Source organism: Streptomyces sp. NPDC104761 (genome assembly GCF_055583445.1).
The window spans coordinates 93,815-148,418 of the sequence record NZ_JBVJNZ010000009.1 but is presented as its reverse complement, the minus strand read 5'-3'; the positions used below and the strand labels follow the sequence as shown (position 1 = coordinate 148,418).

Annotated in this window: 53 protein-coding genes and 1 pseudogene; 30 read left to right on the top strand and 24 right to left on the bottom strand. The window is 72.7% G+C overall.

Translation table 11 applies throughout. From position 1 onward, the window contains the following. Nucleotides 1-315: 315 nt before the first annotated feature. Nucleotides 316-504 (bottom strand): annotated as a pseudogene (locus ACZ63F_RS24685) (transposase); the annotation flags it as partial. Nucleotides 505-916: 412 nt separating this feature from the next. Continuing rightward, nucleotides 917-1,861 carry a cupin domain-containing protein gene (locus ACZ63F_RS24680; RefSeq protein WP_469713763.1) on the bottom strand — a complete coding sequence of 315 codons (945 nt, stop codon included), beginning with the start codon at nucleotides 1,859-1,861 and terminating at the stop codon, nucleotides 917-919. 446 nt (nucleotides 1,862-2,307) lie between these two features. On the opposite strand from ACZ63F_RS24680, the gene ACZ63F_RS24675 reads away from it, so the two are divergent. Together ACZ63F_RS24675 and ACZ63F_RS24670 are read left to right on the top strand one after the other, a co-directional pair. Further along, on the top strand, nucleotides 2,308-2,844 hold the full coding sequence (locus tag ACZ63F_RS24675; RefSeq protein WP_469713761.1) for a carboxymuconolactone decarboxylase family protein: 537 nt from the start codon (nucleotides 2,308-2,310) through the stop codon (nucleotides 2,842-2,844). A gap of 243 nt (nucleotides 2,845-3,087) precedes the next feature. Next, nucleotides 3,088-3,972, top strand: a complete 885-nt coding sequence (locus ACZ63F_RS24670; protein WP_469713759.1) for an MBL fold metallo-hydrolase — start codon at nucleotides 3,088-3,090, stop codon at nucleotides 3,970-3,972. A 150-nt stretch (nucleotides 3,973-4,122) separates the two neighbouring features. On the opposite strand, the gene ACZ63F_RS24665 is transcribed toward ACZ63F_RS24670, so the two are convergent. Continuing rightward, nucleotides 4,123-7,836 carry a S8 family serine peptidase gene (locus tag ACZ63F_RS24665; protein ID WP_469713758.1) on the bottom strand — a complete coding sequence of 1,238 codons (3,714 nt, stop codon included), beginning with the start codon at nucleotides 7,834-7,836 and terminating at the stop codon, nucleotides 4,123-4,125. Nucleotides 7,837-8,443: 607 nt separating this feature from the next. Here ACZ63F_RS24665 and ACZ63F_RS24660 point away from each other — a divergent pair. Then, nucleotides 8,444-9,592 carry a serine hydrolase domain-containing protein gene (locus ACZ63F_RS24660; RefSeq protein WP_469713757.1) on the top strand — a complete coding sequence of 383 codons (1,149 nt, stop codon included), beginning with the start codon at nucleotides 8,444-8,446 and terminating at the stop codon, nucleotides 9,590-9,592. A 238-nt stretch (nucleotides 9,593-9,830) separates the two neighbouring features. On the opposite strand, the gene ACZ63F_RS24655 is transcribed toward ACZ63F_RS24660, so the two are convergent. Next, nucleotides 9,831-10,556: a zinc-binding dehydrogenase gene (locus ACZ63F_RS24655; RefSeq protein WP_469713756.1), complete on the bottom strand. Its 726-nt coding sequence runs from the start codon at nucleotides 10,554-10,556 to the stop codon at nucleotides 9,831-9,833. An 85-nt stretch (nucleotides 10,557-10,641) separates the two neighbouring features. Between ACZ63F_RS24655 and ACZ63F_RS24650 the strand changes: the two genes are divergently transcribed. Beyond that, nucleotides 10,642-11,397, top strand: a complete 756-nt coding sequence (locus tag ACZ63F_RS24650) for an IclR family transcriptional regulator (protein WP_469713755.1) — start codon at nucleotides 10,642-10,644, stop codon at nucleotides 11,395-11,397. Between the two features lie 98 nt (nucleotides 11,398-11,495). Then, the gene (locus tag ACZ63F_RS24645) at nucleotides 11,496-12,812 is read left to right on the top strand and encodes a PP2C family protein-serine/threonine phosphatase (protein WP_469713753.1); all 1,317 of its coding nucleotides are present in this window, start codon (nucleotides 11,496-11,498) and stop codon (nucleotides 12,810-12,812) included. A 123-nt stretch (nucleotides 12,813-12,935) separates the two neighbouring features. On the opposite strand, the gene ACZ63F_RS24640 is transcribed toward ACZ63F_RS24645, so the two are convergent. Next, a complete protein-coding gene (locus tag ACZ63F_RS24640) occupies nucleotides 12,936-13,361 on the bottom strand; it encodes an ATP-binding protein (protein ID WP_469713751.1) in 426 nt (141 codons plus the stop codon). Between the two features lie 199 nt (nucleotides 13,362-13,560). Here ACZ63F_RS24640 and ACZ63F_RS24635 point away from each other — a divergent pair, with 199 nt between their 5' ends. Further along, nucleotides 13,561-14,328 (top strand): IclR family transcriptional regulator, encoded by a 768-nt coding sequence (locus ACZ63F_RS24635; RefSeq protein WP_352360757.1) that lies wholly within the window; start codon nucleotides 13,561-13,563, stop codon nucleotides 14,326-14,328. A 54-nt stretch (nucleotides 14,329-14,382) separates the two neighbouring features. Next, nucleotides 14,383-15,903 (top strand): glycerol kinase GlpK, encoded by a 1,521-nt coding sequence (gene glpK / locus ACZ63F_RS24630; RefSeq protein WP_469713749.1) that lies wholly within the window; start codon nucleotides 14,383-14,385, stop codon nucleotides 15,901-15,903. A gap of 155 nt (nucleotides 15,904-16,058) precedes the next feature. On the opposite strand, the gene ACZ63F_RS24625 is transcribed toward glpK, so the two are convergent. Both ACZ63F_RS24625 and ACZ63F_RS24620 read right to left on the bottom strand, forming a co-directional pair. Then, nucleotides 16,059-16,787, bottom strand: a complete 729-nt coding sequence (locus ACZ63F_RS24625) for an NADPH-dependent F420 reductase (protein ID WP_469713747.1) — start codon at nucleotides 16,785-16,787, stop codon at nucleotides 16,059-16,061. A gap of 4 nt (nucleotides 16,788-16,791) precedes the next feature. After that, complete coding sequence (locus ACZ63F_RS24620; RefSeq protein ID WP_469713974.1) at nucleotides 16,792-17,823, bottom strand: LLM class flavin-dependent oxidoreductase; 1,032 nt, start codon at nucleotides 17,821-17,823, stop codon at nucleotides 16,792-16,794. A gap of 99 nt (nucleotides 17,824-17,922) precedes the next feature. Here ACZ63F_RS24620 and ACZ63F_RS24615 point away from each other — a divergent pair, with 99 nt between their 5' ends. Then, nucleotides 17,923-18,399, top strand: a complete 477-nt coding sequence (locus tag ACZ63F_RS24615; RefSeq protein ID WP_469713745.1) for a MarR family winged helix-turn-helix transcriptional regulator — start codon at nucleotides 17,923-17,925, stop codon at nucleotides 18,397-18,399. 108 nt (nucleotides 18,400-18,507) lie between these two features. Here ACZ63F_RS24615 and ACZ63F_RS24610 read toward each other — a convergent pair whose 3' ends face one another. After that, nucleotides 18,508-19,419, bottom strand: a complete 912-nt coding sequence (locus tag ACZ63F_RS24610; RefSeq protein WP_469713744.1) for a LysR family transcriptional regulator — start codon at nucleotides 19,417-19,419, stop codon at nucleotides 18,508-18,510. A gap of 354 nt (nucleotides 19,420-19,773) precedes the next feature. On the opposite strand from ACZ63F_RS24610, the gene sfnG reads away from it, so the two are divergent. From sfnG to ACZ63F_RS24575, 7 genes are all read left to right on the top strand, one after another. Then, nucleotides 19,774-20,895 carry a dimethylsulfone monooxygenase SfnG gene (gene sfnG / locus ACZ63F_RS24605; RefSeq protein WP_469713743.1) on the top strand — a complete coding sequence of 374 codons (1,122 nt, stop codon included), beginning with the start codon at nucleotides 19,774-19,776 and terminating at the stop codon, nucleotides 20,893-20,895. A 38-nt stretch (nucleotides 20,896-20,933) separates the two neighbouring features. Continuing rightward, entirely contained in the window at nucleotides 20,934-21,491 is a 558-nt protein-coding gene (gene ssuE, locus ACZ63F_RS24600; RefSeq protein ID WP_469713741.1) for an NADPH-dependent FMN reductase, read from the top strand. Nucleotides 21,492-21,495: 4 nt separating this feature from the next. After that, a complete protein-coding gene (locus ACZ63F_RS24595) occupies nucleotides 21,496-22,680 on the top strand; it encodes an SfnB family sulfur acquisition oxidoreductase (protein WP_469713740.1) in 1,185 nt (394 codons plus the stop codon). 34 nt (nucleotides 22,681-22,714) lie between these two features. Further along, nucleotides 22,715-23,857, top strand: a complete 1,143-nt coding sequence (locus ACZ63F_RS24590) for an LLM class flavin-dependent oxidoreductase (protein WP_390643176.1) — start codon at nucleotides 22,715-22,717, stop codon at nucleotides 23,855-23,857. A 177-nt stretch (nucleotides 23,858-24,034) separates the two neighbouring features. After that, on the top strand, nucleotides 24,035-24,658 hold the full coding sequence (locus ACZ63F_RS24585; RefSeq protein WP_469713738.1) for a DUF6230 family protein: 624 nt from the start codon (nucleotides 24,035-24,037) through the stop codon (nucleotides 24,656-24,658). Nucleotides 24,659-24,712: 54 nt separating this feature from the next. Further along, nucleotides 24,713-25,195, top strand: a complete 483-nt coding sequence (locus ACZ63F_RS24580) for a DUF6114 domain-containing protein (protein WP_469713737.1) — start codon at nucleotides 24,713-24,715, stop codon at nucleotides 25,193-25,195. 25 nt (nucleotides 25,196-25,220) lie between these two features. Next, entirely contained in the window at nucleotides 25,221-25,835 is a 615-nt protein-coding gene (locus ACZ63F_RS24575; protein WP_469713736.1) for a hypothetical protein, read from the top strand. A gap of 162 nt (nucleotides 25,836-25,997) precedes the next feature. Here ACZ63F_RS24575 and ACZ63F_RS24570 read toward each other — a convergent pair whose 3' ends face one another. Beyond that, nucleotides 25,998-26,123, bottom strand: a complete 126-nt coding sequence (locus ACZ63F_RS24570) for a hypothetical protein (protein ID WP_469713735.1) — start codon at nucleotides 26,121-26,123, stop codon at nucleotides 25,998-26,000. Between the two features lie 11 nt (nucleotides 26,124-26,134). Between ACZ63F_RS24570 and ACZ63F_RS24565 the strand changes: the two genes are divergently transcribed. Further along, nucleotides 26,135-26,485, top strand: a complete 351-nt coding sequence (locus ACZ63F_RS24565; protein ID WP_469713734.1) for a hypothetical protein — start codon at nucleotides 26,135-26,137, stop codon at nucleotides 26,483-26,485. 4 nt (nucleotides 26,486-26,489) lie between these two features. On the opposite strand, the gene ACZ63F_RS24560 is transcribed toward ACZ63F_RS24565, so the two are convergent. The 4 genes from ACZ63F_RS24560 to ACZ63F_RS24545 form a co-directional block, all read right to left on the bottom strand. Next, entirely contained in the window at nucleotides 26,490-27,101 is a 612-nt protein-coding gene (locus ACZ63F_RS24560; RefSeq protein WP_469713732.1) for a sigma factor-like helix-turn-helix DNA-binding protein, read from the bottom strand. Then, complete coding sequence (locus tag ACZ63F_RS24555; RefSeq protein ID WP_469713731.1) at nucleotides 26,987-27,451, bottom strand: RNA polymerase sigma factor; 465 nt, start codon at nucleotides 27,449-27,451, stop codon at nucleotides 26,987-26,989. Before ACZ63F_RS24555 ends, ACZ63F_RS24560 begins: the two co-directional genes overlap by 115 nt. Nucleotides 27,452-27,664: 213 nt before the next feature. Further along, nucleotides 27,665-29,029, bottom strand: a complete 1,365-nt coding sequence (locus tag ACZ63F_RS24550; RefSeq protein WP_469713729.1) for a carotenoid oxygenase family protein — start codon at nucleotides 29,027-29,029, stop codon at nucleotides 27,665-27,667. A gap of 71 nt (nucleotides 29,030-29,100) precedes the next feature. Beyond that, entirely contained in the window at nucleotides 29,101-29,688 is a 588-nt protein-coding gene (locus ACZ63F_RS24545; protein WP_469713728.1) for a hypothetical protein, read from the bottom strand. Nucleotides 29,689-29,861: 173 nt separating this feature from the next. On the opposite strand from ACZ63F_RS24545, the gene ACZ63F_RS24540 reads away from it, so the two are divergent. The 5 genes from ACZ63F_RS24540 to ACZ63F_RS24520 are packed head-to-tail and all read left to right on the top strand — an operon-like array spanning nucleotide 29,862 to nucleotide 35,095. After that, nucleotides 29,862-31,130: a sensor histidine kinase gene (locus ACZ63F_RS24540; protein WP_469713726.1), complete on the top strand. Its 1,269-nt coding sequence runs from the start codon at nucleotides 29,862-29,864 to the stop codon at nucleotides 31,128-31,130. Next, entirely contained in the window at nucleotides 31,127-31,843 is a 717-nt protein-coding gene (locus ACZ63F_RS24535) for a response regulator transcription factor (RefSeq protein ID WP_469713724.1), read from the top strand. The genes ACZ63F_RS24540 and ACZ63F_RS24535 overlap by 4 nt, the downstream gene beginning before the upstream one ends. A gap of 35 nt (nucleotides 31,844-31,878) precedes the next feature. Continuing rightward, nucleotides 31,879-32,811, top strand: coding sequence for an ATP-binding cassette domain-containing protein (locus tag ACZ63F_RS24530; RefSeq protein WP_469713722.1), 933 nt, complete (start codon nucleotides 31,879-31,881; stop codon nucleotides 32,809-32,811). Continuing rightward, complete coding sequence (locus ACZ63F_RS24525; protein WP_469713720.1) at nucleotides 32,808-34,322, top strand: DUF1349 domain-containing protein; 1,515 nt, start codon at nucleotides 32,808-32,810, stop codon at nucleotides 34,320-34,322. The genes ACZ63F_RS24530 and ACZ63F_RS24525 overlap by 4 nt, the downstream gene beginning before the upstream one ends. Next, entirely contained in the window at nucleotides 34,319-35,095 is a 777-nt protein-coding gene (locus ACZ63F_RS24520) for an ABC transporter permease (RefSeq protein ID WP_469713719.1), read from the top strand. Before ACZ63F_RS24525 ends, ACZ63F_RS24520 begins: the two co-directional genes overlap by 4 nt. A gap of 22 nt (nucleotides 35,096-35,117) precedes the next feature. On the opposite strand, the gene ACZ63F_RS24515 is transcribed toward ACZ63F_RS24520, so the two are convergent. Further along, nucleotides 35,118-35,507: a cold-shock protein gene (locus ACZ63F_RS24515; RefSeq protein ID WP_352360713.1), complete on the bottom strand. Its 390-nt coding sequence runs from the start codon at nucleotides 35,505-35,507 to the stop codon at nucleotides 35,118-35,120. A gap of 204 nt (nucleotides 35,508-35,711) precedes the next feature. On the opposite strand from ACZ63F_RS24515, the gene ACZ63F_RS24510 reads away from it, so the two are divergent. After that, the gene (locus ACZ63F_RS24510; protein WP_469713717.1) at nucleotides 35,712-36,509 is read left to right on the top strand and encodes an SAM-dependent methyltransferase; all 798 of its coding nucleotides are present in this window, start codon (nucleotides 35,712-35,714) and stop codon (nucleotides 36,507-36,509) included. A gap of 7 nt (nucleotides 36,510-36,516) precedes the next feature. On the opposite strand, the gene ACZ63F_RS24505 is transcribed toward ACZ63F_RS24510, so the two are convergent. The 4 genes from ACZ63F_RS24505 to ACZ63F_RS24490 all read right to left on the bottom strand — a co-directional run bounded on the left by ACZ63F_RS24505 (nucleotide 36,517) and on the right by ACZ63F_RS24490 (nucleotide 40,057). Further along, nucleotides 36,517-37,773: a hypothetical protein gene (locus tag ACZ63F_RS24505; RefSeq protein ID WP_469713716.1), complete on the bottom strand. Its 1,257-nt coding sequence runs from the start codon at nucleotides 37,771-37,773 to the stop codon at nucleotides 36,517-36,519. Then, the gene (locus ACZ63F_RS24500; RefSeq protein ID WP_469713715.1) at nucleotides 37,770-38,924 is read right to left on the bottom strand and encodes a dolichyl-phosphate beta-glucosyltransferase; all 1,155 of its coding nucleotides are present in this window, start codon (nucleotides 38,922-38,924) and stop codon (nucleotides 37,770-37,772) included. The genes ACZ63F_RS24505 and ACZ63F_RS24500 overlap by 4 nt, the downstream gene beginning before the upstream one ends. 82 nt (nucleotides 38,925-39,006) lie before the next feature. Beyond that, nucleotides 39,007-39,540 carry a hypothetical protein gene (locus ACZ63F_RS24495; protein WP_469713714.1) on the bottom strand — a complete coding sequence of 178 codons (534 nt, stop codon included), beginning with the start codon at nucleotides 39,538-39,540 and terminating at the stop codon, nucleotides 39,007-39,009. 10 nt (nucleotides 39,541-39,550) lie between these two features. Further along, nucleotides 39,551-40,057 (bottom strand): SigE family RNA polymerase sigma factor, encoded by a 507-nt coding sequence (locus ACZ63F_RS24490; protein ID WP_351956289.1) that lies wholly within the window; start codon nucleotides 40,055-40,057, stop codon nucleotides 39,551-39,553. 210 nt (nucleotides 40,058-40,267) lie between these two features. On the opposite strand from ACZ63F_RS24490, the gene ACZ63F_RS24485 reads away from it, so the two are divergent. Genes ACZ63F_RS24485 through ACZ63F_RS24475 form a run of 3 tightly spaced genes read left to right on the top strand, consistent with a single transcriptional unit; the run spans nucleotide 40,268 to nucleotide 44,151 of the window. Continuing rightward, nucleotides 40,268-41,641: a hypothetical protein gene (locus ACZ63F_RS24485; RefSeq protein WP_469713713.1), complete on the top strand. Its 1,374-nt coding sequence runs from the start codon at nucleotides 40,268-40,270 to the stop codon at nucleotides 41,639-41,641. Between the two features lie 42 nt (nucleotides 41,642-41,683). Further along, nucleotides 41,684-42,901: an AAA family ATPase gene (locus tag ACZ63F_RS24480; RefSeq protein WP_469713712.1), complete on the top strand. Its 1,218-nt coding sequence runs from the start codon at nucleotides 41,684-41,686 to the stop codon at nucleotides 42,899-42,901. After that, nucleotides 42,898-44,151, top strand: coding sequence for a vWA domain-containing protein (locus ACZ63F_RS24475; RefSeq protein WP_469713710.1), 1,254 nt, complete (start codon nucleotides 42,898-42,900; stop codon nucleotides 44,149-44,151). The genes ACZ63F_RS24480 and ACZ63F_RS24475 overlap by 4 nt, the downstream gene beginning before the upstream one ends. A 135-nt stretch (nucleotides 44,152-44,286) precedes the next feature. Here ACZ63F_RS24475 and ACZ63F_RS24470 read toward each other — a convergent pair whose 3' ends face one another. Then, nucleotides 44,287-44,967, bottom strand: coding sequence for a helix-turn-helix transcriptional regulator (locus ACZ63F_RS24470; protein ID WP_469713708.1), 681 nt, complete (start codon nucleotides 44,965-44,967; stop codon nucleotides 44,287-44,289). A 110-nt stretch (nucleotides 44,968-45,077) separates the two neighbouring features. On the opposite strand from ACZ63F_RS24470, the gene ACZ63F_RS24465 reads away from it, so the two are divergent. After that, the gene (locus ACZ63F_RS24465; protein ID WP_469713706.1) at nucleotides 45,078-46,046 is read left to right on the top strand and encodes a threo-3-hydroxy-L-aspartate ammonia-lyase; all 969 of its coding nucleotides are present in this window, start codon (nucleotides 45,078-45,080) and stop codon (nucleotides 46,044-46,046) included. A 167-nt stretch (nucleotides 46,047-46,213) separates the two neighbouring features. On the opposite strand, the gene ACZ63F_RS24460 is transcribed toward ACZ63F_RS24465, so the two are convergent. Then, the gene (locus ACZ63F_RS24460; protein ID WP_469713704.1) at nucleotides 46,214-46,606 is read right to left on the bottom strand and encodes an SCO5389 family protein; all 393 of its coding nucleotides are present in this window, start codon (nucleotides 46,604-46,606) and stop codon (nucleotides 46,214-46,216) included. 84 nt (nucleotides 46,607-46,690) lie between these two features. Continuing rightward, nucleotides 46,691-47,650 (bottom strand): ATP-binding protein, encoded by a 960-nt coding sequence (locus ACZ63F_RS24455; RefSeq protein WP_469713702.1) that lies wholly within the window; start codon nucleotides 47,648-47,650, stop codon nucleotides 46,691-46,693. Between the two features lie 199 nt (nucleotides 47,651-47,849). Between ACZ63F_RS24455 and ACZ63F_RS24450 the strand changes: the two genes are divergently transcribed. Continuing rightward, nucleotides 47,850-49,313 carry a purine-cytosine permease family protein gene (locus ACZ63F_RS24450; RefSeq protein ID WP_469713701.1) on the top strand — a complete coding sequence of 488 codons (1,464 nt, stop codon included), beginning with the start codon at nucleotides 47,850-47,852 and terminating at the stop codon, nucleotides 49,311-49,313. Here ACZ63F_RS24450 and ACZ63F_RS24445 read toward each other — a convergent pair. Then, nucleotides 49,310-50,722 carry a family 2B encapsulin nanocompartment shell protein gene (locus tag ACZ63F_RS24445; protein WP_469713700.1) on the bottom strand — a complete coding sequence of 471 codons (1,413 nt, stop codon included), beginning with the start codon at nucleotides 50,720-50,722 and terminating at the stop codon, nucleotides 49,310-49,312. The genes ACZ63F_RS24450 and ACZ63F_RS24445 overlap by 4 nt on opposite strands. Before the next feature lie 322 nt (nucleotides 50,723-51,044). Between ACZ63F_RS24445 and ACZ63F_RS24440 the strand changes: the two genes are divergently transcribed. The 3 genes from ACZ63F_RS24440 to pqqB all read left to right on the top strand — a co-directional run bounded on the left by ACZ63F_RS24440 (nucleotide 51,045) and on the right by pqqB (nucleotide 53,562). Next, a complete protein-coding gene (locus tag ACZ63F_RS24440; protein WP_352360689.1) occupies nucleotides 51,045-51,446 on the top strand; it encodes an SseB family protein in 402 nt (133 codons plus the stop codon). 50 nt (nucleotides 51,447-51,496) lie between these two features. Next, nucleotides 51,497-52,609, top strand: coding sequence for a hypothetical protein (locus ACZ63F_RS24435; protein ID WP_469713699.1), 1,113 nt, complete (start codon nucleotides 51,497-51,499; stop codon nucleotides 52,607-52,609). A 62-nt stretch (nucleotides 52,610-52,671) separates the two neighbouring features. Continuing rightward, entirely contained in the window at nucleotides 52,672-53,562 is an 891-nt protein-coding gene (pqqB, locus tag ACZ63F_RS24430) for a pyrroloquinoline quinone biosynthesis protein PqqB (RefSeq protein ID WP_469713698.1), read from the top strand. Here the strand turns inward: pqqB and ACZ63F_RS24425 are convergent. Next, entirely contained in the window at nucleotides 53,559-53,957 is a 399-nt protein-coding gene (locus ACZ63F_RS24425; protein WP_469713697.1) for a MarR family winged helix-turn-helix transcriptional regulator, read from the bottom strand. The two genes, pqqB and ACZ63F_RS24425, sit on opposite strands and share 4 nt — an antisense overlap. Nucleotides 53,958-54,030: 73 nt before the next feature. Beyond that, the gene (locus ACZ63F_RS24420) at nucleotides 54,031-54,381 is read right to left on the bottom strand and encodes a VOC family protein (protein ID WP_351956302.1); all 351 of its coding nucleotides are present in this window, start codon (nucleotides 54,379-54,381) and stop codon (nucleotides 54,031-54,033) included. Nucleotides 54,382-54,604 lie beyond the last annotated feature (223 nt).

Genomic DNA, 54,604 nt, shown 5'->3' with positions numbered 1-54,604 from the left:
GCCGAGAACGGGGGAACCCGGCCCCCACCGAAGCCACCACTCTGCCCCTCCCCCCCCCCCCCCCCCCCCCCCCCAACCCTCTCCTCCCCCCCCCCCCCCCCCCCCCCCACCAAGAAGGATCGAGGCTAGACGCCGTTTCTTTTGGTGACAGCACGACGAGCCGTGGGCTGCCACAGTGATCGGTATGGAGCTGCCTCCCGACACCGTCCTCATCTTCGATCGCGACGAGACTCGAAGACGAGCAAATCCCAGAAACAGGGGCAGCCCGTTCCGGTCCGTGATCAGGTGGATTTTCGATCCGGGCCAGGCCGGCTCGAAAACCGGCGGCAGTCGGCGCCAGGTACAGCCTGAGGTGGCCACGAAGATGATCGCCGCCAGGGTCTCGCGGCCACCCGCCCGCCGCCGCCCCCCGTCCTGCGCGCGTCATACCTCCGTCGGTGGAGCTACCCGCCGAAACAACACCCACAACTCATCTGGAACCAGTCGCTCAACCAGGTCCGTCATGGACGGCTCAACGAACTGTCACGCCAAAACAAACGGCGTCTCAGTCCACGCAGCCGCATCCATGCTGTCCCGCGAACGGGAAGTCTGAGTGGGTAGTGCATCTAGTCGCGCTACCTGAATACGGCTTGCCCTCCCGATGCGCGCGGGAGGGCAAGCCCAGGAGGTGCCGCACGCGCGGGCTCCGTGCTGAGACGGGGTGCAGGCACACCGCCGGCCCGAGGAGCGCGTCGGTCCCGCCGGCCGGTGTCGTGTGCGAGGAACGGGGCCAAGACGCCTGCCGGAGAGGATCATGGTCGCGGAAGGCTTTTTCCTCCCTCGCCGGCGCGGAGGCTGAGAAGCTCGCGACTGCGGATACGGGACTATGACGCCACCCCGGTCATGGAAACCTGTCGTCAAGCACCGGCCGCTTTCGTCACGTCCTGATTCCACGGAGATTCCTCTCTCGTCGAACCTGGTCGCGCCGGAACTCGGCGGGAGACATTCCGACCTCGGACCGGAAGACGCGAGAAAAGGCGGACTCGGATCCGTATCCGACAAGGCCAGCGACCGTGGCGACCGTGTCTCCAGTAGATGACAGGATATCCGCCGCCGCCATCACGCGCGAGCGTGCGAGAAAGGCACCGACTGTCATTCCGGTCTCCCTCGTGAAGCGTCGCAAGAAAGTCGCTCGAGACATGGCTGCGAGCTGCGCGAGCCGCGTGATGGACCAATCATTTCCCGGACTTTCCAGGACTGCCTGCACAACTTTTGCGATGTGAGGATCCGATGTCGCGGTCCACAGGGTTTCTCCGGTCGCGGATCCCCGGGCAGAGCGAAGAACCATGGCAAGAAGCACAGTGGAAAAAGCGGAGAGGATCACCGACGTCCCCGGCCCTCTGTTTCCGGCCTCGCTGCGCATGAGTTCGCTGAGGGTTCGCAGCATTGTGTCAGTTTCAGCGGAAGCACCGAATGAAACATGAACGGGGTCTGGGAGCGTTCGGAGCAAAACGGCGCCGGCTCCGGGATCGAACGCATAGTGCCCACAGAACAAGTCGATCACGGGATGTCCGTCGTCCGCACTGTGCGTAGTGATGAACGAATCCTGCTCTACCTCGGCCGTCGGAACCTCAGGATATCTCCCTGGAGTGATAACCCGGTGTGCCGCCCCGCTGGGGATCAGCACGAAATCGCCTGGCTTCATATCCAACAGCGTATTGGACACTTGCAGCCGGCATTCCCCTTCCAGGAGCACGTGGAACTGCGCTTCGAGGAATTGCCGCTTGCCTACGTCCATCCTGGTGGCTGCGCCCAGCAGGCACCGCCTGTCGAGCGTCGCAGTGACCTTTGCCAGGCGAAGGAGATGACTTACCGAATCCATCGTGTGCGTCTTTCGGAGTACGAGACGGTGTCCCGAGTGGCGATCTTCTCCGCAGCGGAGCCATTGACGCTCGGAGCGGGGCGGACGGTGGGGCCGGCCGCCCGAGTTGGAGCGGTGGTCGACCGGTGCAGCTGTCCTTCCGCTCCCGGCACACGGATCTCGCGCCGATCGACGAGCGCGCCGTGTTCAAGGCCTTCGTGCAGGTGCGGAGGACGAACGCGCAGGGTGGCTTCTACCGCTGACGTTCCTAGTGTCGCAAGCGCCGGCTCGCCGGAGGTTCTCCGTCCGGGGCATGTCCGGTGAGCTGCTGAGCCTTCCGCGTGCGCCTTCGTCTTGAGACGTTCGAGCCGAAAACTGATCCTGAGCAGCCTGTCTGTCGCATCCCGATCCACGCAGACTCGAGTCAGCAAGGCGAAGCCGCCCCTAAAGAAGGAGCAACAATGACCATGCTCATGCCAGTCACGCCGGACGAGGCGGCCGGCGAGGTCGCGGACCTCTATACCCGGATGCGCAAGACCATCGGCGCCATCCCGAACATGGCCCAGTACATGGCCGGCAGCCCGGCCGTTCTCAAGGCATGGCTGGCGCTGGCCGGAGCGCTGAACGAGGGTGTCCTGCCGCCGGCCGTCCGCGAGCGGCTGGCTCTGAGCAGCGCCGAGTACAACCGGTGCACCTACTGCCTGTCGGCCCACAACTTCCTCGCGAAGAACGTCACCAAGATGGACGAAGCCGAAATCTCGATGGCCCGGGACGCCGCTTCGAGCGACCCTCACACGGACGCCCTCCTCAAACTCTCCGACGCCATCTCCCGCGGCCGCGGATCCGTCGCCGACGAAGACGTCCGAGAGGCCCGGGACGCCGGTGTCACGGACGCGCAGATAGCCGAGGTGATCGGCAACATCGCGCTCAATACCCTGACCAATTACTTCAACCGGTTCAACGACACCCCCAACGAGTACCCCGAGCTCGTCACGCCCCGGTAGGAACCCGCCTCACCCTCACAGGCATTCCGGTGGATTGCACGCGGCGGGCCGCTTCTCACCAGAGGGCGCGTATCCCCGTGCATAGTACGTTGCCCCGGGGAGTCGACGGGGCCCCTCGTCCGTCGCCCCATGCAGCGTGATGCGGCGAAGGGCCTCGCTCCCGGGACACCACTCGTACCTCGCGTGACTCCTGTCGGCGGGCACACATCTTTTTCGATCAGTCAGCATGTCAGAGGAGGAACAATGCAGCAGAAGAGCAAGCCGTTCGAACTGGCTGACGTCACCATGCGCGCACGGTCAATCGGTGACAATGTGTACGCCGTCATGGCCGCGGACGTCGACGAAGCTGACCACACGGCGACGAATGCCGGCTTCGTGGTCGGTGAATCGGGTGTTCTCGTGATCGAATCGCTGAGCAACGGCCGTCTGGCTTCACAGGTGATCGGCGAAGTTCGCAAGGTCACCCCCAAGCCCATCCGGTTCCTGGTGAACACCAGCTTCCACGGCGATCACTGCTTCGGGAACTTCGCCTTCCCCGCCCAGACGGTGATCATCCATCACGAAGCGACGAAGCGCACCATCGACGAGCGTTTCGAGCAGGACCGGGAGTTCATGATCGGATTGCTCGGCGCGAATGAGGGCATCGAAGAGGTGGTGCCCCGCTCGGCGGACATTACGGTGACCGAATCATGCTCCGTCGACCTGGGAGGTAAGCATGTGGACATCGCCTATATCGGCTTCTGCCAGACAGAGGGCGATCTCGTCGTCCGCATCCGAGAAGACAACATCATTTTCGTCGGCAACGCCCTGCAGGCCCCGCCGCCGGCATTCCCCTGGCTGCTCGACGGGCGAGTAGCCGACTCGCTCGCCACTTATCGGCGCCTGTACGAGATGCTCGACGACGACACCCTGATTGTTCCAGGCCACGGTGGGACCATGCACCGCTCGGACATTCTGCACTCGATCTCGTACATCGAACGTCTGACGAGCTTGGCGCGAGACGCGAAGGAACAGGGCATGTCGCAAGAGCAGATCCGAGAGGCGCTGGCGATGGAGGAATACAGCCACTACAGCATGTACGACTTCATCCACTTCAACGTCAACATTCCTGCGGCCTTGGCGGAATGACTTACAGTCATGTCCGAACAGCGCGATGAGCGCGTCCAGCAGGCTGCTCTCCCGCACGGCCGCGGCCCCGAGCAAGCGCCGCGCGGGTGGGGCCGCCGGCTGCGGTCCCACCCACGCGGTGCTGTCCCGGGCGACCTGCCGGGGGTGACGTCAGCGCAGGCCGAAGGCCCGGGTGATCGTCTGCGAGACGGTGTTGCCCGCGCTGTCCCGGGCGCCGACCCGGAGGGTGACGAAGTCGGCGGACCGCGGCGCGCGCAGGTTCGTCCGCCAGCCGTCGTCGCACCGGCTCGGGTCGGTCCGCTGCCAGGTCGCACCGTCGTCGTACGACACCTCGACGGTCGGCTTCCCGATCGTGGCGGTGGTGCCCGGCAGGTGCGAGGCGGTCACCGTCAGGCCGGCGTGCCGGTCGGCACGGCCGGACGTGTCGGTGTCCACTGCGTAGTCGAGCTGGATGAGCGGCAGGGACACCGCCGCATCGCTGCCGGTGACCGCGGAGGTGAAGTCCCACTCGGTCAGTGTGTGGGTCGAGTACGGGTCGGCCCAGGTGCCGCGGTCGTTGTCGAGGACCAGCCGGTAGGGCAGGCGCTCGGCGCCGAGGCCGGGAACCTGCAGGTACTCGGCGTTGCCCCAGTCGAGCTGCTGGTCGCCCTGGTAGAGCGACATCCAGTCCTTGACGTCGAAGTTCGCGCCGGCCTCGCCGACGTGGCCGGACCCCGAGTCACCCCAGCCGGGCGCGGTGATGTACATCGTGTCGAGGTAGCGCACCGGCTGGTAGTTGATCGGTCCCATACGGGGCCGCTGGATCGGGCCGAACCAGCTGACCTTTCCGGTCCTGCCCGCCGGGTACGTCAGCGGGTCGATCGAGTGCTGCCCGGTCTCGCCCTGGATGAAGGCGTCGTCGAGCCATGTGGTGCCGGCGGTGACCCAGTCGGTGCGCTCGCCCTGGGCGGGCGCCGTGAGCTGGTTGCCGACGGCCCAGCCGCGCCAGACGTCCGGACGGAACTCCATCGCTTTGCCCTGCCGGTAGTTCCGGAAGGAGACGTTCACCCGGCCGAGGTCCTTGGACTCCTCACGCCAGGTCGGGTCCGCCGGAACGGCGCCCGTCCAGTGGTGCACGACGTCGTAGACGTAGTCGGTCGTGGGGTGCGAGGTGACCTTCAGCGAGACCGCGCCGTGCCGAAGCCGGCCGAGCAGGTCGGCTCCCTGGTCGGCGTTGAGCGTCGCCACCGTCACCGGGGCCGGGCTCTCCGGGCTCCAGGGGTTCTCGTCCCAGGGCTGCAGGCGGCCGACGCCGTCGTTGACGACCAGCAGTAGCCGGGCGCCGGCGGCCGCGGCGGCCTCCGCCTGGGCCTTGATCCCTGCCGTGCCGGCGCCGCGCACCACGACGGCCTTGCCGCGCACGTTCTGCCGCGCGAGCTCCTCGGCCGTGCCGTCACCGGCGAAGAGCGCCGTCAGGTTCCGGGTACCGGCGGGCAGCGGCGTGGCAGCGCGCTTGACCAGCGGGTCGTTGAAGGTCGTCGACTTCGTGCTCACGGTCAGCGCAGGCTGTTCGAGGCGGAAGCGGGCGCCGGCCTCGAACTCGCCGTCGGTGACCTTCTTGCCGGTCGGGAGCGCCCAGATGCTGTCGTACGACGGATCCGGCAGCATCGACGTCTCCACCAGGCTGTCGGTGAACGACCGGTGGGCATCCAGGCGCGGCGCGACGGCGGTCGTCTGCTGCGGCACGCGCGCCAGGATCCGGCGTGCCTTGCGGCCGTCCAGGGTGACGGTACGGTCCTGGTCGAGCTTCACGTCGTTGAAGGCGAGCAGCACCATGCCGCGCGAGTGTGGACCTTCGGCGCCCTGCACGTCACCGGTGAGCCAGCCGCTGTAGCTGCCGACGGGCAGCCGCGCCGTGCCGGTGCCGGACGCGTCGAGGTCCAGCACCGTGAAGAGGTGCTCGGCGGTCAGGACGACCCGGCCCTCCAGCGGCTTGCCCGAACGGTCCTTGGCGACCACGGTCAGATTCTGCCGCTGGCCCTCGCGGGCCGCGCCGATCAGGGTCCGGGCGCGGACCGTCCCGGAGCCGTCCGTACCGGTGATCATGGCGCTGACCGACTGGTCGCCCGCCAGCTTGTCCAGGGCCGCGGTCAGCGTGACCGCGGCGGTGCCGTGCGCGGGCACGGTGACATGGTCCTCGGAGAGGCTGAACAACCCGGCCGGGACGGTGCCGTCGACCGCCAGGCTGAGGCCGGCCGGGGCGTCGCCGACGTTGGTGTACGTCACCGTCTGGACGTCGGTCTCTCCGGGCTTCGGGGGCCACGTGTGGAAGCCGGAGTAGGCGGTCGTGGTGGCGAAGACCGTGGTGTGCACGGCCGCCAGCGCGTCGAGCCGGCCGGCGCCCGCCTGGTACGGGGTGTACGCCGTGGTTGCCCTGGCGCTGCTGACCAGCGCCTCCTTGAGCTGGGTGCCCGTCCAGTCGGGGTGCTCGGAGGCGAGGAGCGCGGCGGCACCGGCGACGTGCGGCGTCGCCATCGACGTGCCGCTCATCGTGGTGTAGTAGCCGGAGCCGCGCTTGTAGTGGGAGCGCGCCGCGACGATGTCGACGCCCGGCGCGGTGATCTCCGGCTTCAGCCCGCCGTCGCCGTCACGCGGGCCCTGGCTGGAGAAGTCGGCGAGCGTGTCGGTGGAGTCGACGGCGCCGACGGTCAGCGCGGAGTCTGCGGCACCGGGGCTGCTGATGGAGTGCGGGCCGCCGTTGCCCGCCGCGATCACGAACAACGCGCCCGTGTCGTGGCTGAGTTCGTCGACGGCCTGGCTCATCGGGTCGGTCTTGTCACCGCTGCCGCCCAGGCTCATGCTGATGATCCTGGCCTTCTGGTCGCGGGCGGCCCACTCCATGCCCGCGATGATCCAGGATTCCTGACCGCTGCCCTCGGAGTCGAGCACCTTGCCGACGGCCAGCCGGGCGCCGGAGGCGACACCCCGCTCCTTGCCGTCGGAGGCACTGCCCGTGCCGACGATGGTCGAGGCCACGTGCGTGCCGTGGCCGTTGTAGTCGGCGATGTCGTCCTCGCCGGGGACGAAGCTGGCGCTGTCGGACACCTGCCCGACCAGGTCCGGGTGTTCGGTGTCCGCGCCGCTGTCGAGCATCGCGACCTTCACGCCCTGGCCGGTGTCGCCCTCCGCCCATACCTTCTGCGCGCCGATCTGGGCGGTGGAGTCGGCCAGGTCGGCCTTCACCTTTCCGTCGAGCCACACGTGGGCGACGCCGCCCGCGAAGGACGGCTTCGCGGACCGGGCCGCCGCGCCGGCACCCCCGGTGAGCGAGGACCAGAACTGCGGTGCCTGCTTGTGGTTCTGGGCGAGGGCCGCGCCCTGGATGCTGTCCAGGCGCCGGACGTCGGTCGAGCCGGCCATCTTCGTCCGGGTGCGGGCCTTGGCGGCGGCTCCGGTGTAGCGCACGATCAGCGGCAGCCGGGAGCTGTGCGCGTCGTCATAGCCCTCGCTGATCAGCCGCGTCACGTTGAAGAGTTGCTTGTCGAGTTCGCCGGCGCTCACGTACGGCAGGGCGGCGTCGGGGTAGACGTAGGTGGCGCCGTCCACGACAACGCGGTGGAAGCCGGTGGTGGCTCCGCTCGCGGCCTGGAAGGAACGTACGACGGTGCCGTCGGCGGCGGTCCCGATGGTGACCTTGTCACCCGTGATCAGGGTGACGGTGTGCGTGCCGGCCTCGCCGGGGGTTCGGTGTCCGGCGTCGTTGTGCGACACCTCACCGGCGGAGTACGTGGACACAGCGGCAGTCGCCGGTAGGACGCCGAGTGTGAGCGCGGCCGCCACGGCGAGGGCGATCGGCCCGGGCCGGGGGATGGGAACCTTGGGCAAAGAAGACTCCTGAGACGCGGCGAAGAGCGGAAGATCACTGGATCCTCTGGCCTCCCCCACCGCCGTTCAAGGGGTCGCACATGTCGCTCTTGCGCCATGGCTCAGTTGCGCCGCGAGCAGGCGGCGTCGTGGGCGCGCGTCCGGAGGACGGCTTCGGACCGCCCCATGAATTCGGCGTGAGGGACGTCAACGGCGTCGCGCACTTCGTGCGCCCGAACTACGTTTGCGGGCTGGTCCCTTCCTGGCTGGGTCGCGCACGGCTGCGCGTCGCTGCGGGCGGGGTTGCGCTGATCACCGACAGCCTTCTCCTCCTCGCTCAGCGGAGCCGAGCGGCGGGCGGGTGGATCGCCACGGTGATGATCTCGGTCTTCGTCGTCGCGCATCTCGATGGGCTGGCCCGAGGAGCGGCTCAGCGGCCGCGTCCTGCGCGCGGGTTGGCCGCGCAATCGTCAAGGTGCTTCTCAACCTGGCCTACATCGGTCGGGCCGTCGCTGTGGTCATGGCGGCGGCAGCCAGAGGGCTCCGGCCACCAGACCTGTCGACGCCGATGATTCCCGGCCCGTGCGGGAGTCTGTCTTTCGACAGCAGTTTTCTGGAAGGCGGACTCATGACGGCCCTGCGCGACTTGCTCGAAGCCCACGTCGGTGCCGGTACTCTCCCGGGAGCGGTGGGCCTCGTGGCCCGGGGTGACCAGGTCGAGGTGGTGGCGGTCGGCGCGCAGGACGCCGGCGACGGCGTTCCGATGGCGAGGGACTCCGTCTTCCGGGTCGCCTCGCTCACCAAGTCCGTCACCGCCGCCGCACTGCTGATCCTTGTGGAGGAGGGCAGGATCGCGCTGGACGACCCGGTCGGGACGTGGCTGCCGGAGCTGGAGAAGCCGGTGGTCGTACGCACGCCGGCGAGCCCGGTGGACGACGTGGTGCCGGCCGACCGGCCCATCACCGTGTTCGACGTGCTGGCCTCCCAGGCCGGGTACGGATTCCCCTCCGACTTCACACTGCCGGCGGTGCAGGAGTTGTCCACGGTGCAGAAGGACGGCCGGGTGCCGAGCAACTTCCCGCCGGCCGACGAGTGGATGGCGGCGCTCGGCCGCATCCCACTGCTGTACCAACCGGGCGCTGCCTGGCTGTACGACACCTGCTCCGTCCTGCAAGGGGTACTGATGTCGCGGGTCACCGGACAGCCGCTGCCGGAGTTCCTGACGGAGCGGATCTTCGGGCCGCTGGGCATGGTGGACACCGGATTCGAGGTGCCGGCGGCCAAGCGGGGCCGGTTCACCAGCTTCTACAGGCCAGGCGACGGCGGCAGCCTGGAGCTCGCCGACGGCCCGGACGGCGAGTGGAGCAGCCTGCCCGCGCTACCTCTCGGCAGTGGCGGGCTGGCCTCGACCGCCGACGACTGGCTGGCCTTCTGCCGGATGTTGCTGGCCGGCGGGGTGGCGGCCGACGGTCGGCGGGTGCTGTCGGCCGACTCCGTGCGCAGGATGACCACCGACCATACGAATCCGGCGCAGCGCGACATCGGCCGGCTGTTCCTTGAGGGCCAGGGCTGGGGCTTCGGCGGCTCGGTCGACATCGACCGGACCAACCCGTGGAACGTGCCCGGCCGTTACGGCTGGGTCGGCGGCACGGGCACAGCGGCGCACGTCGTCCCGGCCACGGGTGCGGTCACCATCCTGCTGACTCAGGTGGCAGCGATGGGGCCCGTGCCGGCACCGGTGATCAGGGAGTTCTGGCGGTACGCCGCGGACGCCTGACACACGCATCTCACGCCAGCGGCTCCAGACGATCCCGCAGCTCATCGGGCACGATCCACGGCGAGGAATGCCCTGTGTCATGGCTGCGGCACATGCGGCTGGCCCAGACAGTTCCAGGCGATCTCCGCGGGGGACAGGCGGGGACAGGCGGAGTACGTCCCGGGTACCTTCCGGGATGAGTACGGTCCGGACTCGATCGTCGATCGACCGTCGACGGCGTCAGGCGGCCGGGCCCTTCTCATGCCACCTGGATGACGACCTTGCCCGAGGTGTGACCGTTCTCGACGGTGGCGAGGGCGGTCGGGGCGTCGGTGAGCGGATGGGCCGCGGTGACGACGGGTGCGAGGACTCCGTCGAGGGCCAGCCGGGCCGAGCGCTCCAGGTTCTCGCGGGCGATGCGACGCTCGACGAAACGCCCGCCGAGATCGGGCACAGACATGTCACCCACAGCGATGACGTTGCGGGGATCCCGGGCCAGCGGAGCGACCGTCCGCAGCGAGGTGCCTCCGACGAGGTCGACGATCCTGGCGAAGCCGTCCGGAGCCAGCCCCCGTGCCGCGGCGGCGACGTCCTCGGCGGTGTAGTCGACGAACCGCACCCCGATGGCCTCGGCGTGCTCGCGTTCGGCGGTACTCCCGGTGCCGATCACACGCAGCTCGCGAGCGACGGCCAGCCGGGCGACGGTGGGGCCGACCCCGCCCCCGACCTCGTTGACCAGGACCGTGGCACCGGCCGGGAGGCCGAGCTGGTCGAGCACGTCCACCGCGGTCGTCCCGGCCACTGGCAGCGTCGCCGCCACGGTCGCGGACAGGCCCTCCGGGATGCGGGCGGTGTTCGGCGCGGACAGCACCGTCGTCTCGGCGTAGGTGCCGCCACCGGTGAGCGCGAAGCCGCAGACCGCGTCACTCACCTCGATCCCGTCGACGTTCTCACCCCGGGCGAGAACGGTCCCGGCTGCCTCCATGCCCAGCACGCGGGGGCACTGAGTCCCGAGCGGTCCAGGCCCCCGCGTCTTGCCCGCCCCGGGGCGTCGGGGGCACGCTGGTGGCATGAGCGTTCACGAGCCCACGCTCATCATGTCGGTGCAGCGTGCCTTCCGTCTGCTGGAGGCGGTGAGCGCACACGAGAACGGTGCGCCCGCGAAGCAGCTTGCGCGCGAGACGGGCCTGCCCCTGGCCACCGCCTACCACCTGCTGCGCACGATGGTCCACGACGGGTACCTGCGGAAACTGGCCGACGGCGGCTTCGTCCTCGGTGACAAGCTGGGGACCCTGCACGCCACGGGTCACAGCCAGGCACTGCTCAGCCGGGTCCGGCCGACCCTCGCCGCGCTGCGGGACGAGCTGGGCACCGCCGCCTACCTCACGTTCTACGAGGACGGCGAGATCAGTGTCGCCGAGATCGTCGACGGCCCCCGCACACCCCGGGTCGACCTCTGGGTGGGGTTCGAGGACGCGGGGCACGCCACCGCGCTGGGCAAGTCCGTCCTGCGCGAGCTGGACGAGGAGGCCCGCCGTGACTACCTCTCCCGGCACGATCTCGCCGACCTGACGCCACGCACCATCACCTCCCTCCCGGAGCTGCTGCGGAGCCTCGACGCCGCGCCCCTGGCGCCGGCCGTCACGGACCTGGAGGAGTACGCACTGGGCACGGTGTGCGTGGCCGTGCCCATCTATCGCGGTGACGTCCTCGGCTCGCTCGGCGTCTCCCTCCCGGCGGAACGGCTCTCCCGTCTCCCTGAGGTCAGGGCCCGGCTGATACCGATCGCGGACCGCGTGACCCGGGGCCTCTCGCTCACTATCTGAAATCCCTCTCCTTGTGGCTCGCCGACCGAACCTCTTTCCTGGATGAAACGGATAAGTCGGACCTAAGGGTCGCTTGGGTGAGGATTACGGGCAGAGACATGAGGCAGGCGCGAGACCATGGTGGCAACCACTGGCCGTTGCGGCCGCTCAGGAAGCCGGGGACCGGTCCTGGGACGCCGGTCCCCAGGCGGGCCTTCTCCCAGCTGGCCGCCGGAATGCCCGTCGCACCCGTTCTGATCGTCCTGGGCATCGCCCTCGTCGACGTCGTCGGCGGGTCGGGGATGTTCTGGCTGCCGCTGCTGGCGGCGGGGCCGGCGCTCGCCGCCAGCACCAACGGACACCGGGGCGTCCTGTGCGTCGGGTTCCTGGCCGCGGTGCTTGGCGCGACCCTGGGGGCCCGGGAGGCGGGTTCGGGGCGCGAGCTGGCGGCCGTACTCTCGGCGCTGGTGGCCGTCACCCTGGCCAGTGCTCTGGCCAGCGCGCTGCGCGGCCGCCGGGAGCGGGTGCTCGCCGCCGTCCGCTCGGTCGCGGAGGCCGCCCAGCACGCCGTCCTCAAGCCCATCCCGGAGACCGTCGGCCCGTTCCGGGTGGCGGTCCGCTACAGCGCGGCGGCGGCCGAGGCCCGGATCGGCGGCGACCTGTACGCCCTGGTGCCCACCCCGCACGGGGTCAGGCTGATCGTCGGCGACGTACGCGGCAAGGGGCTGCCGGCCGTGGAGATCGCCGCCCTGGTCCTCGGCGTCTTCCGCGAGGCCGCCTACGACGAGCCCGACCTGCTCGCCGTCGTCGCGCGGATCGAGCGGAGCCTGGCGCGCAACCTCGGCCCCGACGACTTCGTCACCGCGATCGTCGTGGGGCACCCGCGCGCCGGCCAGCTCGAAGTGGTCAACTGCGGACACGCGTCGCCGCTGCTGATCACCGCGTCGCAGGGCGTCACCGCGGTCGAGGCCACCCGCCCCGCTCCGCCGCTCGGCCTGCGCGTCCTCGTCGACGAGCCGCCCTGCCTGGAGATCCTGCCCTTCGCCGAAGGCGACCAGCTGCTGCTCTACACCGACGGGGTCATCGAGGCCCGCGACCGGGCCCGCGAGTTCTATCCGCTGGCCGAGCGGGTGGCCCGCCATGTGTCCGGCGACCCGGAGCACACCCTCTCCGCGGTCCACGACGAACTGCTCGCGCACGTGGGCGGGCGGCTGCACGACGACGCGGCGCTGCTTCTGCTGCGCATGCAGGACGGGGCGGAAGCGGTTCCGACCGCGTCGGAGGAAGAGGAAGGGGGGACGGCCGCCGTCCGGGAACCGGAGGGGCGTGGCGACCACGAGTCCGTCCCGGTGGTGTCCCGCACCCGGTCCGTCGCGTTCGACGCGGACGGGGGACGGCGGTTCGCCGGCGTGTTCTCGTCGGGCGCCGGCCGCTGAGCGCTCCGCCGAGCGCTCCGCTGGAAGGGCCGTTACGCGTCGGCTGCCGAGCTGCCGTCTGCGGCGCCGTCGTGGCTGGTCGCGCAGTTCCCGCGCCCCTTCGGGGCGCTCACACCGGGGCGCTCACACCGAGACGAGGTCGGCCCAGCGGGTGACCGCGCCCGGGTGTGTGTGGATGCCGTAGCGGGTCGCCAGGGCGTGGACGATCTCCTCGCCCCGGCCGTGCTCGTCCGGGTCTATCCCCGCGAGCGGCTCTCCCGCCGTACGCGCGGGCCCCGAGTCGGTGACCTCGATGCGCAGCGTGCCGAGACCGGCGTCGCGCGTCCAGGACAGCCGCAGCACCGCCGGGGGCAGTGCGTGGACGATCGCGTTGGTCAGCAGTTCCGACACCACCAGCAGCGCGTCCTCGACGACGTCCGGGGAAACCTGCCAGGCGGCCAGGACCGCGCCGGCCCGGCGGCGCACGTCCGGAACGGCACCGGCGACGGGCGGCATCGGGAAGACGCATTCGCTTGCCCCCCGCACCCGCGTGTTGAGCTGTACCGCCATCTCGTGTCTCCAGAAGTCAGTTCCACAGGACCCGCCTCACGCACCTCGGTGCGTTGCCAGGCCTCTCAGCACGCTAAAGAGCCGCGCGGGGTCGGTCAATGAACGTGGGTCGGCATTACCGAACGCGGCCTTGGTTCCGGTGCCGCGACGGCCCTCCGTACGCACGGCAGACGGTCCGAGACGGTAATAAGCTCGTTTCATGACCGGTCCGGTCCAGTCGATCGAACGGGCGGCCGCGATCCTGCGCCTGCTCGCCGGCGGACCCCGCCGGCTCGGACTCGGAGAGGTGGCGGCCTCCCTCGGGCTGGCCAAGGGCACCGCCCACGGCATCCTGCGCACGCTCCAGCACGTGGACTTCGTGGAACAGGACGCGACGACGGGCAAGTACCAGCTCGGGGCCGCCCTGCTGCACCTCGGCACGAGCTATCTCGACGTCAACGAGTTGCGGTCCCGGTCCATCAACTGGGCCGACGCCCTGGCCGCCCGCAGCGGTGAGGCGGTGCGCCTGGGCACTCCCCTGGAGGGGATGGTCCTGGTCGTCCACCACGTCTTCCGGCCGGACGACACCCTCCAGACCCTGGACGTGGGCGCGCTGCTGCCCCTGCACGCCTCCTCGCTGGGCAAGGTGCTGCTGGCCTACGGCACCGCGACCGTCGACTCCGCCGTGGAATCGGGGCTGGACGCGTACACCCGGCACACCCTGGTCACCCAGGAGCAGCTCACCCGGGCGCTCGCCGAGGTCCGCGAGACGGGCTGGGCCGTCGAGGTACAGGAGATGAGCATGGGCGAGGCGGGGCTCGCCGTGCCGATCCGGGGGCACGGCGGCCTCGTCGTCGGCGCCATCGGGCTGTCCGGCCCCGTCGAGCGGATCTGCGACAGCCAGGGCCGGCCCCGGCCCAACCTGATCACGCTGATCCGGGAGGCCGCGAGAGCGATCTCCCGGGATTTGGGAGCCGCCCGCTGGTAAGCCCCCTCTTCCCCCCGCCCCCACTCCGCGACCCATCGGAAGGCGGACCCGATCATGGTGGAGCGTTACGTGATGTCCATCGATCAGGGCACCAATTCCACGCGATGCATCCTGTTCGACCGGGGCGGGCGGCTGGTGTCGGTCGCGCAGCGGGAGCACCAGCAGCACTTCCCCCGGCCCGGCTGGGTCGAGCACGACGCCGTCGAGATCTGGCACAACCTGCGGCGGGTGATGACCGAGGTCCTCACCGGCGCGGGTACGGCCGTCGACGCGAGCCAGGTCGCCGCCATCGGCCTGGCCAACCAGCGCGAGACGACCGTGCTCTGGGACCGGCGTACGGGCACCCCGCTGGGCCGGGCGCTGGTCTGGCAGGACACCCGCACGGCGCCGCTCGTCGAGGAACTCAGGGTCCGGCCCGGAGAGGAGTTCTTCCTCGACCGGTGCGGCCTGCCGCCCTCCACCTACTTCTCCGCGCTGCGCATCCGCTGGCTGTTCGACCACGTCAAAGGCCTGGAACAGCGCGCGAAGGACGGCGAGGTGCTGTTCGGCACGATGGAGAGCTGGCTGATCTGGAACCTCACCGGTGGCGCCGACGGCGGTCTGCACATCACCGACGCCACCAACGCCAGCCGCACCATGCTGATGAACATCCACACGCTCACCTGGGACGAGGAGCTCCTGGCCTTCTTCGGCGTCCCCCGCCCGATGCTGCCCGAGATCAGGTCCTCCGCGGAGACCTACGGCGAGGCCCGCGCGCAGCTCCCCGGCGTTCCCATCACGGCCGCGCTCGGCGACCAGCAGGCGGCGCTCTTCGGTCAGACCTGCTTCTCCCCGGGCGAGGCGAAGTGCACGTACGGAACGGGCAGCTTTCTGCTGCTCAACACCGGCACCGATGTCGTGCGGTCCCGGCACGGACTGCTCACGACGGTCGCCTACAAGATCGGGGACCGGCGGCCCGTCTACGCGCTTGAAGGGTCGATAGCCGTCACGGGCGCACTGGTCCAGTGGTTCCGCGACCGGCTGGGACTGATCAACAGCGCGCCGGAGATCGAGACACTCGCGCGGACCGTCGGGGACAACGGCGGCTGCTACATCGTCCCCGCCTTCTCCGGCCTGTTCGCCCCGCGCTGGCGCAGCGACGCACGCGGCGTCATCGTCGGCCTCACCTCGTACATCACCAGCGGGCACCTGGCGCGGGCCGTCCTGGAGGCCACGGGATGGCAGACGCGCGAGGTCGTCGACGCCATGAACGCCGACTCCTCGGTGGCGCTGAAGGAGCTGAAGGTGGACGGGGGCATGACGGCGGACAACCTGCTCATGCAGTTCGTCGCCGACGTGCTCGACGTGCCCGTCGTGAGGCCCATGGTCTCCGAGACGGTCTCCCTGGGGGCCGGCTACGCCGCCGGGCTCGCCGCGGGCTACTGGCCGGACCTCGAGGTCCTGCGCCGCAACTGGCACCCGGCCGCCAGGTGGCTGCCGGGAATGGACCCCGGCCACCGGGAGGCGGAGTACGACAACTGGCAGCGTGCCGTCGAACGGTCGCTGGGCTGGATCAGGCCGCCCGGGCCGCCCTGAGCGCGTTCTCCGCCGGGAGGGGCTGTCCGTCCGGCTCGTCCACACGAAGCCGCCTGCGAGATCTTCGTGTCACCGCAGCGCGGCAGGGTCGCCAAGGTACTGATAAGTGCCCCTCACTGTGTTGAGGCACGAATTGACTTTCGTCGTACCCGTGGTCAGGCGGCGGGTCCGGTCCGTGCCGCGGCCGCCCGTGCGGCGAGCACGGCGCGTCCGCGGTCGGACTCCGGGAAACGGTCCAGCATCGCACGCAGTTCCCCGGCGCCCACGTCGGCGCCGAAGGGCTCGGTGCCCGGCTCCAGCCGCACCCCCTCGGCGAGCGGACCCGCCACGACGGGATCGAAGCCGAGCGCGTCGACGAGGTGCGCGACGGTGGCGACGGCGTCCGGGTCGTCGCCGGCGATCGCGATCGCCTTGCGGTCCGGCGCCCCCGCGGGCCGCGCGCCGTCCTCCAGGTCGTGGTAGCCCATGTGGTTGAACGCCTTGACCACCCGTGAGCCCGGCAGATACGCCTGCACGGTCTGGCTGGACGAGGTCAGCGGGTCGGTGAGGTCCGCGCGGACGCCGTCCACCTCCCACCAGTAGTTCATCGCGTCGACGACGAGCTTGCCCCGCAGCGCTTCGGCGGGAACGCCGCGGTACCTGCCGAGCGGCAGCGCCAGCACGACCACGTCCGCCTCCGACGCGGCCCGCTCGGCGCGGACCGGGACGGCACCGGGGGTGAGCACCTCGACGGTGAGGGCGATCGCGGCGGGGTCACCGGACCCGGCGATCAGCACGCGGCAGCCGGCCGCCAGCGCCAGCCGGGCCAGTACGGTGCCCACCTTCCCGGCGCCCAGGATCCCGACCGTGCGCACGCCGGCCGCCTCCTGCTCCGTTCCGTGCACGGCGTCAGCCGGCGAGGAGGTCGCGGACCATCGGGATCACCTTCGTGCCGAACAGTTCGACGGCGCGCAGGCGGGCGCTGATCTGCTGGGCCCCGCCGGTGTAGATGAGGTCGAACCGGCCGACGCCGAGCGCCTGGACCGCCCGGGCCATCTTGCGCGCGACCGTCTCCGGGGAGCCGATGTACAGGGAGCCGTGCTCGATCTCGGCCTCGTACTCCTCCCTGCGGATCGGCGGCCAGCCCCGCTGCGCGCCGATGCGGTCCCGGATGACCCGGTAGTACGGCCAGTGCTGCTCCCGGGCCGCCTCGTCGGTGTCGGCGACGAACCCCGGCGAGTGCATCCCGACCGGGTGCGCGGTCGTGCCGAACTGTTCGGCGGCGCGCCGGTAGAGGTCGATGTACGGCGCGAAGCGCTCCGGCGAGCCGCCGATGATGGCGATCATGAGCGGGAAGCCGTAACGGGCGGTGCGGATGACCGACTGGGGGGTTCCTCCGACGCCGACCCAGGTGCTCAGGTGCCCCGACTCGGTCTTGGGGAAGACGTCGGCGGCTTCGAGCGGGGCCCGCTTGGTGCCGCTCCAGGTGACGGGTTTCTCCTCCAGGAGCTTGGCGAACAGCTCGATCTTCTCCTCGAACAGCACGTCGTAGTCGCTCAGGTCGTATCCGAAGAGGGGGAACGACTCGGTGAAGGACCCGCGCCCCAGGATGACCTCGGCCCGGCCGTTCGAGAGCGCGTCCACGGTGGCGAAGCGCTGGAAGACCCGGACCGGGTCGTCGGAGCTCAGCACGGTCACACCGGAGGCCAGCCGGATGCGGCGGGTGCGTGTGGCGATGCCGGCGAGGACCGTCTCCGGGGTCGAGATCGCGTACTCCGGACGGTGGTGCTCGCCGAGGGCGATGACGTCGACGCCGGTCTCCTCCGCCAGCACCGCCTCGTCGACGACCTGCCGGATCGCCCGCGCGCCGGACACCAGGGTTCCCGAATCGTCCTGCGGCACGTCGCCGAAGGTGTCGAGACCGAAGACGAGATCGGACACCGGGACTGGGTCGGACATGACGGGACTCCTTCGACTGGTTGACGCGTCAATCATCGCCCGCATATGATTGACATGTCAACAAGAGGAGGTGGCGGCACGGTGACGGCGCGACGGAAGGACCTCCCCACCGCCGAGGAGCTGCGGATCTGGCGGGACTTCATCGAGACGACCGAGGCGCTGCGCGCCGGGCTCTCGTCCCGGCTGCAGCGTGAGAGCTCCCTGTCGCCGGGCGACTACGCCGTGCTCCTCGCCCTGCGCGAGGCGGACGGGCGGCGGCTGCGCTCCTCCGACCTCGCGGCCCGCGTCGGCTGGGAGCGCAGCCGCCTCTCGCACCAGATCGGCCGCATGGAGCGGCGCGGGCTGATCCGGCGCGAGGAGTGCGTCACCGACAGCCGGGGCGCCGAGGTGGTGCTCACGCCGGAGGGTGCGGAGGCGTTCCGCAACGCGTCCCTGCCGCATCTGCGCGCCGTACGGGAGCTGTTCGTGGCCGCCCTCACGCCGGACCAGCTCGCCGCGGCGGCAGAGATCAGCACGGCGCTGCGGAACCATCTGACCGCGGTCGAGCAGCGCCCGTAAGGGGTGCTGGGAACACCCCCAGCCGAAGGCCGGGGGAGGAATTGCGCGACCTGCCACGACGGCGCCGCGGCCGGCCGACGGCACCTCAGGGCCCTTCCGGCGGAGCGCTCAGCGGACGTCCGCGCCCAGCTCCGCCGCCCGGCGCACGAACGTCTCGTACAGGTCGCGTGCGGCCTGCGGTACCGACTCGGCCCGCCGGCGCTGGAGCATCAGCACGACCTCGGTGGCGTCCCCGGCCAGCGGCCGGCACACGATCGCCCCGCCGCGCTCCAGCGGATCCCCGACCACGCTGAAGTCCGGCAGCACCGTCGCGCCCAGCCCCTCCGCGACCATCAGCTTGCCCATCTCGGCCCCGTCCGTCGAGTACGAGAAGACGGGGGTGCGGTCGGCCAGCAGCCGGTGCACATAGCGGTGCATCACGTACCCGGTGCGCATGGCGATCAACGGCACCGTGAGCAGGTCGTCGGCCGACACCTCGGTCAGGCCCGCGAGCGGACTGTCCGGCCGTACGCACACCACCGGCCGCCCGCGCAGCAGTTCGGTGGCCTCGAAACCCGCGGGGACGTCGTCGCCGTCGAGATGATTCACCAGCCCCAGGTCGAAACCACCCTCGGCGAGCCCCCGGTGGATCTCCGTCTGCTGGGCGCCCACCACCTCGACCTGGGTGACCGGATGCGTGGCCCGGAAGTCCCGCAGCACCGGGATGAGCAGCGGCACGGTCGCCGCGTTGACCGTGCCGACCCGCACCATCCGGCTGATCCGGTGCTGCTCGCCCGCCGCCACCCGCAGCCGGTCCACCGCCTCCAGTACCTGGACGATGTGCGGCATCAGCTCCTGGCCCGCCGCGCTCATCGTCGCCCCGGTCCGCTTGCGCTCCAGCAGGTCGATGCCCAGCTCCCGTTCCAGGTTGCGCACGGTCTCGCTCAACGCGGGCTGTGACAGGCGCAGTTCGTCCGCCGCCCGGCGCAGCGAGCCGAGCCGGGTCACGGCCGCTATGTATTCCAGCTGTTCGGTCCGCACCCCGGCAGAATGCATCGGCATTTCGGGCGCGTTCAAGGGTTTCCCTGTCACACGTTCGTGAAATTCAATGGTCCGCGATGCGAGAACGGTCGGGTTTTCCTTGACGGCCCGCGGCGCCGGCTGCGAGCATCGACGGCATGAAGATGCGACTGGACCTCACGCGGCGACGCCACGTCGACCTCGCGCTCGTCTCCAGCGCCTCCTGTTGCGCCGCGGCCTGATCACCACCCCGCCAAGATCCGCCGCGCCCTCTTCCCCCTTTCTTTTCCCGCCTGAATTCACCGTGCCGTGGCCGCACCGCGCCGGGCCTCCGTGAATTCCGGCGTGCCCGAAAACTCGCAACAGGAGTTCCGCATGCCCGCCGCGCCCGTGAAATTCGCCTACTGGGTCCCCAACGTCAGTGGAGGCCTCGTCACCAGCAGGATCGAGCAGCGCACCGACTGGGGATACGACTACAACCGCGAACTCGCCGTCCTCGCCGAGAACAACGGCTTCGAGTACGCGCTCAGCCAGGTCCGCTACATGGCCAGCTACGGCGCCGAGTTCCAGCACGAGTCGACCAGCTTCAGCCTCGCCCTGCTGCTCGCCACCGAGCGCCTGAAAGTGATCGCCGCCGTCCACCCCGGTCTGTGGCACCCCGGCGTCCTCGCCAAGCTCGGAGCCACCGCCGACCACCTCTCGGGCGGCCGGTTCGCCGTGAACGTCGTCTCCGGCTGGTTCAAGGGCGAGTTCACCGCGCTCGGCGAGCCCTGGCTGGAGCACGACGAACGCTACCGACGCGCCGAGGAGTTCATCCGGGCGCTGCGCCAGATCTGGACCGAGGACCACACCGAACTCGCCGGTGACTTCTACCGGTTGCGGGACTTCTCCCTCAAGCCCAAGCCGCTCAACACCCCCGAGCGCCCGCACCCCGAGATCTTCCAGGGCGGCAACTCCACCGCGGCCCGCGCCATGGCGGCCCGCGTCTCCGACTGGTACTTCTCCAACGGCAAGGACTTCGACGGGGTCGTCGAGCAACTCAACGACGTCCGCAAGTCCGCCGCCGAAGCGGGTCGCACGCCACCGAAGTTCGGCCTCAACGGCTTCCTCATCGCCCGCGACACCGAGGCCGAGGCCCGCGACACCCTCCGCGAGATCATCGCCAAGGCCGACAGCGAGGCCGTCGAGGGGTTCGGCGCCGCCGTCAAGCAGGCCGGCCGGTCCACCGCCGACGGCAAGGGGATGTGGCAGGACTCCACCTTCGAGGACCTCGTCCAGTACAACGACGGCTTCCGCACCGGCCTCATCGGCACCCCGGAACAGATCGCCGAGCGCATCGTCGCCTACCGGAAACTCGGCGTCGACCTCCTCCTGCTCGGCTTCCTGCACTACCACGAGGAGGTCGAGTACTTCGGCAGGCGGGTGCTGCCCCTGGTCCGTGAACTGGAGGCGCAACTCCCCGACCAGGAGCCCGGGCCCGCCCGGGCCCACGCCTGACCCTCCCGCCACCGCGAAGCCACGAAAGAGGCAGCTCCATGGCCACCGTCCTGTCCGTCTCCGGCAGTCCCTCCGCCTCCTCCCGCACCGGCCGCCTGCTGCGCCACCTGGACCAGCGGCTGACCGCCCAGGGCCACCAGGTGGTCCCGCTCGACGTCCGCACCATCCCCGCCGAGGCCCTGCTCGGCGCCGACTTCCGGCATCCGGCGATCGTCGGGGCGACCGAGCTGTTCGCCCGCGCCGACGGGGTGGTGGTCGGCACCCCGGTCTACAAGGCCTCGTACTCCGGAATCCTCAAGGCCCTCCTCGACCTGCTCCCGCAGTACGCGCTCACCGGCAAGACCGTGCTGCCGCTGGCCACCGGCGGCTCCGTCGCACACGTCCTCGCCATCGACTACGCACTGCGCCCGGTCCTCAACTCCATGGGCGCCGCCCACATAGTCCAGGGCTGGTTCACCCTCGACAAGGACATCACCGTGGGGGAGGACGGCACCCTGACCCTCGCGCCGGCCGCCGCCGAGGCCCTCGCCCCGGTCGTCGACCAGTTCTCGGCCGCGCTCCTGGGCCGCACGCCCGTCCTGGCCGCGGCGAGCTGACCCGATGACCGCCCACGTCATCGCCGACGACACCGAGGCCCTCGCCGTGGCGGCGGCCCTGGCCGACGGGTTCCGGGCCGGAGCCGCCGAGCGGGACACCGAACGCAGGCTGCCCCGCGCCGAGCTGGACCGTCTGTCGGCCTCCGGCCTGCTGGGCGTCACGGTGCCCGCCGAACACGGCGGCGCGGACGTCGACGCCCTGACCCTCGCGGAGATCTTCCGCCTCCTCGGCTCGGCCGACGGCAGCCTCGCCCAGATCCCGCAGAGCCACTTCGTGTACGTGAATGTGATCCGCCGTCAGGGCACCGAGGAGCAGCGGAAGTTCTTCTTCGCCGAACTGCTCGCCGGCCGCCGCTTCGGCAACGCCCAGTCCGAGGCCGGCACGAAACACGTCCAGGACATCCGCACCCGCCTGGAGCGCCAGGGCGACGGCACCTATCTGCTGACCGGGGTCAAGCACTACTCCACCGGTGCCCTCTTCGCCGACTGGATCCCCGTCCTGGCCCGCACGGAGGACGACAACCTGCACGTCGCGTACGTGCCCCGGGGCGCGCCCGGCCTCACCGTCGTCGACGACTGGGACGGCATGGGGCAGCGTACGACCGCCAGCGGGACCGTCCGGCTGGACGGTGTGGCCGTACCCGCCGACCGCGTGCTGCCGCATCACCTCACCTTCCAGGGGCCTCAACTCCACGGTGCGGTGGCCCAGTTGCTGCACGCTGCCATCGATGCCGGGATCGCCCAGGGAGCGCTGGCGGAGGCCGCCGAGTTCGTGCGCACCAAGAGCCGGCCCTGGTTCGAGAGCGGGGTGGATTCCGCCGCCGAGGACCCGCTGCTGATCCAGCGGTTCGGTGAACTCGCCGTCCAGGTGAGGGCGTCCGAGGCCCTGCTTCGGGAGGCCGCCCGCGCGGTCGACGCGGCCGGCGCCGAGCTCACCGACGCGTCGGCCGCCGAGGCGTCCGTCGCCGTGGCCGCCGCGAAGGTGCAGGCGGCCGAGACGGCCGTGACCGTCGCCGGGGCGCTCTTCGAGGTGTCCGGCACCCGCTCGGCCCTCGACTCCCTCAATCTGCACCGGCACTGGCGGGACGCCCGGACCCACACCCTGCACGATCCGGCCCGCTGGAAGATCCAGCACATCGGCCGGTACGTCCTCAACGGCACCCGGCCGCCCCGCCACGGCCTCCTGTGACCCCCCGCCCCCCTTTTTTCGATCGGAGACGCCCGTGTCCCTCACCTTCCACTGGTTCCTGCCCACCAACGGGGACAGCCGGCACGTCGTCGGCGGCGGTCACGGCACCCCGGCGACGGCCTCCGGACGGGACCGGCCGCCCACGGTCGCCTACCTGAGCCAGATCGCCAGGGCCGCGGAGGACCTCGGCTTCGTGGGGGCGCTCACCCCCACCGGTGCCTGGTGCGAGGACGCCTGGCTGACCACGGCGATGGTCAGCCAGCACACCGAGCGGCTGAAGTTCCTGGTCGCCTTCCGGCCCGGGTTCGTCTCACCGACGCTCGCCGCGCAGATGGCGTCCACCTTTCAGCGGCAGACCGGCGGACGCCTGCTGCTCAACGTGGTGACCGGCGGCGAGAGCCACGAACAGCGGGCCTACGGGGACTTCCTCGACAAGGACGCCCGGTACCGCCGTACCGGGGAGTTCCTGGAGATCGTACGGGGGCTGTGGGAGGGCAAGGCCGTCGACCTGGACGGGGAGCACCTGCGGGTCGAGGACGCCAGGCTGGCCCGGGTGCCGGAGCCGGTGCCCGAGGTGTACTTCGGGGGGTCCTCGCCGGTCGCGGGCGAGGTCGCGGCCCGCTTCGTCGACGTGTACCTGACCTGGGGGGAGCCGCCGGCCCAGGTCGCCGCGAAGATCGCGTGGATCCGGGGGCTCGCGGCGGAGCAGGGGCGCACCCTGCGGTTCGGGATCCGGCTGCACGTCATCACCCGGGACACCTCCGAGCAGGCGTGGGCCGAGGCCGGCCGGCTCCTCGACGGGTTCGACCCGGAGACCGTGCGGTCGGTGCAGTCGGGGCTCGCCCGCAGCGAGTCCGAGGGGCAGCAGCGGATGCTGGCGCTGCACGGCGGCCGGCGGGACGCGCTGGAGATCCACCCCAACCTCTGGGCGGGCATCGGGCTGGTCCGGGGCGGCGCCGGGACCGCCCTGGTCGGCTCCCACGACGAGGTCGCCGAGCGGATCAGGGAGTACGCGGCGCTGGGCATCGAGGAGTTCGTGCTGTCCGGGTACCCGCATCTGGAGGAGGCGTACTGGTTCGGCGAAGGGGTGCTGCCCCGGCTGGCCGCGCAGGGCGTGTGGCGGCACCCGGCCGGGACGGGTGAAGTGCCGTCGGCGCAGGTGCCGTTCGCGTCCTGAGGGCGGCGCACCGGCTCGGTCACCCGAAGAGAGCAGCAGAACTTGCGTCACTCGTCCGGCGGGCCCGGCGTGCAGTCGGTCGGCGCAGCCGGGAGCCTAGGATCCGTCACCGGACGAACGGTGCATCTGCTGCCTTGTCGGCATGGGTGGGACCACCTCACGACCGAAGGAGAAGGGATGTCGCCCCGCGCCGGAAGAACCCGTTGGAGACGCTTCGCGGTGGTCCTGGTGCCCGGCGTCGCCGCCTGCGCGGCCGTGGGCGTCGCCATGGCGCAGGGGGCGCTCGCCGCCTCGTTCTTCATCTCCGGACAGCAGTTCCAGGTCGCCGCCGACAGACTGACCGCCCGCGGCTTCAGCCTCTACGGCATGGTGGACGTCACGAGGAAGCACGAACTCGTGCCCGTCGTGGTCTCCGGGTTCCGGCAGGCCACGCTCAGCGGGCTGTGCCAGTCCGTCGTCGTCGACGTCCCCGTGCTGGGCACCCAGACGCTGCGGCTCACCGGTGGTGACGGCCGCCCGGCCGAGGCCTCGAACCTGTTCATCGACGCGACGAGCGAGTCCGTCGCCGAGGCGAATTTCGGCAGCCTCGACATCGGCGTCGCGCAGGGAGCCGTCACCAAGGGCCCGATCAGGCCGGGGGACCGGGACTCGCGCTTCTTCGATCCCGACGGCGTCGCCCAGCAGTCGCTGACGACCACCCTGGACGACGTGCGGGTGACCGCGGTCGCGGTCTCCGCGGGCACCCTCAACGTTCCCGGTCTGCGACTGCGGGTCGAGCACGGCGACCACGCATGCTTCTGACCCGGGTGGCCGCCGTGCACGGGGACCGTAACCGCACTCATCAGGACAGGACGCGTGATCACCAACCCTTTCGGCAGAGGACGTGAACTGCTCGCCAGAGCACCGGAGTTCCGGCCCAGGTTCCGCACCTGGCGTGGTGAACGTCCCTTCTGGGCCGGGCTGTTCACCTTCGCCGCCGGTCTGCCCATCCTCTACTGGCCCTACGCGAACCTGAACCTGGGCGGGATTCCGCTCGCCCTGTCGACCACCTCCGGCGCCGGCTCCCTGCTGATCGGAACGCTGCTCCTGACCCTGGGCATCGCGCTCTGCTGGCGCCCCCATCTCCGGGTGTTCGCCGGGATCGCCACCCTCCTGCTCGCCGTCGTCTCCTTCCCCGTCGCGAACTTCGGCGGTCTCTTCCTCGGCGTGGCCCTCGGCCTGGTCGGCGGCTCCCTGGCCTGTGCCTGGCTGCCACCCCCGGCCGTCGAACCGCCGACCGCACCGGACCACCGGCCCGCGCCGACGGCCGCGGCGGGGGAGGAGCGCAGTGGCACCTGACCCGTGCGCGCGTACGGCCGGCCGCGTGCCCGGTCGTGCGGCCCGGCCCCTGGCGGCCGCGCTGGCGGTGGCCGCCGTGCTCGTGCTCCCGCGCCTCGACGTCCCGCACCTGTCCGGCAGTGGTGGCGCGCGGCTCGGTTCGTCGTCTCCGGTCCGTTCCGCGAAGGGCCCCTGCGTGCTCCGCGCCGACCGGCTCGTGCTCCGCGGCGCCCGGTTCCGCGGGGTGGTCTCGCTGCGCACCGGGACCGGAAGCGTGCGGGCCCTGAAGTTCACCGTACGGTCGCTGGACGCCGTCAACCTCGATCTGACCGCGGGCCGGGGCCGCGCGGCGATGCGCCTGCGGGCGAGGCCGGCGACCACCTCCACGCTCAGGGGGCCGGGCACCGGCGGGGTGGCCACCCTCTACGTCCGCAGACTGACCGGCAGGGTCACGGGCCTCGGGGGAAGCCCGCTCCCGGCCGACCGCACCGTCTCCGTCACCCCCGACGCGGTACCCCGCTGGCTCTCGCACCCGGCCACCCGCACCCGCACCATCACACTCGCCGCGGCGACAGCCTCCCAGATCACCCAGTTCGGCGGCCGGCTCTCCATCAAGGGCCCGCACCTGCGGACGACGCCACGGGCCCCGCACGGTGCGTGACGTGGGGCGGGCGTCGGCGGTGCGTGACGTGGGGCGGGCGCCCCACGGTGCGTGACGTCGGGCGTGGATCGGGCGTCCTGGCCGGGTTCCGTCGGCTCCAGCCGGCTGCGGCGGCGTCGTGGCTGATCGCGCAGTTCGCCGCGCCCCCTCGGGCCCCTCTTGTCACGTCGTCTGCAGGACGGCGTGGGCGATACGGGTGAGGTTGCCCTGGACGACGAGGAGCTCGTGTCGGTCCGATCCGTCGCGGGTGGCCGTGTAGACGGATCCGCCCAGGTCGGTCACGTACATGCGGTCACGGCGTGAACTCGGGGGCGCGCAACTGGTCCCAGGAAGCGGCCGTGCGCGGCGACGACGACGTCGACCCGGTGAACGACTCGGACCTGCTGTGGGCACTGGCCACCCGGGTCCATCCGTCGCTGCGGCAGGAGCAGTGGCACGGGCCGATCATGCCGTGGTACCCGTGCTTCACCGAGGAGGAGCTGCACGGCGGCTGGGGAGCCGTCGTCGTCCACGACGCGCTGCTCCCGGCCGAGGGCCACGGGCGGGCCCCGCAGGCCACGTTCGACGGCGTCTTCCCGGCGGACCTGCGGGCCAGGGTCCTCGCCGCCGAGGCCGGGACGCCGGAGGCGGAGGCCGCTCCCCGCGCCTGACGGCTCACAGCACCGGGAGCCGTTCCATCGCCTGGAGCGGTCGCGGATGGACGAGGCGCAGCCGGTGCACCCGGCCGGCCTCGTCCAGCGTCATGAGCCAGGCCACGGCGGGCGGGCAGTGCCCGGGGGCGTCGGCCGGGTTGACGATGTCCATCTCCCACACGGCCAGCGACCGGCCGGCGACCGCATGGACGAGCCGCTGCCGCACCCCGGCCGCGACGTCGCCGTCCATGGCGCGCACCAGCAGGTCGCCGCCCCCGACCCGGTCGCCGCCCCTGAGCAGCGCGACCTCCGGCGACCAGCGTTCCGTGAGCAGTGCTCCGAAGTGCCCGCTCTCGGCGGCGGCGAGGGTCTCCCGGGCCTGGGTAAGGCTGTCCCGGGTACGCCGCGCGGTGTCGCCGTGCGCGGTGTCGGCCGTACCGGCCAGGGCGGCCGCGAGCTTGGCCCTGCCCTGGCTGAGCCGGCTGCGGACGGTGCCGACGGGGATCCCGCAGACGCCGGCTATCCGCTCGTACGAGGTGACGCCCGTGGTGAAGTGGCGCAGCACCAACGGCAGCCGCAGTGCCGGGGAGAGCTGCTCCAGACCCAGTCCCGCAGCGCGCTCCGTTCCAGCCACTGCTCCGGACCGGCCTCCGTGGACGGCAGGTGCAGGGCCTCGTCCACCGGCCGGACCGGGACCGCGTCCCGCAGCAGGGAGCGGGCGGCGTTGCGCACGATCATCCGCAGCCATGGGCCCACCGCCCCCGGGTCGCGGACGTCGCCGATCCGCCGGAGCGCGGTCAGGGCCGCGTCCTGCACGACGTCCTCGGCGTCCGGGCCCGGCCCGAGCAGGCTGAGCGCCACCGCGCGCATCCCCGCGCGGTGGCGTTCGAGCAGGAGCCCGAGGGCGGCGACCTCCCCGGCCTGCGCCGCCCGCGTGAGCACCGCGTCCTCGACCCGCGCGGCTCCGGCCGTCTCCCGGCTCATCGTCACGGCCTCCCTGCTCTCGCGGGCCTCGGGCGGTCCTAGGGCCTGTCTGACAATTCCCGCCTGCCTCACGACGCCATGCACGCACTCTCGCCGCACCGGGCCCTGACCCAAGTACGTCCAGTACGTGGGCCAGGGCCCGGCACACCGAGAGCACGCACCTGACGCCGCGAGGCCGCCCTCCGGGCGACGACGGGAATTGTCAGACAGGCCCTAGTCCCGGCCGTCGCCGGGTTCCGGCAGCCAGCTGCCGTGGAAGCCCGCCGGGACAGCGTAGGGGAGTTCCACCACCGCCTGCTCGGACAGGTCGGAGGCGTCGAGGACGAGCAGTTCCCCGGCCTTGCCGTCGTCGTCGGAGACGAGCGAGAGCAGCCAGCCCTCGTCCTCGCTCCGGCCGTCCGCGGCCGGGACGAACACCGCCTCACCCGCGTAGCGTGCACCGGGAGTCGCGTGCACGCGGGTGGTCTCGCCGGTGAGGTCGTGCTTGGCGATGCCGTCCCCCGAGACCGTGTACAGATAGCGGTTCTCGCGCCCGGTCAGGGTCTCGTTGTGGGTGGGGAACTCGGCGTCCCGGTCGTCCAGTTGGCGCTCGGTGGCCCGGCCGGTGGCCGGGTCGAGGGTCCAGCGGTACAGCACCGAGGGCGTCTGGACGAGGCCCGGCTCCGGTACGACGGCCACGCCGGTGGGCCCGCCGATGTCGCCCCAGGCGTGCTCGAACCTGTCGTGGTCGTAGCGCACCGCGTCGAGCACGATCCGTCCCCCGGCGTCCTCGTGGGCGTTGCCGACGTGGAAGACGTAGCAGGGGTCGACGTCGAACCAGCGCACCTCGGTGCTGCCGGGCGTGCGGGACATGATGCCGAGCCGGGCGCCGTAGCCGTCGTCCCACCGGTAGGGCATGCCGCCCTGCCCGGCGAGTTCGGGCCGGAAGACCACGGGCAGGTCCATCCAGACGATGTGGTGCTCGGTGATCGCGAAGTCGTGCATCATCGTCGGGCCCGGCACCTCGACCGGGCGGCTGTCGACCAGCTCCCCGTCCGCGGTGACCCGGTGGTAGGTGAGGTACGGCGGGGCGAACCCGGTGCCGAACAGGTGGAGTTCGCCGGTGACCGGGTCCTCCTTGGGGTGTGCGGTCATCGCGGTGGTCAGCCTGCCGCCGAAGTCGTACGGGCCGACGGTCTCCAGCGCCGGGGTGACCCGGTAGGGGAAGCCGACCTCGCACAGCGCCAGCACCGTGTCCGCGTGCCGGATGACATGCGTGTTGCCCGGCGTCGCGGTCAGGTCGAAGGTGCCGTCCGCGCGGACGAAGGGGTGGCCGTCCAGCTCCCTGGTACGGATCCACCGGTTGCGGTACCACTCGGCGCGGCCGTCGCGCAGCCGGACGCCGTGCAGCATGCCGGGGCCGGTGAACCAGTGGCCGTCGTCCTCGCCGGGCAGCGGGTTGGGGCCGTTGCGCAGGTAGCGGCCGTCCAACTCGGGCGGCAGGGTGCCGCGCACGGTGAGGTCGAGGGCGTCGTGCTCCTCGGGGACCGGCGCGAAGCGGCCCCGGAGGTAGCGGGGGAGGATGGTCTCTTCGGTCATGGTGCTTTCCTTGTCCGGGCCGGCGGGGCGGCGCCGGCCGCGTGCGGGGTCGGGTCCGGGGCGGCCGCGGGTCACTCGGGTACGGACAGCAGCCCCTGCGACTCCAGCAGGCGCCGCTGCACCCGCTCGGGGTAGACCTTCGTGAAGACGATCGGGACGGCGAGGCCGACGACGTGCGCGGTGATGCCGACCCAGGCCGGGGCGTCCACCGCGCCGCCGATCGCGAGGACGACGGCGATGAAGGTGAAGCCGGCTCCCCAGGCGCTGGTGATGTGGTTGTTGACCTGGAGGAACTGCGGCATGTCCCAGTACTCGCGCGGCGTCTGGCGTTTGGCGATGCCCAGGGTGAAGGGACGGCGGATCGCCATGGATCCCCAGGCGGTGGCGGCCAGCCAGGCGAACGAGAGGACGTCGCTGTGGTCCTTCAGCGCCGAGCCGGGGTCCGCGACGGAGACGGCGCCGATCACGACGAAGTACACGATGGTGCTGAGCTCCAGGATGAGCGCGTCGAGGTCGACACCCCGGCGCAGGTCCTGGAGCAGGAGCAGCACGCCCGAGACGACACCGCCGAGCGCACCCCACCGCCAGTCGGCGAAGCCCGAGACGACACCGGCGACGATCCAGGGGGCGAAGCCGCGCAGGTAAGCCACAAAACCCATTGAGTGATCCTTGCTGGACGAAGACGAGGAAGAGGGAAGAACGGGACGGCCGCGGAGGGGGGTTGATCCGCGGCCGCCCGCGAACCGACGCGAACTAGATGCGGGGCGCACGCCAAAGTTCGACCGCCGAAGTGTGACCCTCGTCACGGACCCTCGCTGTCATACTGACCGGCGTGACGCGTACGGGGGCGGGGCGGGACACCTGGCGCCGGCTGCGCAGCCGGATCGCCCGACGCCGGTATCCCTACGCGGTGCTGCTCGGGTTCCTCGCGGTCGGCGAATCCCTCGCGGAGTTCGTCGCCGGCCACGGCTCGGTCCCGCGGCTGTTCGCCGACGCTGCCTCCGGCAGTGCCGGCCGTGTGCAACTCGGCCTGGTGCTGGTGCTGTTCTGCCTGGCGACGGCGCTACCGCCGCTGTTCCTGCGCCCGTTGACGGCCGGCGTCACGGTCACCGCCGCGAGCCTCGGCTCGTTCACCGTCCTGCACACCCTGCCGGTCGCCGGACTCGTCGCCCAGCTCGTCGCCCAGTACCGGCTGGCCCGCACCGGACACACGCTGCTCGCGCTCCTGCTCGGCGCACCCTTTCTCGCCCTGGCCCTCGCCGCCGTCCAGGGCACGGCTGCGGACGCGGGCTCGGGCACGGCGGCCCGCACGGTGCTCCTCGCGGTGCTCGCGCCCGCCGCCGCCTGCGCCGGGCTCGCCGCGCGGGCCGCAGAGCACCGCCGCGCGCACTCCGCGGTACGCCGGGTGATGGCCGCGACCGAGTGGGAGAACGCGGCACGGGGTGAGCGCGCCCGGATCGTCCGTGAGCTCCACGACGTCGTCGGCCACCACCTCTCCATGATCGCCGTACAGGCCGAGACCGCCCGGGTGGCCACCCCCGGCATGCCCGCCCAGGGTGCCGCACGCCTCCTCGGCATCGGGGACACCGCGCGCGCCGCGCTCATCGAGATGCGCCGGCTGCTCGGTGTGCTGCGCGAGGACACGGGGTCCGCCACCGGCGGCGAGCGCAGCCCCCAGCCGGACCTGCGCCACCTCAACGACCTTCTCGACGAGGCCCGTTCGGCCTCCAGCGGCGGCGGTGTCCGGCTGGTCCTCAGCGGCTTTCCCCGCGCCCTGGACGCCGGAGTCGAACTCGCTGTGTACCGGATCGTCCAGGAGTCCCTCACCAACGCCCGCAAACACGCCCCGGGCGCCACCGTGGACGTCGAACTGCACTACGCCGCCGACCGCGTGCACCTGCGCGTCCGCGACAACGGTCCCGGGCCGGCCGCGGACCGGCCGTCCGACGGACACGGCTTGCTGGGCATGCGGGAGCGGGCCGCCGCGGTGGCCGGGGACGTCCGCACCGGCGCGGCGGACGTCGGAGGCTTCCTGGTGGCCGCCCGCTTTCCCGCGCCGCCGCGCGACGACCCCGAGGCCAGGACGGAGGAGAGCGCATGAACGTCCCCACCCCGCCGATCCGCGTCGTGATCGCCGACGACCACCTGGTCGTCCGGACCGGCTTCGCCGCGTTGCTGGACTCCCAGCCCGACTTCACCGTCGTCGGCACCGCCGCCGACGGTGCCGAAGTGATCGACGTGTGCCGCGAAACCGGCCCGGACGTCGTCCTGATGGACATCCGCATGCCGGGCCTGGACGGCATCGAGGCCACCCGCCGGCTCCTCGGCACCGCCCCGGAACGGATCGACGGGCCGCGGGTCCTCATCCTCACCACCTTCGACCTGGACGAGTACGTCCACGACGCCCTGCGCGCCGGTGCCAGCGGCTTCCTGCTCAAGGAGGTCACCGCCGAGCGGCTCTTCGACGCGGTACGGGTCGTCGCCGCCGGGGACGCGCTGCTCGCCCCCGCCGTCACCCGCCGGCTGATCGACGAGTTCGCCCGCCTGCCCGACCGGGCCGCCGCGAGCCTCCCGCTCCGCCCGGGCACCCTGACCGCCCGTGAGACCGAGGTCCTGCTGCTCGTCGCCGAGGGGCTGTCGAACCCGGAGATCGCGGCCCGGCTCGTCGTCGGCGAGGAGACGGTCAAGACCCACGTCAGCCGGATCCTCGCCAAGCTCGGCCTGCGTGACCGTACGCAAGCCGTCATCGCCGCCTACGAGTCCGGACTCGTGGTCCCCCGTGCGAGGGATGCGAAAGCTGGCTCCGAGGGGTGACGTATCCGGCCGCCGCGCTTCCTAACCTGTGGGTCATGGAGACGACGATCGAGGTCAGGGACTTACGCAAGCGCTTCGGGAGCGTGCCGGCGCTGGACGGGATGGAGTTCACCGTCCGGCCCGGACAGGTCACCGGCTTCGTGGGCCCGAACGGCGCGGGCAAGTCCACCACGATGCGGGTGATCCTCGGCCTGGACCGGCCCGACGGGGGCAGCGCCCTCGTCGGCGGCCGCCGGTACCAGGAGCTGCGCACCCCCTTCACCCACCTCGGGGCGCTGCTGGACGCCGGCGCGGTCCAGCCCGCCCGCACCGCCCGCCACCATCTGCTGTGGCTGGCGCACTCCCAGGGCCTGGGCGCCGGACGGGTCGCGGAGGTGCTCGGCCAGGTCGGCCTGGGGGACGTGGCGCACCGGAAGGCGGGCGGCTTCTCCCTCGGCATGCGGCAGCGGCTCGGCATCGCGGCCGCCCTGCTCGGCGACCCGCCCGCGGTGATGCTGGACGAGCCGTTCAACGGGCTCGACCCGGAGGGTTTCCGCTGGATGCGCGGCTTCCTCGCCGCCCTCGCCGCAGAGGGCCGGGCCGTCCTGGTCTCCAGCCACCTCATGGGCGAACTGCAGGACACCGCCGACCACGTGATCGTCGTCGGCCGGGGCCGGGTCGTCGCCGACACGAGCGTGCGCGCGCTGCTGGACCTGGTCTCCCGCGGGCAGGTCACGCTGCGCACCTCCGCACGCGCCGACGCCATGACCGTACTCGCGCGCGCCGGTGCCACCGTCAGCTCCACGGCCCCCGACACGGTCACCGTCACCGGGCTGCCCGCCGAGCGCGTCGTCTCGCTGCTCGCCGGGCGCGGCGTGCCGTTCGCCGAGGTGGCCGCACACCGCGCCTCCCTGGAAGAGGCGTACATGGAACTGACCCGCGACGCCGTCCAGTACCGCGGGACGCTGCCCGGGGAGGCCGGCCGATGACCGCGGCCGCCCTCGGCGCGTTCGGGGCGCTGCTGCACGCCGAGTGGACCAAGTTCCGTACCGTGCGGGGCTGGTGGGTCAGCTGCGTCGGCGCCGTCCTCCTCATCTGCCTGGTCGGGCTGCTCGCCACCGCGGCCGGCAACGAGGGCTCCGGGTCGTCCCTCCCGGTCGGCCCCGGCGGCGAGGCGGTCAACGACGACTTCTCGTTCCTGCACCGGCCGTTGACCGGCGACGGCACCCTCACCGTCGCCGTGACCTCGCTCGCCGGCGTGATCGGGACCGGTCCCGGCCGTACCGCACCCGGCCTCGCACCCTGGGCGAAGGCCGGGATCATCGTCAAGGACGGCCTGACGCAGGGCTCGTCGTACGCGGCCGTCATGGTCACGGGCGGCCACGGGGTGCGGATGCAGTACGACTACACGCACGACGTCGCCGGGGCGGCGGGCGCGGTCTCCGCGTCGTCGCCGGGCTGGCTCCGGCTGCGGCGCTCGGGGGACGTCCTCACCGGCTACCAGTCGGCCGACGGCCGCGCCTGGAGCGAGGTCGGCACTGCCCGGCTCGCAGGGCTTCCGGACACCGTCCAGGCCGGGCTGTTCGTGACCTCGCCGTCGGCCGAGCAGGCCACCGCCACCGGTTCCGGCCTCGCGCCCGCGGTGGCCACCGGCACCTTCGACCGGACGACACTGAACGGGGGCTTCGCGGGGGGAAGTTGGCAGTACCGGCAGGTGGGCCGTGACGCCGGGGTCTCGGGCAGCTACACCGCCGGCACCAAGGGGACGGCCGTCCGGGCCGGTTCCGGGTACGCGGTGACCGGGGCCGGGGACATCGCCCCGGTCGTCGGCGGTCCGGCCGCCAGCGGGGTGCGGAGCATCGAGAACTTCGTCGTCGGCGCGTTCGCCGGGCTCGTCGTGGTCGTGGTGGTCGCCGCCGGATACATCACCGTCGAGTACCGGCGCGGACTGATCGGCCTCACCCTCGCCGCAAGTCCGCACCGCGGCCGGGTCCTCGTGGCCAAGGCGCTCGTGGTGGGCGGGGTCTCCTTCGTCGCCGGCACGGTCGCCGCCGCCGTGATGGTCCCGTTCGGCGGCGCGCGTTCGCGGGCCGGCGGCTTCCCGGTGCTCACCGTGCCGGCCGGCACCGAGGCGCGGGTCGTCGTCGGCACCGGCCTGCTGCTCGCCGCCGCCGCGGTTCTCGCCCTCGGCGTCGGCACGGTCCTGCGGCGCGGCGCCGTCGCCATCACCGTGGTGGTCGCCGGCACGGTCCTGCCCTACCTGCTCGCGACGGCGTCGGTGCTGCCCGACGGGGCTGCCGAGTGGCTGCTGCGGGTCACCCCGGCCGCAGGCTTCGCCGTCCAGCAGAGCGTCGTACGGTACGCGCAGGTGGTGACCGACTACTCGCCCTCGTCCGGTTACTTCCCGCTCTCGCCCTGGGCCGGACTCGCGGTGCTGTGCGGCTACGCGGCCCTCGCGTTCGGCACCGGCGTCGTGCTGCTGCGCAGGAGGGACGCATGAGGCGCGCCTGGCACGCGGAGTGGACGAAACTGCGCACCGACGCCGGCAACGCCTGGCTCGTGCTGGGCGTGCTGGTGCTGACCGTGGCGGTCGGCGCCGGGGTGGCCATGACCTCCCGGTGCGACGCGGCCGACTGCGGCGGTGACCCGGTGCGGCTCTGCCTGACCGGGGTGATGGCGGGGCAGGCCGCGGTCGGGGCGGTCGCCGTCCTGTCGGTCGGCGACGAATACGGCACCGGCATGATGCGCACGACCCTCACGGCGGTCCCGCGACGGCTGACCGTCCTGTGCGCCAAGGCCGCCGTGCTCACCGCCGTGACGCTGGCAACCGCGACGGCCGCCGTCCTCGGCTCGCTGCTGGTCGGGCGACTGGCCGGGCCGGGCCGTGGCTTCACCCCGGAACACGGCTACCCGGCGCTGTCGCTGACCGACGGGCCCACCCTGCGGGCCGCGGCGGGTTCAGTGCTCTACCTGGCCCTGATCGGCCTGCTGAGCCTGGGCGTGGCCCTCGCCGTGCGCGACTCGGCCCCCGCGATCGGCATCGTGCTGGCCCTGCTGTTCGTCTTCCCGATCCTCGCCCGCGTCGTGGCAGACCCGGACTGGCAGCGCCACCTCCAGCAGGTCGCGCCGATGACGGCCGGACTGGCCGTCCAGGCGACCGTCGGCACCGGCCGGCTGCCCATCGGGCCCTGGCAGGGACTGGGCGTCCTGGCCCTCTGGGCGGGCGCCGCCCTCATGGCGGGCGGCCGGTCGCTCCGCACGCGCGACGCGTGAGCCGGCCGGCCGCCGCGGGCGGTCAGCCCTCGATCCAGCCGTGGTTCTTGGCGAACTGGGCGAGCGCGCCCCGGACCCGCACGATCTCCTCGGCGGTGAGCGTGGGCGCCGACGCCAGCAGCGTCTCGGTGACCTCGCGGGTGAACTCGTCCGCGCTGAGCAGGTCGCACAGCGAGTCGTCGTCCGGACCGAGCGTGCGGACGTCGGCGCCGCGGGCGAGCCGGACACCGGACGCCTTCGGGCCGCGCTCGCCCGCCTCGATCTCGAACTCCACCGCCACGCCCGGGCGGACGTACGTCTCCGACATCTGCATGTCGTTCACGTGCAGGAAAACGTCCTCGCCACCGCCGTCCGGAGCGATGAACCCGTACCCGCGCGAGCTGTCGAACCGCACCACACGACCACTGACCATGAGAAACCCCCAACCAAACCGGGCCACCTGCCCGGACACCTGGGCCCGATGGTAGTCAGGTCCGGCACGGCCGGTCGACCCGGCCCACCGGGTGCGGTCGCGGAGGGCGGAACTCGGTGCGCCGATAAAGAAGTTGATATGGAAAGCTGTCGCCAGCCGTCAGTGAGCCAAGGGGGGCCGGGACGGTCGTTGAGAGGAGCGCACGTGACGCAGGACGGCATCGGGTCCGTGGAGATCGACACCAGCAAGCCGCATCCCGCGCGGATCTACGACTACCTGCTGGGCGGCAAGGACAACTACGAGGTGGACCGCAAGGCCGGTGACCAGCTCGCCTCCGTCGCGCCCGAGGTGTGGATGGCCGTCCGGGCCAACCGCGGCTTCCTGCAGCGAGCGGTCCGGCACGTCATCGACAGCGGCGTCCGCCAGATCCTCGACATCGGCACCGGGCTGCCCACCTCGCCGAACGTGCACGAGGTGGCCCAGGCGCTGGCGCCGGACGTCCGGGTCGCCTACGTCGACAACGACCCGATCGTGAAGGCCCACGGCGACGCGCTGCTCAGCCGGGCCGGCACCACCAGCATCGTCCTCGCCGACCTGCGCGACCCGCGGGCCGTCATCGAGCACCCCGAGGTCCGCCGGATCATCGACTTCGGCGAACCCGTCGCCCTGCTCCTCGTCGCCATCCTGCACTTCGTCCGCGACGAGGAGGAGCCCGAGCGGATCGTGGCCACCCTGCGCGACGCGCTCCCGGCCGGCAGCTTCCTGGTGCTCTCGCACGCCACCGACGACTTCGCCGAGCGCAGCGAGGCCCAGGCCGTCTACAACAACGCGACCGCCTCCATGAACCTGCGCCCCCGGGCCCGGATCGAGCGCTTCTTCGACGGGTTCGAGCTGGTCGAACCCGGCGTCACCCAGGTCCCGTTCTGGCGCCCGGAGACCACCCCGCCGGCCGGCTCGGAGGAGATCGGCTTCTACGGCGGGGTGGCCCTCAAGAAGGCCTGAACCGGCGTCAGGGCACTCCGAGTTCGAACAGGGCGTAGCCCGCGTACGAGCCGGAGGCCAGCGCCGCGATGCCCAGCACGAGGCACAGGCAGGGCAGGCTCACGCGGCGCAGCGCGACCGCCAGAGGGACGAACAGGGGGAAGGCGGGCAGCAGATAGCGCGAGACGTTCGCGAAGTACTGCTGGCTGCCCAGCACCAGGGCGAGGGTGAGCACTGTGTGGACGACCAGGACCGTCGGCGGCCGCAGCCGGAGCAGCAGCGGCAGCAGGGCCAGGTCGAGCAGGACCACCCCGACCCCGATGACGTCGGCGAAGGGGAGCGCGAAGAGGTAGCCGAAGTGGCCCACGGGGACGGAGGCCAGGACGTCCAGGGTCTGGCTGCCGTAGTCGAACTCGTGCCCCCACGCGCCCGACTGGAGCGTGAAGTAGCCGCCGTAGTCACCCATGCGGTGGCCCACCCAGCCGAGGTAGCCGAGCAGGCCCAGCGGGGCCACGAGCATCGCGGTCAGCGGCCGGGCGACGCCGTCCTCGCGGCGGCGCAGCGCCAGGACCGCGGCCGCCGCGAGCGCGGCGACCAGGGCCGCGGCGGTGGGCCGGTTGAGGCCGGCCGCGAAGGTCAGCACCCCGGCGGTCAGCCAGTGCCGGGTCAGCACGGCGTACAGGGCCCAGGCGGCCAGGGCCACGTACAGCGAGTCCGAGTAGACCGCCCACTCCACGCCGGAGCCCGGCCACACGGCCCACAGCCCGGCGGCCGCCAGCCCCGCCCGCCGGCCACCGAACCGGGCGGCGACGGCGAAGATCCCCAGCGCCGCCGCGAACGACGCCACGACCGACACCAGCAGCCCGGCACCGAACGGACCGAGACCGGTGACCTCCATCGCCACCCGCATCAGCGCCGGGTAGAGCGGGAAGAACGCGGCCGAGTTGCCCTGCAGGGTGATCAGCCCGGTGGCGCCGGGGACCGGGACCAGCGCGGGATGGTAGCCGTGCAGGGCGATCTGCTGGTACCACCAGCCGTCCCACGTGCCCAGCACGTCCCAGGTGTGCGCACCGCCGCCGAACCGCGGATGCTTCTTGCGGAAGTCGCCCGCCGAGTCCAGCAGATACATGAAGGACCCGAAGCCGACGAGCTTGAGGACGCCGTACATCGCGAGGACCGGGCCGTAGCGGCGGGCGGTGTCGCGCAGGCGCCGTCCGGGGCCCGCAGGGGTGGTCCCGAAGGCGGCGGGCGAGGGCCGGGCCGTGCTCCTCAGGGGCGTGGTCATGAGGCCGCGGACTCCGTCCGGCGCCGCCGGCCGCCGCAGGCCGACCGGGCGACGGTGACGGACAGGGCGAGGAACAGGTGGGCGGCGGCGACCACGGCGAGTTCCGCGCGGAGCCCGGCGCCGGTGGCCGCGTGCCGCAGGACGGCGAGCGAACCGGCGGTGACGGCCAGCCGGGCGGCCAGGGCGGGCAGAGCGGGCGGCGAAGACAGCGGGGACCGTCCGAGGACCGGCCGGGCGAGGACCCAACAGGCCAGCAGGGACAGCGCGTTGGCCACCTGCGCGGCGGCGGCCGGGCGCAGCGCCGCGTACAGGAGCAGCTGGGCGAGGGCGCTGACGGCGGCGGGAAGCGCGTACGACCGTGACGGCCGCCCCGACGGCAGCGCGCCCCGGGCCAGCGCCAGGCCGACCCGCGCGATGCCGCGCAGGTCGGCGAGGGCCGTGGACAGCAGCTCGACCCGGCTGTCCGGGTCGTCCACCCAGTCGACCGGCACCTCGTGGATCCGCAGCCCGGACCGCTCCGCGATCACCAGCAGCTCGGTGTCGAAGAACCATCCGGGGTCCCGCACCAGCGGCAGCAGCCGCGCGGCGGCGTCCCGTCGTACGGCCTTGAACCCGCACTGCGCGTCCGAGAACCCCACCGACAGGGTGCAGCGCAGCAGGACGTTGTAGCAGCGGGAGACGGCCTCCCGCTTCGGGCCGCGCACCACCCGGGCGCCGGGCGCCAGCCGGGTGCCGATGGCCAGGTCGGAGTGGCCCGAGAGCAGCGGCGCGACGAGCGGCAGCAGCGCCGTGAGCCCGGTCGACAGGTCCACGTCGAGGTAGCCGACGACCGGCGCCGACGACGCCGACCAGGCCGCCCGCAGCGCCCGGCCGCGGCCCTTGTCCGCCAGCCGTACCCACTCCACCTCGGGCAGCTCGGCGGCGAGCCGGGCCGCGATCAGCGGGGTGGCGTCCGTGCTGGCGTTGTCGGCGACGGTGATCCGGAACGGGTAGGGGAACGTCTCCCGCAGGTGGGCGAGGAGCCGCCGCACGCTCGGCTCCAGGTCCGTCTCCTCGTTGAACACCGGTACCGCCAGGTCGAGGACCGGCTCGGCGCGGTGCGCCGGAGGCGACGGCACCGGTACCGGCAAGGTGGCTGACAGGTGATTCATGATGTTTTTTCGCATTCGTTCTCGATTTCGGGGCGTGCCGAAGACACACCCGGTGGGGGAGGGACGGCTGGCAGGTCGCGGTCTACGGGCCGTTCGACGGGTCGGGGGTCTCGGTCACTGGCGCCGACGGCGGGTAGGCGGTGGCGGTGGAACTCCCGGACGAGCTCTCCGAGGCGCTCCGGGTCGTCCCCGCGTCCGGGGTGGAGCTCGCCGTCGAGGACGAGGGGGAGGTCGGGGTCGGGGACGTGGTCGACGAGGGGGTGCCCCCGCTCGTCGGCGACGGGGTGTCCCCGGGCGGCGGCGCCGAGGTCGCGGCGCCGGAGGCCGGCGCACTGGGCGTCAGGCTCGGCGTCGGTACCGGACCGGTGGCGGGGCTGGTCGCGGGCCAGGGGTGCGGCGCGCTCGGTTCGTCACGGACGTCGGAGTGGGGCCACAGGAACAGGCACAGGCCGAACCCCGCGGCCGTCAGGACGGCACCCGCCGCCCGCTGGGCCGCCCGGACCCGCCGCCGCGCCTGCACACCGGCCCGCAGCCGCTCCCGGTGCCGGGGCTCGAAGGCCGCCGGCTCCCGCTCGTCGTGCATCCACTGCGTCAACTGCCGTTCGAAGTGATCCATGGCCTCTCCCTCACTTCACCGGCTCGATGGCGTCCGCCAGCAGCTCCCGCAGCCGGGCCACCCCGCGCGCCGCGTGCGAACGGGCGGTGCCCACCGGGCAGCCCAGCACCTCGGCGACCTGCCGGTCGGGCAGATCCTGGTAGTAGCGCAGGACGACCGCGGCCCGCTGGCGCGGGGTCAGCAGCGCCAGCGCGGCCTCCAGCCGGGAACGCTCGGCGACGACCGCCGACATGTCACCGGCCGCCGCGACCTCGGGCAGCTCCTCGACGGGGCGCTCGCCCCACCACCGGCGCCGCGCCGAGCGGGCCGCGGCGCGGGCCAGGACCTTACGGACGTACGCCTCCGGCGCCTCGTCGGCGACCTTCGGCCAGACGAACCACAACCGGACCAAGGACTCCTGCAACAGATCCTCGGCCCGATGCCGGTCGCCACCGGTGAGCAGACGGGCCAAGTGGCACAGGCCCGACCAGCGGGCCGCCACGAACTCGTCGTACTCACCGGCCCGAGCCTGCTCCATTCCCACGGTCCCCGCTCTCGCCGACTGCCTACACCTGGGAAAAGGCCCTGGGGGCGGCAGAACGCTGCACCCTGCCGGGGTGATCCGCGTCACGTGCGGGCCGGGTCCGAAAACGCCTGGCCGATCGGGGCGGGGGCGTCGTATGCTCCCCGCGATGACCACTCACTCTGCTGTCAGATTGGGGGTCCCGTCCACGTCAGGTGAGTGCTGATGGCCACTCACCTCACGGACGGGGACACCCGCCTCTCCCTGTGGCGGCGCGTGCGCGAGTTCGCCGTGCCGCCCGCCATGATCGAGACCGCGACCGCCCGCCGCACCGCCGGGGACTGGGCGGGAGCCTGTGCCGCCGCCGGTTTCGATGTCGACCTCGACCTGCGCGAACTGGCCCGTGCGCGGGGCCGGGAGGTCCGGGAACGGATCCGTGCCGACCTGCGCAGGCTGGCGCCCGACCTGCTGCGCTGGCATCTGCCGAGGGTCGCCCCGGACGGGTTGCTGCGGCCGGGCCTGACGATGCCGCTCGCCTCCTACGACACCGGGGAAGGCTCCCTGTGCCTCGTGGCCCGGACACCACCCGCCTGGGCGGACGCCGGACAGCGCATCGGCCTCGCGCTGTGGGACGGCACGCCGGCCGGGCCCGCCGCCCGGGGCCATCCGCATCCGCACCCCAGCCGGCGGTTCCGCTTCGACCTGCACCGCCATCTGTGGGACGCGGGCGCCGCCGGCGAGCTGCGCACCCGGTCGGGCGCCGACCGGCCCGCGGACGGCGACCGGTTCACGTTCTCCGGCCGGCTCCCGCTCTTCGAACGGTCGGCGTGCGCCACGGACCGATGGGCGGACGAGGCGCGGATCGTGCTGGGCGCCGCGGGGCGGGACAGCGGCACCGTCGTCGTACGCCCGGGCGGCCGGCAGCGGTTCGCGGTGCGCCTCGCGGCCGACGGGACCGTGACCGCAGGCCCGGACACCGCCGCCCGGGCCCCCGGCAGCGGCGCGCGACCCGTCCTGCCCGACGCGGCGACCTGGGTCCTCCCCGATCTGGAACTGCTGCGCGCCGGGCTGGTCGACGCCGGCCGGCTGCATCCGCTGGTCGCCGCGGCGCTCGTCCCCGGGCACCCGCCGGCCGCCCGGGACCCGTACGCCGACCCGGCCCGGCAGCCGGGCCTGGTGGAGTGCCGGGGCGCCCGGCACCGGATCGGCCTGGTCGACGGCGTGCTGTCCCCGCTGGACCACGCCCCGGACGAACTGCGGCGCGAGGAACTCCTGGTGGCGCTCGGCGGGCCGCCACTGCCCTGCCTGCGCGTCATCGACGAGGCGCACCGCCGCCCCGACTGCCTCGCAGGCGTCCGCGAACGCCTCGACCACGGGGACCTCGCCGGCGCACTGGCCGTCGTCGAAGGACTGCTGGGGCCCGAAGCCGTGCTGCGCGACGGGCCGTTGAAGGACGAACTGGAGGCGGCCGCGCAACGCCGGATCGCGTACGGCCTCTACCGGGCAGGCCTCGCCGGATCCCGCACCGGACCCGTCCGGACGCGCCGCCGGTCCGCCCGCGACCCGCGCCTGGGCCCACGCCCCGCCAACTGGCGCTGACACCCACCCACTTGCCTTCTCACAACCCCCAGGTGATCCCTCATGACCACTCATGCCCCCGACCAACTCGCCGTTGCGGACACCCTGTCGGCGCTGCTCGGCGACTCCACCACCGAACCCCGGCCCGACACCCAGCTGGAGGCGCTCACCCTGGCCGTCGCCGCCGACCTGCCCGTCCTGCTGTGGGGCGAGCCCGGCATCGGCAAGACCGCCGCCCTGAACCGGCTGGCCGAGGCGCTCGACCTGCCGCTGACCACGGTGATCGCCAGCGTCCACGAACCGTCCGACTTCTCGGGCCTGCCCGTCGTGGGCGACGACCCCGCCGTCCAGGGCGTCCCGATGGCCCCTCCGGACTGGGCGGTACGGCTGGTGCAGGCCGGCCGGGGCCTGCTGTTCCTGGACGAGCTGTCCACCGCGCCCCCCGCCGTGCAGGCGGCCCTGCTCCGGCTGGTCCTGGAGCGCCGCGTGGGCGCGCTCCGGCTCCCGCCCGGCGTACGGATCGTCGCCGCCGCCAACCCGAGGTCCTCGGCCGCCGACGGCTGGGAGCTGAGCCCGCCGCTGGCCAACCGCTTCGTGCACCTCCAGTGGGCCCATGACCACGAGGTCGTCGTCCGCGGCCTCGGCGGCACCTGGCCCCGCGCTGCCCTGCCGCGGCTCGACCCGGACCGGCTGCCCGCTGCCGTGGACTTCGCGCGCCGCGCCGTGTGCGGCCTGCTCGCAACCCGCCCCACACTGGTGCACCGGCTGCCGAACGGCGAGATGCGGCGGGGCGGCGCCTGGCCGTCGCCCCGCAGCTGGGACATGACCCTGCGCCTGGTCGCCTTCGCACACGCCGCCAGTTCCTCCCGGGACGTGCTCTCCCTCCTGGTCAGGGGAACGGTCGGCGACGGTCCCGGGCTCGAACTGCTGGCGAGCGTCGACCGGATGGAACTCCCGGACCCCGAGACGCTGCTCGCCGACCCGGCCGCGACCGACCTCCCCGAGCGCGGTGACCTGCGCCAGGCCGTCCTCGACGGCGTGGTCGCCGCGGTCCGCGAACGGCCGGACCGGGCCCGCTGGGACGCGGCCTGGGCCCTGCTGGTGCGGGCCCTGGACACCGGGGCCCCCGACCTCGTGGTCGTCCCCGCCACCACCCTGGCCTCGCTGCGCCGGGACGACTGGGACGTCCCGGCGGCGATCGAACGGCTCGCGGGTGCGGTGTCCGTGTCCAGGCGCGCCGACCGGGCCGCCGAACGCGTCGCGGCCAAGGAGCGCCGATGAGCACCGGTGCGGTCAGCGACGCGGCCGGGGCGCTGGACCTGGACAAGCTCTACGCCGCCCGGCTCCAGGCCGCCCGGGCCCGGCCCTACCTCGCCACGGCCCTGTTCGCCCTGCACGTCGTGGCGGACCGGCGGGTGCCGACCATGGCCGTCGACAAGCACTGGCGGTGCTACGTCTCGCCCGCCTTCGTGGACCGGATGCCGGAGGAGGACCTGGCCGGGGTGTGGGTGCACGAGGTGTCGCACCTGCTCCGCGACCACCACGCGCGCAGCGACCGGGTCGCGAGGGAACGCGGGCTGACCGGGGCCGGTGAGCGGCTGCGGATGAACATCGCGGCGGACCTGGAGATCAACGACGACGCGTACGGCGACGGGCTGGCGCAGCCCCGCGGCGCCGTCCGGCCGTACATGCTGCGGCTGGACGAAGGGCAGTTGATGGAGGACTACCTGCGGCAGTTCCGGCTCGGGCCGCTGACGCAGGACCTCACCTGGCTGGACTGCGGCAGCGGGGCCGACGGCCGCGACCGGGAGTGGGACCTGGGGCCCGACGGCGCGCACGGTCTCAGCGAGCAGGAGCGGGACGGCGTCCGGTTCCGGGTGGCGCAGGCCATCACCGGCCGCCCGGGCAGCACCCCGGACGGCTGGCGGCGCTGGGCCGAGGACGCCTTCCATCCGCCGCAGCCCTGGCGGGAGTTGCTGGGCGCCGCGGTCCGCTCGGCGGCGTCGGCCGCGGGCGCCGGCGACGACTACAGCTACGGCCGCCCGTCGCGCCGTTCGGCCGGGCTGCCCGGCGTCGTCCTCCCGAGCCTGCGCCGGCGCCCGCCCCGGGTCTCGGTCGTCATCGACACCTCCGGCTCGGTCAGCGACGCCGAACTGGGCAGTGCCCTGCTGGAGGTGGCCGCGATCGCCCGCGCCGTCGGCGGCCGCCGGGACCTGGTCTCCGTGCTGTCCTGTGACGCGGCCGCCCGCACCGTGCAGCCGCTGTGCCGGGCGGAGGGCATCGCCCTCGTCGGCGGCGGCGGTACCGACCTGCGCGCGGGCTTCGCCAGGGCGCTGCGGGCGCGGCCGGCCCCGGACGTCGTGGTGGCCCTCACCGACGGGCAGACACCGTGGCCGAAGACCCGGCCGGCCTGCCGGACGGTGGTGGGCCTGTTCCCCCGGCAGTACGGCGGCACGGGGTGGCGCGAGGACGACTCCGACTACGTGCCGGAGGCGCCGCCCGCCTGGGCGCGGGTGGTGGAGATCGGGTGAGTGCGCGGCCGGAAGGGCGGCGGTGTGCCGTCTGCCGTCTGCCGTCTGCCGTCTGGCGTCTGGCGTCAGTCGTCCGCGGCGCCGTCGTGGCTGGTCGCGCAGTTCCTACCCCCGGCGCCCCTTCGGGGCGCTGCCTCAGCCGGTTCGTGCTGCGGCGAGGTAGTTGTAGGCGGAGGCGCGGGAGATGCCGAGGCGTGCGGCGATCTGCTGGACCGAGCCACGCACGGCGAAGACGCCCTGCCGGTCGAGGTCGCGGAACAGCTCCAGCCGTTCCTCGCGGGTGAGTTGGGGCCACGGCTCGGGCCGGCGGAGCCGGCGGGCGTCGACGATCGAGTCCAGGACGGCGGTGATGTCGTCGCCGAACGTGGTGGTCGGCGGTGCCCCGGGGGCAGCGGCGACCCCGGCGAGGCCGCCGACCAGCGCGTGCACCTGGTGCACGGCCGTGACGTCGAGGTTCACGCACAGCGCCCCGAACGCCGTACCGTCCGAGTCGCGCAGCACCATCGTGGACGATTTGACGAGCTTCCCGTCCCGGGTGCGGGTCAGGTAGTTCAGCTCGTCGCGCGCCTCGTCGCCGGCCGCCAGCAGCTTCATGCCGATCTCGCTCATCGACCCGCCGACACCGCGGCCGGTGACCGATCCGGCGAGGGCCACGACGGAGCGCTCCGGGCGGCGGAAGTCGTGGACGACGACCTCGCAGAAGGCGCCGAAGGTCGCCACGATCCCGTCCACGACCGGGGACAGCGCCGCGATGATCGCGTCCTGCTCGGCCCGCGCCGCGTCCGTGCCGCTCGCTGCTGCCGGTCCGTCTGTCATCGGTGCCCCCGCCGGGATCGGGTCTGGACTTCCAGTCCAGATGATAGACAATAATTCCAGACCGTCGACGCTCATCCGGCGCCCGGCGGCGCCCGGAACGGAGGACGAACATGCCCGACACCCCGCCCGTCACCCTCCAGGACGTGCACGACGCGGCGGCGCGGATCAAGGGAGTTGCCCACCGCACCCCCGTGCTGCGCTCGCGCACCCTGGACGAGCTGGTCGGTGCCGAGGTCTTCCTGAAGTGCGAGAACCTCCAGCGCATCGGCGCGTTCAAGTTCCGGGGCGCCTACAACGCCGCGTCCCGGCTGTCGCCCGCGCAGCTCGCCCAGGGCATCGCCGCCTACTCCTCCGGCAACCACGCCCAGGCCGTCGCCCTCGCCGCCCGTGAACTCGGCACCACCGCCGTCATCGTGATGCCCGAGGACACCCCGCGCGCCAAGCTGGCGGCGACCGCCGGATACGGCGCGGAGATCGTGACGTACGACCGCTACACCGGCGACCGGGTCGCGATCGGCGAGGCCCTCGCCGCCGAGCGCGGGCTCGCGCTCATCCCGCCGTACGAGCACCCGCACGTCATCGCGGGGCAGGGTACGGCCGCTCTCGAACTCATCGAGGAAGTGGGGGAGCTGGACGCCCTGGTGGTGCCCGTCGGGGGCGGCGGGCTGATCGCGGGCAGCGCCACCGCGGCCAAGGGGCTGCTGCCCGGGATCCGGGTCGTCGGGGTGGAGCCCGAGGCCGGCGACGACACCCGGCGGTCGCTGGCGGCCGGGCACCGGGTGTCGATCCCGGTGCCCCGCACCATCGCCGACGGCCAGGCGGCCGACATCCCCGGCGAGCTGACCTTCTCCGTCAACCAGCGTCTGGTGGACGACATCGCACTGGTCTCCGACGACCAGATCCGGGATGCGATGCGGTTCGCCTTCGAACGGCTGAAGACCGTCGTGGAGCCGAGCGGCGCCAGCGGACTGGCCGCGCTGCTCGCCCACCGGGTGGCGCCGCTGCCGCGCCGGATCGGGGTCGTCCTGTCCGGTGGCAACGTCGGCGCGGAGCGGTTCGCGGAGATCATCGCCGGCTGACCGGGAAGCGGGGGCAGCTCTGTTCGTCCGCGTGACCTACGGGAGCGCCGAGGGCCCGCAGAGGGTTAGCCGGCTCCGAACGCCGTGCTCAAGACGGCGAGGACTCGCCGCGCGGGTCCGGGCCGCGGCCGACGGGGTCTCCCGGAGCCTGCGGGGCGACGTGGAACTCAGCAGTCGCGGAACTCCGGTGACTGGTTGAGGATCTGGGCGCGCGTCGAGGTGAAGCGGGTGTGCGTCTCGCCGCCCCGCGCCTGAGGCGGGAACACCGCGACCCGGTGGCAGTTCTGGAAGGCGAGGACGACCCCGAAGTGCCGTTCCAGGCTGCTCCGGATCGCGTCGGAGGACAGCGCCCGCAGCAGCTGCCCGCGCTCCCGTTCCGAGGGCGGCGGGGTCTGGTTGTCGGCGAACTCCGCGGTGCCGCCGCGCAGTTCGGCGGCGAGGTGGGCGACCAGGTCGTACGCGTACGGCAGCGAGGTACGGACGGTTTCCACGAAGTCCTCCTCCCGCACCGCGCCGTTCTCGGCTTCGGCGAGCAGCTGCGGGGAGACGTCGAGCGACATGTGACGGTGTCCTGTTCTTCTCAGAGCGGTTACGGAAAAGGGGTGTTCACTGGCGGACCAGGGCCGCCGGGGGATCGCGGGCCCTCAGGCGAAGGCGGGCAGCGCCGCCGGCCCGTGCCGGAAGTCCGGGTCGACCTGGGCGGCCAGGTCCTGGCCCGTCGCCGCGTCGGCCCAGGCTGCGGCATTGCGCAGATGGAACTCCACGGCATGCCGCTGGAAGGCCTCCCAGTCCTTGCCCCGCGCGTCCACCGCGGCCCGCAGCCGGTCCAGGGTCCGGGAGTTGTGCCGCTCCAGCGCACCGCCGCCGCGCCGCTGTTCCTGGGCACGGACGTACGGGGAGAGCTCGCAGTGGGCCAGCAGGTCCTCGCCCACCCGCTCGCGCAGGAAGGCGAGGTCGTCCGCGCCGGTCACCTTGTTGCCGACCACGGCGACCGGGATCCCGAACTCGGCGGCGTGGTCACGGTACTGGTGGTACACGGACAGGCTCTTGCGGGTCGGCTCGACCACCAGGAAGGTCATGTCGAAACGGGTGAACAGACCGGACGCGAAGGCGTCCGCGCCCGCCGTCATGTCGACGACCACGTACTCGCCGGGGCCGTCCACCAGATGGTTGAGGTACAGCTCCACCGCACCGAGCTTGGAGTGGTAGCAGGCCACCCCGAGGTCGCTCCCGGCGAACGCCCCGGTGACCATCAGCGGCACCCCGCCGACCTCCTGGACGTGCCGGGAGTGCACCTCGTCGTCGCCCAGCAGCCGCAGCAGCCGCGAGCCGTGCCCCGGAGGGGTCGTCTTGACCATGGCCTCCCGGGACGCGATGCGGGGGTTGGTGCCGCGCAGGTAGTCCTTGATCTCACCGGTCCGCGCGCTCAGCGGCGGCGCCGCGAAGAGTTCGTCCTCGTCGAGGCCGAGGGCGTGCGCCAGGTGCTGGTTGATGTCACCGTCGATCGCGACGACCCGCGCGCCGGACCGTGCCAGGTGACGGGCGAAGAGGGCCGACAGCGTGGTCTTGCCGCTGCCGCCCTTGCCGACGAAAGCCACACGCATCGCTAGCCCCCACCACGGTTGTTGAAAATGGGTTTCATGAGCACAGATTGGTGGGGGTGGCCCGCGGTGTCAAATCGAGGTGGCCCAACCGGGTCGCGGGCCCGCGCCGTTGACGGAGCCGCAGGTCCGGAGGGCCCTTGACCCCCGTCATCGGGCCGACCTAGCCTCCAGCCAACATCCCCGGACGGATGGGCCGACGATGGCGGACGCACGGGAACCCGGCAGACAGCTCCGGGTCGAGACGCACGGGCTCGACGTGATCGGCGACGCAGACCGCAGGGGCACCCCGCGCACCCTGTTCTGGCCCTGGTTCGGCGCGAACGTCTCCGTCCTCGGGATCAGCTACGGCGCCTTCGCGCTCGGCTTCGGCATCTCCTTCTGGCAGGCGCTGGCCGCCGGCGTCCTCGGCATCCTCGCCTCGTTCCTGCTCTGCGGCCTGACAGCGGTCGCGGGGAAGCGGGGCTCGGCCCCCACCATGGTGCTCAGCCGGGCCGCGTACGGTGTCCGGGGCAACCGGCTGCCGGCGGTCGTCTCCTGGGTGCTCACCGTCGGCTGGGAGACCGTCCTGGTCGCCCTCGCCACCATGGCCACCGCGACCGTCTTCGCCCGGCTCGGGCGGGGCGGCGGCACCGGGACCGAGGTGGCCGCGCTCATCGTGGTCTGTGTCCTCACCGTGGCCGGCGGGGTGGCGGGCTTCGACCTGATCATGCGGCTGCAGACCGTGATCACGGTGGTGACCGGCGTCCTCACCATCGTCTACGTGGTCCTCGTCGCCGGCCACATCCACTGGGCGACGGTGCGCGCGATCCCGTCCGGCTCCGCCCAGGAGTTCGTCGGCGCGCTGGTGTTCATGATGACCGGCTTCGGCCTCGGCTGGGTCAACGCGGCCGCGGACTACTCGCGTTACCTGCCGCGCGCCGCATCCGGCCGGGGCGTGACCGGCTGGACCGCCTTCGGCGGCTCCGTCGCCCCGCTCCTCCTGCTGGTCTTCGGCCTGCTGCTCGCGGGCTCCTCCGCGCCCCTGAACAAGGCGATCGCCGCCGACCCCATCGGCGCGCTGACGGCCATCCTCCCCACCTGGTTCCTGATCCCCTTCGCCGTCGTCGCCGTCCTCGGCCTGGTCGGCGGCGCGGTCCTGGACATCTACTCCTCCGGACTGGCCCTGCTCTCCGCCGGCCTGCCCGTGCCCCGCTACCTCGCCGCCCTGGCCGACGGCGTCCTGATGACCGCCGGAGCGGTCTACATCGTCTTCTTCGCCGACGACTTCCTCGGACAGTTCACGGGCTTCCTCACCACTTTGGGCGTACCGATCGCCGCCTGGTGCGGGATCATGCTCGCCGACCTGGCGCTGCGCCGCCGCGACTACGACGAGGCGGACCTCTACCGCCCCGGCGGCCGCTACGGCGACGTCCCCCTCCTGCCGCTGCTCCTCACGCTCGCGGCCACGGCACTCGGCTGGGGCCTGGTCACCAACACCGCCGCGAGCTGGCTGACCTGGCAGGGCTACCTGCTGGCCCCGCTCGGCCTCGGCGGCAGGTCCGGCGCCTGGGCGTACGCCAATCTGGGCGTGCTGGCCGCGCTGGCGCTCGGCTTCCTCGGCACCCTCGCCCTGGGCCGTGCCCGGGTCCGGCGCCAGGAGAACCTGTCCGCGAGCACCCGCTAGTCCCGGCGCGACACCTCCACGTTCTCCAGGATGCCGAGGGCGTCCGGGACCAGGACGGCGGCCGAGTAGTAGGCGGTGACCAGGTAGGAGGCGACCGCCTGTGCGTTGATGCCCATGAACCGGACGGTCAGGCCCGGCTCCTTCTCGTCGGGCAGGCCGGTCTGGAGGAGGCCGATCACGCCCTGGTTCTGCTCGCCGGCGCGCAGCGCGATGATGGCGGAGGTGTGGGCCGCGGTGACCGGGATCTTGCCGCAGGGCAGCAGTGGGACGCCCCGCCACGCGGGGAGGTGGTGGCCGTCCACCTCGACGCTCCCGAAGTACAGGCCGCGTTTGCTGCACTCCCGGCCGAACGCGGCGATCGCCCGGGGGTGGGCGAACAGATGCGTGGTGTCGCGCCGCATGGCGAGGAGTTCGTCGAGGTCGTCGGGGGTGGGAGGGCCCGCGTGGGTGGAGATCCGCCGGCTGTGGTCGGCGTTGTGCAGCAGGCCGAAGTCCCGGTTGTTGACCAGCTCGTGCTCCTGACGCTCGCGCAGCACCTGCACGGTCAGCCTCAGTTGTTGCTCGGTCTGGTCCATCGGCCGGCTGTAGAGGTCGGCCACCCGGGTGTGGACGCGCAACACGGTCTGGGCGACGCTCAGTTCGTACTCGCGGGGCGCCGGCTCGTAGTCCACGAAGGTGTGCGGGACGTCCGGTTCGCCGGTGTGGCCCGCGCTGAGCGCGATCTCCTTCTCGCCGAAGGCGTTCGTCTCCCGGTGCCCGTCGAGTCCGGCACGTTCCACGTGCGCCCGCAGGTCGGCGTGCCGGCCCGCCACCTCCCGGTACGCCGCGTGCGGCAACGCCAGCACGGTGGTGGCCGTCGCCGCGCGTGCCGTGAACTCCCAGCCGCCGTCGAGTCCGGCGAGCACATGGCCGCCGAAGGTGTCGCCGTCCGCGAGGAGACCGACGACCGCCTCGTCGCCGTAGGGTCCCTCCCCGATCTGCTCCACCTTGCCGTGCGCGACCAGGTAGACATGGTCGGCCGGGCGCCCGGCCGCCGCGATCACCTGCCCCGCCGCGTACTCCCGCTGCTCGAACCGCGCCGCCAGCGCCCGCAGCGCGGTGCCGTCCTCGAAGCCGCGCAGCAGCGGCAGCTCGGCCAGTTCGGCGGGGATCACCGCCATCTGCGCGCCGGTCTGCACGAAGCTCACCCGGCCGTCGCCGAGCCGGTAGGACAGTCTGCGGTTGACCCGGTAGGTGCCGCCGGGCACGTCCACCCACGGCAGCGTCCGGGTCAGCCACCGTGAGCTGATCTCCTGCTGCTGCGGTGCGGACTTGGTCGTCGTGGTGAGGTTCCGTGCCGCGGCGGTACCGAGGCTCTGCTGCTCCCGCTCCTCGGCGTCCGCCGCGGGCGTACCGGTCTCGACCGACATCGCTCTCCCTCTCTCGCGTCGCAGGGGTGACGCCGTGCACACGGACCGTCACTTCCGCGGCTACCCCTACCCCCGGGCCCGCGCCGCGAGTGATGCCGCGGGACGGAGCGCGAGGCACGTGCCGGCGGGAACTGCCCCCGCACCACCCCGCACACCACCCCGCACTCCGCGCGAACACCCCCGGGTCGCCGGTTTCCCGGGGCGGGCAGAAGCCCTCGTGGTCGCGGGTGCATGCCCCGGGCCCGACCGGGTACGCGAGCCGTGGCCGCCCGGCGACCTGCCGGACCCGCGGCTGTACCACACCGCTACCTGGGGATCTGCCATGGAGACACCCGCACACGACGACTTCCCGACGCCGGCCCAGCGGGCGCTCGACACGCTGGCCGTGAACGCCGAGGACACCAACGCCCTGGACACGCTCGCACACAGCGACGTCCTGGTCCCGGTGCCGGACGACGCCGCGGAGGCGGCCGACCCCGCGATGATCGCCCTGCCCGTCCTGGAACGCCCCGACGGCGACCCCGTCGTCCCCGTGTTCACCTCGGAGGGGGAGCTGACCGGCCTGCTGCCGACGGTCTCCCGCTACCGCGTGGTGCCGCTCGGCGCGCTCGCCTCGCAGTGGCCCGAGGACAACCTCTCGCTCGCCATAGACGGCAGCTCCGCCCACGCCCTGACCCTCACCTCCGAGGGCGTGCGCACCCTGCTGGCCCGGCCGGCGGGCTGAACCAACCCCTCCGGTCACCGGGAGGGCGGCGCCGGGGCCAGAATGGCGCCATGGAATGGATCTCCGGGGTGGCCGGAGGACTGGTGCTGATCCTGGTCCTGCGCAGCATCCTGCGCACGCTCGTGGTCCCCCGGGGCCTGTACTCCGTGCTGGTGTACCGGCTGTGGTGGGGCCTGCGCCGCGTGCTCTGCTTCACCGCGCGCCGCGGCGGCTACCGGGCGATCGACCGCGCACAGACCTGGCTCGCCCCGCTCATGCTGGTCGGCATGCTCGCCGCCTGGCTCGGCGGGGCGTTCCTCGGCTTCGGGATGCTGCTGTACGCGTTCTCCCCGCTGTCCTGGAGCACCGCGTTCCGGGAGGCGGGCTCCAGCCTGTTCACCCTCGGGTTCGCCAGCGGCGCCCGGCTGCGGCTGTCCGCGCTGGACTTCGTCGCCGCCGCCACCGGCCCGGTCTTCATCGCGCTGCAGATCTCCTACCTGCCCACGCTGTACGCCGCCTACAACCGCCGCGAACTGGAGGTCACGCTCCTCCAGTCCCGGGCCGGCGAGCCCGCCTGGGGACCGGAGATCCTCGCCCGGCAGTGGCTGGTCGACACCGAGACCGCGCTGCCCGAGCTGTACCGCTCCTGGGAGCGGCTGGCCGCCGACATGGGGGAGAGCCACGCCACCTACCCGGTGCTGCTGGCGTTCCGCTCGCCGCGCCCCTACCGCAGCTGGCTGGTCGGCCTGATCGCCGTCATGGACGCCGCGGCCATGCAGCTCGCGCTCGCCCCGCGCTCCGCCCCGCCGGAGGCCCGCCTGGTGCTGCGCGCCGGGTTCACCGCGCTGCGCGACATCGCCGCCTCCGTCCGGGCGAACTTCGACACCGACCCGGCCCCGGACGCCCCCATCGAGCTGACCTACGGTGAGTTCGAGGAGGCCGTGATCATGCTGGAGAAGACGGGCTTCCGCGCCGAACGCGGCACCGCGGAGGCCTGGCCGCACTTCCACGGCTGGCGGGTCAACTACGAGGCGGTCGCCTACGAGCTGTGCCGCCGCTGCGACGCCGTACCCGCGCTGTGGACCGGTGGCCGCGACTTCGCGTCGGAGCCGATCCCGCCGCTCCGCCCCGTGGACCGGCGGCCGCCCGAAGGACGGCCGGAAGTTCCGCCCGTGTGCGGGTAGCGCGGCGCATCCTGAGGGAAGATCCCAGCAGGGGCCGGGGAGAGCGAGAGGGGCGGATCGTCGTGAGGGTCGTCCTGCTGGGCACCGCCGCCGGGGGCGGGTTCCCACAGTGGAACTGCGCCTGCGCGCTGTGCGCCGCCGCCCGGGACGGCAAGCTGCCCTCCCGCACCCAGGAGTGCGTCGCGCTGACCGGCAACGGCCGGGACTGGTGGCTGCTCAACGCCTCCCCGGACATCCGCGCCCAGCTGACCGCCACGGCCGCGCTGTGGCCGGGTCCGGGCCCCCGGGAAACCCCGGTGCGCGGCGTGCTGCTCACCGACGCGGAGGCCGACCACGTCACCGGCCTGAGCGTGCTGCGCGGCGCGCCGGACCTCAAGGTGTACGCGGCCCCGCCGGTGCGGACGGTGCTGGCCCCGGCCCGGGGCGCCCTGGACCGCTACGCGCCCTGGGAGTGGGCCGACAGCCTCGCCGACGGCGGCTTCGTGCTGGCCGGCGGCCTGGTCGTCACCGCCCACCCGGTCGGCGCCAAGGTCCCGGCGTACGTCCCGGCCGCGCTCGCCGGGGCCGACGGCCACTGGGTGACGGCGTACCGCGTCGAGGACCTGGCCACCGGGGGAGTGCTGCTCTACGCCCCCTGCGTCGGCTCCTGGAGCGAGGCCCTGGACGGCCTGTGCGCGGAAGCCGACTGCGTCCTGCTGGACGGCACCTTCTACAGCGCCGGCGAGATGGGCACCAAGGTCCGCTCCGGCCCCCGGCAGTCCAGGATGGGCCACCTCCCGGTCTCCGGCGCCCGCGGCAGTCTCGCGGCCCTGGCCCGCCACCCCCACACCCGCCGGATCTACACCCACCTCAACAACACCAACCCCCTCGTCGACCCCTCCTCCAGGGCCCGCGCCCAGGTGGCCGCCGAGGGCGTCGAGGTCCTCCCCGACGGCATCGAGTTCGCGCTCTAGCCCTCCGCCCCTTCGAGCATGCGTCCCAGCACCGCCCGCTGCAGCGGGCGTACCTGGGCGTGCAGGGCACGGCCCTTCGGGGTGAGCGCGACCCAGACGCCGCGCCGGTCCTCCACGCAGACCGAACGTTCCACCAGGCCGTCCTTCTCGAGCCGTCCGATCAGCCGGGAGAGGGCGCTCTGGCTCAGGTGGACCCTGCCCACCAGGTTCTGCACCCGGCAGTGGTCACCCTCGGCCGGGGTCTCCGCGGCGAGCAGGTCGAGCACCTCGAAGTCGCTCGCGCCGAGCCCGTGCGGATGCAGCACCCGGTCGATCTCGCACATGGTGCGCGCGTGCACCGCCAGGATGTCCCGCCACTGTTCCTCGAGCCGGGCCTCGGCCGTCTTCACTGCCATACCCGCACCGTAACACCGATCAAGCCGATTGTTGAGTGCGCAACTAGTGCGGGTGCAAGCAGCCGGCCCGCCCTCAGCCCACCGGGTCCTGGAGCAGGCCCACCATGTTGCCGTCGGCGTCCTTCACCGAGGCGACCAGCCGCCCGTTGCCGACGTCCCGCGCGTCCTGGACCAGCTCGGCGCCCGCCGCCAGCAGCGCCGCGAGACGTTCCCGCAGATCGGTGACGTGCCAGAACGGCGTCGGCCCGGTCAGGCCCTGCGCGTGCCCGTTCGGGTCGAGGCCGACGTCCTGCCCGGCGGCCTTGAACCCGATGTAGTACGGCTCGTCGGCATACGGCTCGACGCCCAGCAGCGCCCCGAACAGCGCCTTGGCCCGCGCCGCGTCCTTGACGGGGTAGATGATCGTCTGCACGCCTTCACTCATGGCGTTCTCACTCCTAGCGACAGGGGGACCGGCACTTTCCGGCCGGTGATCCCACGCTAGGACGCGGCAGCCCACCCCGGCTTCTCCGATCCTGACCGCTTACGGGAGCGGGGCCCGAAGGGGGGCGGGGAACTGCGCGAACCACCCCCCCCCGGACTCAACCAGCCCACAACGCGCCCCGGCCCCCCCGAACCCACCCGGCCTCCCCTAGACCCTCTTCGTA

What these genes read in the sequence shown, in the direction of transcription:
- ACZ63F_RS24680 (WP_469713763.1), bottom strand. Translation starts at nt 1,861, where the DNA reads ATGGATTCGGTAAGTCATCTCCTTCGCCTGGCAAAGGTCACTGCGACG.
- ACZ63F_RS24675 (WP_469713761.1), top strand. Translation starts at nt 2,308, where the DNA reads ATGCTCATGCCAGTCACGCCGGACGAGGCGGCCGGCGAGGTCGCGGAC.
- ACZ63F_RS24670 (WP_469713759.1), top strand. Translation starts at nt 3,088, where the DNA reads ATGCAGCAGAAGAGCAAGCCGTTCGAACTGGCTGACGTCACCATGCGC.
- ACZ63F_RS24660 (WP_469713757.1), top strand. Translation starts at nt 8,444, where the DNA reads ATGACGGCCCTGCGCGACTTGCTCGAAGCCCACGTCGGTGCCGGTACT.
- ACZ63F_RS24655 (WP_469713756.1), bottom strand. Translation starts at nt 10,556, where the DNA reads ATGGAGGCAGCCGGGACCGTTCTCGCCCGGGGTGAGAACGTCGACGGG.
- ACZ63F_RS24650 (WP_469713755.1), top strand. Translation starts at nt 10,642, where the DNA reads ATGAGCGTTCACGAGCCCACGCTCATCATGTCGGTGCAGCGTGCCTTC.
- ACZ63F_RS24645 (WP_469713753.1), top strand. Translation starts at nt 11,496, where the DNA reads ATGAGGCAGGCGCGAGACCATGGTGGCAACCACTGGCCGTTGCGGCCG.
- ACZ63F_RS24640 (WP_469713751.1), bottom strand. Translation starts at nt 13,361, where the DNA reads ATGGCGGTACAGCTCAACACGCGGGTGCGGGGGGCAAGCGAATGCGTC.
- ACZ63F_RS24635 (WP_352360757.1), top strand. Translation starts at nt 13,561, where the DNA reads ATGACCGGTCCGGTCCAGTCGATCGAACGGGCGGCCGCGATCCTGCGC.
- glpK (WP_469713749.1), top strand. Translation starts at nt 14,383, where the DNA reads ATGGTGGAGCGTTACGTGATGTCCATCGATCAGGGCACCAATTCCACG.
- sfnG (WP_469713743.1), top strand. Translation starts at nt 19,774, where the DNA reads ATGCCCGCCGCGCCCGTGAAATTCGCCTACTGGGTCCCCAACGTCAGT.
- ssuE (WP_469713741.1), top strand. Translation starts at nt 20,934, where the DNA reads ATGGCCACCGTCCTGTCCGTCTCCGGCAGTCCCTCCGCCTCCTCCCGC.
- ACZ63F_RS24595 (WP_469713740.1), top strand. Translation starts at nt 21,496, where the DNA reads ATGACCGCCCACGTCATCGCCGACGACACCGAGGCCCTCGCCGTGGCG.
- ACZ63F_RS24585 (WP_469713738.1), top strand. Translation starts at nt 24,035, where the DNA reads ATGTCGCCCCGCGCCGGAAGAACCCGTTGGAGACGCTTCGCGGTGGTC.
- ACZ63F_RS24570 (WP_469713735.1), bottom strand. Translation starts at nt 26,123, where the DNA reads ATGTACGTGACCGACCTGGGCGGATCCGTCTACACGGCCACCCGCGAC.
- ACZ63F_RS24555 (WP_469713731.1), bottom strand. Translation starts at nt 27,451, where the DNA reads ATGAGCCGGGAGACGGCCGGAGCCGCGCGGGTCGAGGACGCGGTGCTC.
- ACZ63F_RS24550 (WP_469713729.1), bottom strand. Translation starts at nt 29,029, where the DNA reads ATGACCGAAGAGACCATCCTCCCCCGCTACCTCCGGGGCCGCTTCGCG.
- ACZ63F_RS24545 (WP_469713728.1), bottom strand. Translation starts at nt 29,688, where the DNA reads ATGGGTTTTGTGGCTTACCTGCGCGGCTTCGCCCCCTGGATCGTCGCC.
- ACZ63F_RS24535 (WP_469713724.1), top strand. Translation starts at nt 31,127, where the DNA reads ATGAACGTCCCCACCCCGCCGATCCGCGTCGTGATCGCCGACGACCAC.
- ACZ63F_RS24530 (WP_469713722.1), top strand. Translation starts at nt 31,879, where the DNA reads ATGGAGACGACGATCGAGGTCAGGGACTTACGCAAGCGCTTCGGGAGC.
- ACZ63F_RS24525 (WP_469713720.1), top strand. Translation starts at nt 32,808, where the DNA reads ATGACCGCGGCCGCCCTCGGCGCGTTCGGGGCGCTGCTGCACGCCGAG.
- ACZ63F_RS24520 (WP_469713719.1), top strand. Translation starts at nt 34,319, where the DNA reads ATGAGGCGCGCCTGGCACGCGGAGTGGACGAAACTGCGCACCGACGCC.
- ACZ63F_RS24515 (WP_352360713.1), bottom strand. Translation starts at nt 35,507, where the DNA reads ATGGTCAGTGGTCGTGTGGTGCGGTTCGACAGCTCGCGCGGGTACGGG.
- ACZ63F_RS24505 (WP_469713716.1), bottom strand. Translation starts at nt 37,773, where the DNA reads ATGACCACGCCCCTGAGGAGCACGGCCCGGCCCTCGCCCGCCGCCTTC.
- ACZ63F_RS24500 (WP_469713715.1), bottom strand. Translation starts at nt 38,924, where the DNA reads ATGAATCACCTGTCAGCCACCTTGCCGGTACCGGTGCCGTCGCCTCCG.
- ACZ63F_RS24495 (WP_469713714.1), bottom strand. Translation starts at nt 39,540, where the DNA reads ATGGATCACTTCGAACGGCAGTTGACGCAGTGGATGCACGACGAGCGG.
- ACZ63F_RS24490 (WP_351956289.1), bottom strand. Translation starts at nt 40,057, where the DNA reads ATGGAGCAGGCTCGGGCCGGTGAGTACGACGAGTTCGTGGCGGCCCGC.
- ACZ63F_RS24485 (WP_469713713.1), top strand. Translation starts at nt 40,268, where the DNA reads ATGGCCACTCACCTCACGGACGGGGACACCCGCCTCTCCCTGTGGCGG.
- ACZ63F_RS24480 (WP_469713712.1), top strand. Translation starts at nt 41,684, where the DNA reads ATGACCACTCATGCCCCCGACCAACTCGCCGTTGCGGACACCCTGTCG.
- ACZ63F_RS24475 (WP_469713710.1), top strand. Translation starts at nt 42,898, where the DNA reads ATGAGCACCGGTGCGGTCAGCGACGCGGCCGGGGCGCTGGACCTGGAC.
- ACZ63F_RS24470 (WP_469713708.1), bottom strand. Translation starts at nt 44,967, where the DNA reads ATGACAGACGGACCGGCAGCAGCGAGCGGCACGGACGCGGCGCGGGCC.
- ACZ63F_RS24465 (WP_469713706.1), top strand. Translation starts at nt 45,078, where the DNA reads ATGCCCGACACCCCGCCCGTCACCCTCCAGGACGTGCACGACGCGGCG.
- ACZ63F_RS24460 (WP_469713704.1), bottom strand. Translation starts at nt 46,606, where the DNA reads ATGTCGCTCGACGTCTCCCCGCAGCTGCTCGCCGAAGCCGAGAACGGC.
- ACZ63F_RS24455 (WP_469713702.1), bottom strand. Translation starts at nt 47,650, where the DNA reads ATGCGTGTGGCTTTCGTCGGCAAGGGCGGCAGCGGCAAGACCACGCTG.
- ACZ63F_RS24450 (WP_469713701.1), top strand. Translation starts at nt 47,850, where the DNA reads ATGGCGGACGCACGGGAACCCGGCAGACAGCTCCGGGTCGAGACGCAC.
- ACZ63F_RS24445 (WP_469713700.1), bottom strand. Translation starts at nt 50,722, where the DNA reads ATGTCGGTCGAGACCGGTACGCCCGCGGCGGACGCCGAGGAGCGGGAG.
- ACZ63F_RS24440 (WP_352360689.1), top strand. Translation starts at nt 51,045, where the DNA reads ATGGAGACACCCGCACACGACGACTTCCCGACGCCGGCCCAGCGGGCG.
- ACZ63F_RS24435 (WP_469713699.1), top strand. Translation starts at nt 51,497, where the DNA reads ATGGAATGGATCTCCGGGGTGGCCGGAGGACTGGTGCTGATCCTGGTC.
- ACZ63F_RS24425 (WP_469713697.1), bottom strand. Translation starts at nt 53,957, where the DNA reads ATGGCAGTGAAGACGGCCGAGGCCCGGCTCGAGGAACAGTGGCGGGAC.
- ACZ63F_RS24420 (WP_351956302.1), bottom strand. Translation starts at nt 54,381, where the DNA reads ATGAGTGAAGGCGTGCAGACGATCATCTACCCCGTCAAGGACGCGGCG.